This is a genomic window from Psychrobacter sp. PG1, from assembly GCF_014897815.1.
Taxonomy (GTDB): Bacteria; Pseudomonadota; Gammaproteobacteria; order Pseudomonadales; family Moraxellaceae; genus Psychrobacter.
This window is the reverse complement of the sequence record NZ_JABUZG010000058.1, coordinates 57672-115342: the sequence shown is the minus strand read 5'-3', so window position 1 is coordinate 115342 and position 57671 is coordinate 57672. Positions and strand designations below refer to the sequence as shown.

45 protein-coding genes and 1 tRNA gene (2 of these 46 cut by a window edge) are annotated in these 57671 nt (G+C 43.0%); 25 read left to right on the top strand and 21 right to left on the bottom strand.

Features of this window, described 5'->3' with window-relative positions; all coding sequences use genetic code 11:
- From INT03_RS09475 to INT03_RS09425, 11 genes are all read left to right on the top strand, one after another.
- Window positions 1-1789 carry the 3' portion of a malate synthase G gene (locus INT03_RS09475; RefSeq protein ID WP_193008750.1) on the top strand. Its footprint begins 410 nt before the window's first position, so 1789 of the gene's 2199 nt are visible here — the last part of the coding sequence; its start codon lies beyond the left edge, outside the window; the stop codon is at window positions 1787-1789.
- A gap of 733 nt (window positions 1790-2522) precedes the next feature.
- Window positions 2523-3587: a porin gene (locus tag INT03_RS09470; protein WP_193008749.1), complete on the top strand. Its 1065-nt coding sequence runs from the start codon at window positions 2523-2525 to the stop codon at window positions 3585-3587.
- 229 nt (window positions 3588-3816) lie between these two features.
- Window positions 3817-5451, top strand: a complete 1635-nt coding sequence (locus INT03_RS09465; protein ID WP_060491652.1) for a CTP synthase — start codon at window positions 3817-3819, stop codon at window positions 5449-5451.
- A 230-nt stretch (window positions 5452-5681) separates the two neighbouring features.
- Complete coding sequence (kdsA, locus tag INT03_RS09460) at window positions 5682-6557, top strand: 3-deoxy-8-phosphooctulonate synthase (protein ID WP_193008748.1); 876 nt, start codon at window positions 5682-5684, stop codon at window positions 6555-6557.
- Between the two features lie 30 nt (window positions 6558-6587).
- On the top strand, window positions 6588-6842 hold the full coding sequence (locus INT03_RS09455; protein WP_060491650.1) for a heavy-metal-associated domain-containing protein: 255 nt from the start codon (window positions 6588-6590) through the stop codon (window positions 6840-6842).
- Window positions 6843-7105: 263 nt separating this feature from the next.
- A complete protein-coding gene (locus INT03_RS09450; protein ID WP_011280902.1) occupies window positions 7106-7330 on the top strand; it encodes a heavy-metal-associated domain-containing protein in 225 nt (74 codons plus the stop codon).
- 219 nt (window positions 7331-7549) lie between these two features.
- Window positions 7550-9910 (top strand): heavy metal translocating P-type ATPase, encoded by a 2361-nt coding sequence (locus INT03_RS09445; protein WP_193008747.1) that lies wholly within the window; start codon window positions 7550-7552, stop codon window positions 9908-9910.
- Window positions 9911-10230: 320 nt separating this feature from the next.
- Window positions 10231-11547 (top strand): phosphopyruvate hydratase, encoded by a 1317-nt coding sequence (eno, locus tag INT03_RS09440; RefSeq protein WP_045444505.1) that lies wholly within the window; start codon window positions 10231-10233, stop codon window positions 11545-11547.
- A 118-nt stretch (window positions 11548-11665) separates the two neighbouring features.
- Window positions 11666-11974, top strand: a complete 309-nt coding sequence (locus tag INT03_RS09435; protein ID WP_055125147.1) for an FtsB family cell division protein — start codon at window positions 11666-11668, stop codon at window positions 11972-11974.
- 150 nt (window positions 11975-12124) lie between these two features.
- Complete coding sequence (locus tag INT03_RS09430; protein WP_193008746.1) at window positions 12125-12892, top strand: IspD/TarI family cytidylyltransferase; 768 nt, start codon at window positions 12125-12127, stop codon at window positions 12890-12892.
- A gap of 407 nt (window positions 12893-13299) precedes the next feature.
- Window positions 13300-13923 (top strand): BLUF domain-containing protein, encoded by a 624-nt coding sequence (locus INT03_RS09425; protein WP_045444510.1) that lies wholly within the window; start codon window positions 13300-13302, stop codon window positions 13921-13923.
- A gap of 383 nt (window positions 13924-14306) precedes the next feature.
- On the opposite strand, the gene INT03_RS09420 is transcribed toward INT03_RS09425, so the two are convergent.
- From INT03_RS09420 to pyrC, 4 genes are all read right to left on the bottom strand, one after another.
- A tRNA-Glu gene (locus tag INT03_RS09420) sits at window positions 14307-14382 on the bottom strand.
- 53 nt (window positions 14383-14435) lie between these two features.
- The gene (locus INT03_RS09415; protein WP_140412980.1) at window positions 14436-14633 is read right to left on the bottom strand and encodes a hypothetical protein; all 198 of its coding nucleotides are present in this window, start codon (window positions 14631-14633) and stop codon (window positions 14436-14438) included.
- A 298-nt stretch (window positions 14634-14931) separates the two neighbouring features.
- A complete protein-coding gene (rnt, locus tag INT03_RS09410) occupies window positions 14932-15591 on the bottom strand; it encodes a ribonuclease T (RefSeq protein WP_201600334.1) in 660 nt (219 codons plus the stop codon).
- A 291-nt stretch (window positions 15592-15882) separates the two neighbouring features.
- The gene (gene pyrC, locus INT03_RS09405; RefSeq protein ID WP_193008744.1) at window positions 15883-16953 is read right to left on the bottom strand and encodes a dihydroorotase; all 1071 of its coding nucleotides are present in this window, start codon (window positions 16951-16953) and stop codon (window positions 15883-15885) included.
- Window positions 16954-17280: 327 nt separating this feature from the next.
- Here pyrC and INT03_RS09400 point away from each other — a divergent pair, with 327 nt between their 5' ends.
- Complete coding sequence (locus tag INT03_RS09400) at window positions 17281-18519, top strand: argininosuccinate synthase (RefSeq protein WP_193008743.1); 1239 nt, start codon at window positions 17281-17283, stop codon at window positions 18517-18519.
- Between the two features lie 154 nt (window positions 18520-18673).
- Here the strand turns inward: INT03_RS09400 and INT03_RS09395 are convergent, their stop codons facing one another.
- Window positions 18674-19972: a hypothetical protein gene (locus INT03_RS09395; RefSeq protein WP_193008742.1), complete on the bottom strand. Its 1299-nt coding sequence runs from the start codon at window positions 19970-19972 to the stop codon at window positions 18674-18676.
- A 146-nt stretch (window positions 19973-20118) separates the two neighbouring features.
- On the opposite strand from INT03_RS09395, the gene INT03_RS09390 reads away from it, so the two are divergent.
- Window positions 20119-20658 carry a L,D-transpeptidase gene (locus INT03_RS09390; RefSeq protein ID WP_193008741.1) on the top strand — a complete coding sequence of 180 codons (540 nt, stop codon included), beginning with the start codon at window positions 20119-20121 and terminating at the stop codon, window positions 20656-20658.
- A 214-nt stretch (window positions 20659-20872) separates the two neighbouring features.
- Window positions 20873-21487 (top strand): nitroreductase family protein, encoded by a 615-nt coding sequence (locus INT03_RS09385; RefSeq protein WP_193008740.1) that lies wholly within the window; start codon window positions 20873-20875, stop codon window positions 21485-21487.
- Window positions 21488-21733: 246 nt separating this feature from the next.
- On the opposite strand, the gene INT03_RS09380 is transcribed toward INT03_RS09385, so the two are convergent.
- Window positions 21734-23425: a CYTH and CHAD domain-containing protein gene (locus INT03_RS09380; RefSeq protein ID WP_193008739.1), complete on the bottom strand. Its 1692-nt coding sequence runs from the start codon at window positions 23423-23425 to the stop codon at window positions 21734-21736.
- A 347-nt stretch (window positions 23426-23772) separates the two neighbouring features.
- On the opposite strand from INT03_RS09380, the gene INT03_RS09375 reads away from it, so the two are divergent.
- The gene (locus INT03_RS09375; protein WP_193008738.1) at window positions 23773-24918 is read left to right on the top strand and encodes a DUF4349 domain-containing protein; all 1146 of its coding nucleotides are present in this window, start codon (window positions 23773-23775) and stop codon (window positions 24916-24918) included.
- Between the two features lie 137 nt (window positions 24919-25055).
- On the opposite strand, the gene INT03_RS09370 is transcribed toward INT03_RS09375, so the two are convergent.
- Window positions 25056-26642, bottom strand: a complete 1587-nt coding sequence (locus INT03_RS09370) for an isocitrate lyase (protein ID WP_087814449.1) — start codon at window positions 26640-26642, stop codon at window positions 25056-25058.
- Window positions 26643-27330: 688 nt separating this feature from the next.
- Between INT03_RS09370 and INT03_RS09365 the strand changes: the two genes are divergently transcribed.
- Complete coding sequence (locus INT03_RS09365) at window positions 27331-28320, top strand: LysR family transcriptional regulator (protein WP_045444529.1); 990 nt, start codon at window positions 27331-27333, stop codon at window positions 28318-28320.
- Between the two features lie 401 nt (window positions 28321-28721).
- Window positions 28722-30104, top strand: coding sequence for an NAD-dependent succinate-semialdehyde dehydrogenase (locus tag INT03_RS09360; RefSeq protein WP_193008737.1), 1383 nt, complete (start codon window positions 28722-28724; stop codon window positions 30102-30104).
- A 150-nt stretch (window positions 30105-30254) separates the two neighbouring features.
- Here INT03_RS09360 and purN read toward each other — a convergent pair whose 3' ends face one another.
- Together purN and purM are read right to left on the bottom strand one after the other, a co-directional pair.
- Window positions 30255-30947 carry a phosphoribosylglycinamide formyltransferase gene (purN, locus tag INT03_RS09355; protein WP_193008736.1) on the bottom strand — a complete coding sequence of 231 codons (693 nt, stop codon included), beginning with the start codon at window positions 30945-30947 and terminating at the stop codon, window positions 30255-30257.
- Window positions 30947-31996: a phosphoribosylformylglycinamidine cyclo-ligase gene (gene purM / locus INT03_RS09350; protein ID WP_193008735.1), complete on the bottom strand. Its 1050-nt coding sequence runs from the start codon at window positions 31994-31996 to the stop codon at window positions 30947-30949. Before purM ends, purN begins: the two co-directional genes overlap by 1 nt.
- A 375-nt stretch (window positions 31997-32371) precedes the next feature.
- On the opposite strand from purM, the gene INT03_RS09345 reads away from it, so the two are divergent.
- The 3 genes from INT03_RS09345 (at window position 32372) to INT03_RS09335 (ending at window position 35382) form a co-directional block, all read left to right on the top strand.
- Window positions 32372-33478: an AI-2E family transporter gene (locus INT03_RS09345; RefSeq protein WP_193008734.1), complete on the top strand. Its 1107-nt coding sequence runs from the start codon at window positions 32372-32374 to the stop codon at window positions 33476-33478.
- 335 nt (window positions 33479-33813) lie between these two features.
- Window positions 33814-34617 (top strand): DnaA regulatory inactivator Hda, encoded by an 804-nt coding sequence (hda, locus tag INT03_RS09340; protein WP_060491634.1) that lies wholly within the window; start codon window positions 33814-33816, stop codon window positions 34615-34617.
- Window positions 34618-34692: 75 nt separating this feature from the next.
- Window positions 34693-35382 (top strand): DUF2057 family protein, encoded by a 690-nt coding sequence (locus INT03_RS09335; RefSeq protein ID WP_193008733.1) that lies wholly within the window; start codon window positions 34693-34695, stop codon window positions 35380-35382.
- A 267-nt stretch (window positions 35383-35649) separates the two neighbouring features.
- Here the strand turns inward: INT03_RS09335 and INT03_RS09330 are convergent, their stop codons facing one another.
- Together INT03_RS09330 and INT03_RS09325 are read right to left on the bottom strand one after the other, a co-directional pair.
- Window positions 35650-36126 (bottom strand): Dps family protein, encoded by a 477-nt coding sequence (locus INT03_RS09330; RefSeq protein ID WP_045453127.1) that lies wholly within the window; start codon window positions 36124-36126, stop codon window positions 35650-35652.
- A gap of 405 nt (window positions 36127-36531) precedes the next feature.
- The gene (locus INT03_RS09325; RefSeq protein ID WP_055125130.1) at window positions 36532-37191 is read right to left on the bottom strand and encodes a YcxB family protein; all 660 of its coding nucleotides are present in this window, start codon (window positions 37189-37191) and stop codon (window positions 36532-36534) included.
- A 433-nt stretch (window positions 37192-37624) separates the two neighbouring features.
- Between INT03_RS09325 and serS the strand changes: the two genes are divergently transcribed.
- From serS to INT03_RS09305, 4 genes are all read left to right on the top strand, one after another.
- Window positions 37625-38911 (top strand): serine--tRNA ligase, encoded by a 1287-nt coding sequence (gene serS / locus INT03_RS09320; RefSeq protein ID WP_193008732.1) that lies wholly within the window; start codon window positions 37625-37627, stop codon window positions 38909-38911.
- A 281-nt stretch (window positions 38912-39192) separates the two neighbouring features.
- Entirely contained in the window at window positions 39193-41190 is a 1998-nt protein-coding gene (gene tkt / locus INT03_RS09315) for a transketolase (RefSeq protein WP_193008731.1), read from the top strand.
- A 128-nt stretch (window positions 41191-41318) separates the two neighbouring features.
- A complete protein-coding gene (locus INT03_RS09310) occupies window positions 41319-41975 on the top strand; it encodes a LysE family translocator (RefSeq protein WP_193008730.1) in 657 nt (218 codons plus the stop codon).
- Window positions 41976-42050: 75 nt separating this feature from the next.
- A complete protein-coding gene (locus INT03_RS09305; RefSeq protein ID WP_193008729.1) occupies window positions 42051-43070 on the top strand; it encodes an NERD domain-containing protein in 1020 nt (339 codons plus the stop codon).
- A 171-nt stretch (window positions 43071-43241) separates the two neighbouring features.
- Here the strand turns inward: INT03_RS09305 and INT03_RS09300 are convergent, their stop codons facing one another.
- The 10 genes from INT03_RS09300 to INT03_RS09255 all read right to left on the bottom strand — a co-directional run bounded on the left by INT03_RS09300 (window position 43242) and on the right by INT03_RS09255 (window position 55649).
- Window positions 43242-44213, bottom strand: coding sequence for a DUF4424 family protein (locus tag INT03_RS09300; protein WP_226950218.1), 972 nt, complete (start codon window positions 44211-44213; stop codon window positions 43242-43244).
- Window positions 44206-45177, bottom strand: coding sequence for a peptide ABC transporter ATP-binding protein (locus INT03_RS09295; RefSeq protein ID WP_193008728.1), 972 nt, complete (start codon window positions 45175-45177; stop codon window positions 44206-44208). Before INT03_RS09295 ends, INT03_RS09300 begins: the two co-directional genes overlap by 8 nt.
- Window positions 45174-46256 carry an ABC transporter ATP-binding protein gene (locus tag INT03_RS09290; RefSeq protein WP_264298292.1) on the bottom strand — a complete coding sequence of 361 codons (1083 nt, stop codon included), beginning with the start codon at window positions 46254-46256 and terminating at the stop codon, window positions 45174-45176. The genes INT03_RS09295 and INT03_RS09290 overlap by 4 nt, the downstream gene beginning before the upstream one ends.
- A gap of 1 nt (window position 46257) precedes the next feature.
- Complete coding sequence (locus INT03_RS09285) at window positions 46258-47172, bottom strand: ABC transporter permease (RefSeq protein WP_193008727.1); 915 nt, start codon at window positions 47170-47172, stop codon at window positions 46258-46260.
- A 142-nt stretch (window positions 47173-47314) separates the two neighbouring features.
- Entirely contained in the window at window positions 47315-48331 is a 1017-nt protein-coding gene (locus tag INT03_RS09280) for an ABC transporter permease (protein ID WP_193008726.1), read from the bottom strand.
- A gap of 195 nt (window positions 48332-48526) precedes the next feature.
- A complete protein-coding gene (locus INT03_RS09275; protein WP_060491626.1) occupies window positions 48527-50167 on the bottom strand; it encodes an ABC transporter substrate-binding protein in 1641 nt (546 codons plus the stop codon).
- A 456-nt stretch (window positions 50168-50623) separates the two neighbouring features.
- The gene (locus tag INT03_RS09270; RefSeq protein WP_193008725.1) at window positions 50624-52267 is read right to left on the bottom strand and encodes a GMC family oxidoreductase; all 1644 of its coding nucleotides are present in this window, start codon (window positions 52265-52267) and stop codon (window positions 50624-50626) included.
- 196 nt (window positions 52268-52463) lie between these two features.
- Entirely contained in the window at window positions 52464-52790 is a 327-nt protein-coding gene (locus tag INT03_RS09265; protein ID WP_060491624.1) for a DUF779 domain-containing protein, read from the bottom strand.
- 206 nt (window positions 52791-52996) lie between these two features.
- Complete coding sequence (gene adhP / locus INT03_RS09260) at window positions 52997-54025, bottom strand: alcohol dehydrogenase AdhP (protein ID WP_193008724.1); 1029 nt, start codon at window positions 54023-54025, stop codon at window positions 52997-52999.
- A gap of 97 nt (window positions 54026-54122) precedes the next feature.
- Window positions 54123-55649, bottom strand: coding sequence for an aldehyde dehydrogenase family protein (locus INT03_RS09255; protein WP_193008723.1), 1527 nt, complete (start codon window positions 55647-55649; stop codon window positions 54123-54125).
- Between the two features lie 290 nt (window positions 55650-55939).
- On the opposite strand from INT03_RS09255, the gene INT03_RS09250 reads away from it, so the two are divergent.
- Window positions 55940-57671, top strand: partial view of an AAA family ATPase gene (locus INT03_RS09250; protein WP_193008722.1) — the 5' portion only. The gene runs 194 nt beyond the window's last position; the window shows 1732 of its 1926 coding nt (coding positions 1-1732); it begins with the start codon at window positions 55940-55942; its stop codon lies off the right edge, out of view.

The following is a 57671-nucleotide window of genomic DNA, read 5'->3' as shown; positions in this document are numbered from 1 at the left end:
AACCAACGCTCGTTGGGGCAGCTTGTATGATGCTTTATATGGTACTGACGTTATCAGTGACGAAAATGGTCAAGAAGCAAAAGGTGGTTACAATCCAACTCGTGGCGCTGCTGTCGTTGCTTATGCCAAACAATTCCTAGATGAAAACTTTGCATTGGCGTCAGGTTCATATAACGACGCGACCGGCTTTAAAGTGGTCGATGGTAAGCTTGAAATTGTCCAAGGTGATAGCAGTACTGAGCTAAAAGATGCCGAAAAATTCGTTGGTTTCGTCGGTGATGCAGAAAGCCCAACGGGTATTTTATTAAAAAACAACGGTTTGCATGCAGAGATTCAAATAGATGCCAATCATCCAGTCGGTAAAGACGACCCTGCACATATCAAAGATGTGCTACTAGAGTCAGCTATTACGGCAATTCAAGATTGTGAAGACTCAATCGCTGCCGTCGATGCAGAAGAAAAAGTGGAAGTGTATCGCAATTGGCTTGGTCTCATGAATGGTGATTTGCTAGAAACCTTTGAAAAAGGTGGCAAAACCCGCACACGTCAGCAAAACCCAGATCGTGAATACACCACCCCAGATGGTGGCAAGCTTATCTTGCCAGGTCGTTCATTATTGCTGATTCGTAACGTCGGTCACCTCATGCAAAACCCTGCAATATTGGTCGACTTGGGTGATGGTCAAGAACAAATATTTGAAGGCTTAATGGATGGTCTAATTACACCACTATTAACGCTCAATGACCTTAAAGGTAAAAATGCGCTATCGAATTCACGTAAAGGTTCAATGTATATCGTTAAACCAAAAATGCATGGCCCTGAAGAAGTCAAAATGGCCAACGATTTATTCAATGCTGTAGAAGACTTATTAGGCTTAGAGCGTAATACCATCAAAATCGGTATCATGGATGAAGAGCGCCGTATGACGGTCAACTTGAAAGAAGCCATTCGCCAAGCGAAAGAGCGTGTCATTTTCATTAACACAGGTTTCTTAGATCGTACTGGTGATGAGATGCATACCAGCATGAATGCAGGCCCATTTGTACCTAAGGGTGAGATGAAGTCACAAGCATGGCAGCCAGCTTATGAGCAGTGGAACGTTGATATCGGTTTAGAGACTGGTTTACAGGGTGTTGCTCAGATTGGTAAAGGCATGTGGGCGAAGCCTGACGAGATGAAAGAGATGATGGACACCAAAGCTGCACATCCTAAGTCTGGAGCCAGTACCGCATGGGTACCATCACCAACAGGGGCAACCTTGCACAGCATGCACTATCATCAAGTGAGTGTTTCTGATGTTCAAGACAGCCTAAAATCACGTGAGCGTGCCAGCTTAGACGACATTTTGACCATTCCTTTAGCAAAAAATACCAATTGGACTGATGAAGATAAACAGCAAGAGCTAGACAATAATGCTCAGGGCATCTTAGGATATGTTGTGCGTTGGGTAAATCAAGGCGTTGGTTGTTCTAAAGTACCGGATATCAATGATGTGGGTCTGATGGAAGACCGTGCGACTTTACGTATTTCAAGTCAACATATTGCCAACTGGTTGCATCACGATGTCGTGAGCGAGCAGCAAGTGATGGATACGATGAAGCGTATGGCAAAAGTGGTGGATGAGCAAAATGCAGGCGATAGCGACTATCAGACGATGGCAGATAGCTTTGACCACTCTTATGCCTTTAAAGCGGCCTGTGACTTAGTGTTTAAAGGTCGTGAGCAGCCGAGTGGTTATACTGAGCCATTATTGCATCAGGCACGTCTTGATCTAAAAGCAGGCTGCTAATATTGCGTAGGTTAACATTAAAATATGGCATGCTTGATATTACATTATGAGACTTATATGATTGACTAAGCTTCTTCTTGGTTTCTATATTTAATAAGGAGTCTGTAATAGCCATTGACTAAGGTTATAGTCTGGAAACAAGAGCAGTGAAAACACCTTTTTTACTGTTCTTGTAGCAATTTTCCGATCTCAATTGTGACTATCAATATGTCATAAATCACATTTATTATTTTTTATTAGCCCTATTTGTTAATGAACAAGTAGGGCTTTATTTTTGTTAATCAAATGGTATTCATTACGCTAGTTTCAAGTTCTTGGTAATTATATTAATCAATAGTATCTTTATCTATTTGAGCAGATAGGGATTTTTTTTACAATGACCTATATTCTATAGTGGATATAGCATTCAACAAATACTGGGTTTAAAAAGCGAAAAAAAATGTTGCAAATTATGTCAAAGTTGTTATGCTTGTATTCGAAGTATGAGTTTGGTAACGGATGTTACGCAACGGAGCGATAAAGACCTAAGATTACATGGCAGTTACTTTTTAATCCCAGTTATGTAAGTCATTGTTTTTTTCATCTTACTGTAATAGAACTTCGCCACACTTGTTTCTGACTAATCTCGGTAGCCAGTTACACATTATATCTTTGAGGATTTGTGACGATACCATTATGAGCACCAGCTAATCATAGCTAGCTTATTACTAAAATTGTAAAGTGGAGATACCCCATGAAAAAACTACTTTTAGCTACAGCAGTTGCTGCCTTATCTGTATCTGCAGCCAATGCAGCACCGACTGTCTATGGTAAAGGTTTTTTAACTTTAGATTTAAACACTGGTGACGTTGATACAACAGTCACGACTTATAACGTTGATGGAAGTGTTAATGAGGTTGTTAAGAGCTCTGAAGATGCTGATGGCCGTAGCCAGTTAAACTCAAATGCTTCACGTATTGGTCTAAAAGGTTCTGAAGCATTAACTGCAAACACAGATCTTCTTTATCAACTTGAATACGGTATCGATATTGATGCTGGCGATCGTTTTGTAGATGCAGCCGGTGGCGGACGTATGGAGAAATCGGATCAGTTCTATTCTCGTGACACTTATCTTGGTTTGAAAAATGCTCAGTACGGTACATTACTTGCTGGTCGTTTATCAGCTATCGATGACTATGTAAACTTTGCTAACGTTACCCAAGGTGGCGTACTAGGTGGCGATAACGTACTTGCTAGCTTTGATGCACCACGTACCAACAATACTTTCAACTACTTTACCCCTAGTATCAACGGCATGCAGTTCATGGCAATGTACGCAATGGACGAAGACAATGGTACTGATACACTAGGTCGTGATGCATTTGGTCTTGGTGGTAAATATGAAACAGGTCCAATGAATGTTGGCGCTACGTATATCCAAGCTGGCGACTTTAAAGTTGCTCGTGTTAGTGGTAACTATGCTATCAGCCCAGTGGTTACATTAGGTGCTCTATATCAAAACACTGATTTTGACAGTGATGACAACGAAAATGCATTCACTATCAGTGGCGAAATGAAAACCGCTACTCCTTGGACTGCTTACGCTCAGGGCGACTTTGTGAACAATGTTGGCGGTGCTGCCGATGCTGAAGCTTTCCGTGCGGTTGTAGGTGGTAAGTATGCATTTAACGCTGCAACGACTGGTCACCTATATGGTGCTTATTTAAGCACAGAAGAAGAAGTAACAGTTGCAACTACTAGAACGAAAGCAGAGTTTGATGGCTTCGGTATCGGTGGTGGTGTAGAATACAAATTCTAATCTAAACATTAGAATCTGATTATAAAAAACTCATCCTTCGGGGTGAGTTTTTTTGTTGTGACCTTTTTGAAGCTGCAGTGGGTTATAATAGCTACGTATTTACGATGATTACGCACTTAAGATGATTAAGCGTTAAAAACTGAATGTTTCAAAGAGTTTATGCTTTTGCCCTATATTTTTTGACGTATTTTTAGTAAAATCCTTCTTTACCAATTACCGACAGAGTACTATGACCAAGTTTATATTTGTGACCGGTGGGGTAGTGTCCTCACTAGGAAAAGGTATCACCGCAGCCTCTCTTGCAGCGGTCTTAGAAGCCCGTGGCGTGACCGTCACGATGACCAAGATGGATCCGTACATCAACGTCGATCCAGGTACGATGAGCCCATTCCAGCATGGCGAAGTATTCGTCACCGAAGATGGTGCAGAGACTGATTTAGATTTGGGTTACTATGAGCGCTTCTTACGCCATTCAAAAATGAGTAAGAGCAATAACTTTACTAGTGGTCGTATCTATCAAAACGTGCTAAATAAAGAGCGCCGTGGTGAATATCTTGGTGGTACAGTACAAGTTATTCCACATATCACTGATGAAATTAAGAGTAAAATCTTAGCCAGTGGTGAAGGTTATGATATCGCTATTATTGAGATTGGCGGTACCGTTGGTGACATCGAATCGTTACCATTTATGGAAGCCGTCCGCCAAATGCAAGTGGAGCTTGGTCGTAATAGAGCCATGTTGATGCATTTAACGCTAGTTCCTTACATTGCTAGTGCAGGCGAGACCAAAACCAAACCAACGCAGCATTCAGTAAAAGAGCTACGTTCTATCGGCTTGCAGCCTGACATATTGATTTGCCGCTCCGATCACCACATCTCGCAAGACAACCGTCGCAAAATAGCGTTGTTCACCAATGTGGAAGAGCGTGCGGTTATTATGTGTGAAGATGCGCAAAGTATTTATCAAATACCACGCACGCTTCATGAGCAGGATCTTGATGATTTGATCTGTGAGCGTTTTGGTTTAGATGTACCAGAAGCAGATTTGAGTGATTGGGATAAAGTAGTTGAAGCGCAGCTTAATCCTGAAATGAGCCTGACGGTAGCGATGGTTGGTAAATACGTCGAGTTACCTGATGCTTATAAATCGATCAACGAAGCACTGCTGCATGCTGGTATCACTCATAAAGCCGATGTCAAAATTGACTATGTTGATGCTGAGCGTCTAGAAGATGATGACAGTTTATTGGCACAGCTACACAATGCTGATGCCATCCTAGTACCGGGTGGTTTTGGTGAGCGTGGTACCAATGGTAAGATAAAAGCCATCACTTATGCTCGTGAAAACAACGTGCCATATTTAGGTATTTGCCTTGGTATGCAGTTAGCAGTGATTGAATACGCGCGTAATGTACTCAAAATCGATGCCAATTCTTCTGAGTTTGATCGCAAAACGGCAGAGCCTATCATTGGTCTCATCACTGAGTGGTTAGATGAGCGCGGCGAATTACAGATTCGTAGCGATGACTCTGACCTTGGCGGCACTATGCGTCTAGGCGCGCAGCAAGCCGAACTGGTTGCTGGTAGCAAGCTTAGCCAAATCTATGGCGCCAAAAATATCACTGAGCGTCATCGCCATCGTTATGAGATGAATAATCGCTATATCGAGCCATTAGAGCAAGCAGGCATGACCATATCTGGTTATTCTGCCAAGCAGCATTTAGTAGAATCGGTCGAGATTGCTGATCATCCTTGGTTTGTCGCCGTACAGTTCCATCCTGAATTTACCAGCTCGCCACGTGGTGGTCATCCACTGTTCAACAGCTTTGTAAAAGCGGCTAAGAACTATAACGAAAACAAATAATCGTTAATGCATAAAAACCTACATGTATAAAAAAGACTGATCTTCGGATCGGTCTTTTTTTTGCGTTTAATTTTATGACTGTGGTTATGAATGAGATTGTTTTTAAGCAATAAAAATGACAATTTTTTTAATGGTTGGTCAGCAATTACGCTTAACCCCTTTTTTTACTGAGTCTATCGGTTACAATATGGGAGAGAAATATTAATAACAATAAAGAGGGCAACGACTTCATGGAACATTTATCAACAGCGCAATCACATATCAAACTTACTACGCCAAATGGCAATACTCTTAATATCGGTAACGACCAACCATTTGTGTTATTTGGTGGTATGAATGTTTTGGAATCAAAGGAATTGGCGTTCGAGATTGCAGAGCAATATGTCGAAATATGTCAGCGTTTGGGCATTGGCTATGTCTTCAAAGCCAGTTTTGATAAAGCCAACCGTTCAAGCCTGCACTCATATCGAGGTCCTGGATTAGAGCAGGGTCTTGATTGGCTGGGTCAAATTAAAGAAAAATATCAAGTCCCTATTATCACGGATGTCCACGAACCTTATCAAGCGGCACCCGTCGCTGAAGTCGCAGATATCATCCAATTACCAGCATTCTTATCACGTCAGACAGATTTAGTACACGCTATGGCGAAGACAGATGCGATTATTAACATCAAAAAAGCGCAGTTTTTAGCGCCGCATGAGATGCGTCATATCATTAACAAATGCCTTGAAGGTGGTAACGATAAGTTGATCCTTTGTGAGCGCGGCAGTGCCTTTGGTTACAATAATTTGGTCGTTGATATGCTTGGTTTTGATACCATGAAGCAGATGAATATCCCTGTGTTTTTTGATGTGACGCATAGCTTACAGCAGCCAGGCGGCCGTAGCGATAGTGCGGGTGGACGCCGTGAACAAATTACAACCTTGGCACGAGCAGGGATGGCGACAGGACTGGCAGGGTTGTTTCTAGAAGCGCATCCAAGCCCAGAGACTGCAAAATGCGATGGTCCGTGTGCGCTACGTATGAGCCAGTTAGAGCCGTTTTTGCGTCAGTTGAAGCAAATTGATGACTTGGTCAAAGGCTTTGAGGTGTTAGATACCCATTAATGTATTCACAGACAATAAGAGGCTGAGATTATGGCGATGCAAACAGCAACAGTCAGTATCGAAAATATCGATGATGATGAAGGGTTAAAGAGTGTGATGACAGCGCTGAAAAATATCACAGGGGTGACGGCAATCGAGCTTGATCCTGATAATAATGTTGCCACCATACGTTATGAAGATACAGACACCAGTATTCATGCGTTTACGGCGGCAATCAGTACGGTCGATTATGTGACCCAGCCATTTCCTCTTGATGCACCGCAAAACCCACGTCATGATGATTAGACGTTATTCTAAAATAAGCGCTATTGTCTGTCACTTAGGCATAAATTCACGGTTCTATTATTTACAGTTCCATTATTTACGGTTCTATTAATAAAGTAACAACTAAAGAGTCTTGTTGTTAACCGTGATAGGGCTTAAGCTGATTAAGTGCTATTTTTATAAGGTCTTAAAAGATAGCCGTCTTAAAAAGACGCTTATAAAAGCAATTCTTTAATAAAAGTATTTACCTATAAAAACTCAGTTACAAAAATAAGGAGCCTCTCATGGCAAACCAAACACGTATTATTAAAATTGATGGCATGACTTGCGGTGGCTGTGTGGCCAGTGTGCATAACGCCACTGCCGATATCGATGGCTTAGACGATATCAGTATTGAGCTGGCAGATAATCAAGCGACGGTTACTTTTGATGATAGCAAAACCAGTGTAGAGACAATTGCTGCTGCTATCGACGATGCAGGCTTTGATGCCACTGTTGCCAATGCTTAACCTACTCCGTTTGTATTAAAAAACCGGCTATCAAGGCTGGTTTTTTAATGGTTGAAAATTATTGATAGTAGCGTACTAACTATTCAGTGTGACCATACCAATATCAAATTTAAAAGTGTGCTATTTGTTTGACTTAGATATTCCATCCACTGAGTTGCTGTCCTAGCTCAGACGACTTTATAACGCCATAACGCATAAACGCCATACCGAGTTTTATTTATGAATGATATTACCCAAACCGACAATCATGACGCCTACGATGTAAAAACTGACATTCAATCCAATACGCCGCTCGCGCCGCAGCGTGCACACTTGCAGCTAGCAATTGAGGGGATGACATGTCAAGCCTGCGCCTCGCGAATTGAGAAGGTGCTCAACAAAAAGCCGTCGGTATACGAGGTGAGTGTAAACTTCGCTGGCGAGACTGCGAATGTTGATTATGATCCGACCCAGACAACGCCTGAACAAGTGACAGAATGGGTAAATAAAACAGGCTTCGTTGCCAATTTGCAGGCGGCCGATAGTTTGTTTGCAAAAACAGACGAAGATACCGCGATTCACTACCCATGGCGCTTGATTGGGTTATGGATTTGTTTGGTGCCATTTTTAGTTGGTATGGCAGGCATGCTCGTTGGTCAGGGTATGGCGTGGATGCCGCCGATTTGGACTCAATTTATATTGGCGACCATTGTACAGTTTGGATTTGCCTTGCCATTTTACAAAAGCGCTTGGGCGTCGATTAAAGGTGGTCTTGCCAATATGGATGTGCTAGTCGTCATCGGTACCGTGACTATTTGGGCGTATTCAACGTATCTATGGCTGACTCATGGCGATGGCACTTTAAACAGTTTGCTGCAAAGTGGTCATGCTGGTGGTCACGGTGTGGATGGCAGTCCTGCAGTGTATTTTGAAGCAGGCGTCATGGTCATTGCTTTTGTACGTACGGGTAAGTATCTAGAAGAGCGCACTAAGAAACACAGCCTCAATAGTATCGATTTATTATTGTCCTTAACGCCCGATGAAGTCGAACAGCAGCAGCCTAATGGTGATTTTCATAATGTTGCTCTTAAAGACGTGCAAGTTGGTGATATTTTGCGTGCCAAGCAAGGCAGCCGAGTTGCAACCGATGGGGTAGTTATCGATGGTGCTGGCTGGTGTGTGGAGAGTCATTTAACGGGTGAGTCGGTACCGCTTAAAAAAGAAGTGGGAGATAAATTATTGGCAGGGGCGTTGGTTGAAAATGGCAGCTTGTTATACCGCGTCAGTGCTAAAGGTAGTGATACAAAGCTTGGTGATATGGTACAGGCGCTCAGCGATGCCCAAGGCTCAAAAGCCAATTTAGCCCGTCTTGCGGATAGAGTGACGGCGGTATTCGTCCCAGTTGTCGTTGTCATTGCGCTTATCACCTTTGGGGTGACGTGGTGGCTGACTGGCATGATTGATACTGCTTTGATGCATGCCGTCTCGGTGTTGGTCATTGCTTGTCCTTGTGCACTTGGCTTGGCAACGCCAGCCGCTATCATGGCTGGTATGGGTGTTGCCGCGCGTCATGGTGTCTGGTTCAAAGACGCACAAAGTCTTGAAGCGGCAGGCAACATCGATACAGTAGTGCTCGATAAAACAGGTACTTTGACCATTGGTAAGCCGACTATCGTGGACCATGTGATGGTTGATAAATCGATCGCAGTCGATGATGTGTTACAAATTGCCGCAAGCGTTGAGGCGCATGCCAGTCATCCGCTAGCAACAGCATTGGTTAACGCGGCTACTGAGCGAAACTTGCCGTTGATGAATGTGACTGATATTAGTGTCATTAAAGGCGCTGGTATACAAGCTAATATTGAAGGTTTGGGTATAGCGAAAGTCGGTACCGCAGAGTTTGCTAATTTAACACTGCCTAAGCTGATGCCAAAGGTATGGCAAATTGCCAGTACCGTTGCCGTTAGTATTAATGATGAAGCTTTGGGTGCTTTTGCATTAGCTGACGACTTAAAAGTAGATACTCCGAAGGCTATTACTGCGCTGCAAGACGCAGGTATCAATGTCATTTTGATGAGTGGTGATAAGCAGTCTGTGGTCGATCATGTGGCAGGGCAGCTGGGCATTGAGCAAGCTTATGGTAAAATGAGCCCACGCGATAAGGCCAGTCAAATTGCCTTGTTGCAAACGGCTGGTCATAAAGTTGCAATGGCAGGTGATGGTGTCAACGATGCGCCAGCGATGGCAACTGCCGATGCAAGCTTTGCCATGTTTGAAGGCACAGACGTCGCCCAGCATAGTGCGTCTGCCCGCTTGATGGGTGAGTCACTGATGCATATTGATGCCGCGCAAAAAATCGCTAATGCAACAGTGCGCAACATCAAGCAAAATCTGTTTTTTGCTTTTATTTATAACTGTCTGGGTATTCCGCTTGCTGCTTTTGGTTTTTTAAACCCTATGATTGCCGCCGCTGCGATGGCGCTCAGCTCTATTTCTGTATTAATGAATGCATTACGTTTGACCCAATTTAAAACAAAGGTTGAGCTGGATAACACAGTATCTGGCTCCCACGCTAAAACCGAACGTCTAACAAAAGCATAAGAGTCATATGGCTTTTAATATTATAGGTGCTGAGACAAATCCATAATTGGTAATTTGTTCATCTAGGTGTGATTTTATGAGCGCCAGTCGGTGTAAGATAAGGGAAGTTTGGCAAAATTTATGCTATGATGCCAAGCACTATAGCTGACGGTTAAAGTATTAAAACTACCTTTAATCTTGCTCAAAACTTGCTGATTATAGAGATAAGCAAAGCTGGTTTGGGCGTAGTACTATACGAGATTTTGCTTTATCTTTTTTGTATTCTAGTTGCCGTTATTTATCCCACAAACTTGGCATGACCAAAGGAATTAACAGACATTATGTACGCTGAAGAAACCACCAACGTCACCGCAATTAAAGACATTCGCGCCCGTGAGATTTTAGACTCGCGTGGTAACCCAACCATCGAAGCTGATGTAATCTTAGCTGATGGCACTATCGGCCGTGCTGCTGCGCCAAGTGGTGCATCAACTGGTTCACGCGAAGCGCTTGAGCTACGTGATGGTGACCAAAGTCGCTATATGGGTAAAGGCGTTAAGAAAGCCGTTGCTAACGTCAATAGCCAAATTCGCAGCGCGTTGATGGATAAAGACGTCACCGAACAGCAAGGCATTGACGATGCAATGATTGCGCTAGATGGCACAGAAAACAAAGATAGCCTTGGTGCTAATGCCATGCTAGCGGTGTCTCTTGCCACTGCAAAAGCTGCTGCCAAGTCACAAAGTTTGCCATTACATCAGTATATTGCAAACTTGCGCAATCAGACGTCGCTGACGATGCCTGTACCGATGATGAACATCTTGAACGGCGGTGAGCATGCGGATAACACCGTTGATATCCAAGAGTTCATGATTGAGCCTGTTGGTTTCACCAGCTTCTCAGAAGCATTGCGTGCTGGTACAGAAATTTTCCACAGCTTGAAATCTGTGTTGAAATCACAAGGTTTAAATACTGCGGTTGGTGATGAAGGTGGTTTTGCGCCAAACCTGCGTAGCAATGAAGAAGCCATCACCGTTATTATGCAAGCGATTGAGCAAGTCGGCTATAAAGCGGGCGAAGACATTCATTTGGCGTTAGACTGTGCGGCTAGTGAGTTTTATAAAGATGGTCAATATATCTTGGCAGGCGAGGGCAACAAAGCCTTTGATAGCCAAGGATTCTCAGACTATCTAGTCGGCTTGGCGCGTCAATATCCTATTATCTCTATCGAAGACGGGCTTGACGAGTCTGATTGGGATGGTTGGAAATATTTGACTGAGCAGATTGGTGATAAAGTTCAGTTGGTTGGTGATGATTTATTTGTGACCAATCCTGCTATCTTGCAAGAGGGTATTGATAAGCATATTGCCAATGCAATTTTGATTAAGTTTAACCAAATCGGTACCTTGTCAGAAACGCTAGATGCGATCTATCTAGCGAAGAAAAATGGCTATGCAACCATTATCTCACATCGTTCAGGTGAAACTGAAGACAGCACCATTGCAGATTTAGCCGTTGGTACGGCTGCTGGTCAGATTAAAACTGGCTCTCTATGCCGCTCAGACCGTGTGGCAAAATACAATCAGCTGCTACGTATCGAGCAACAAGTACGTGCAAGCTACCGTGGTCGTGAAGAGTTCATCGGTCTACGTGGTTAACAAGCCAGATTTCTTGCTACAGCTAGGCGATATCTCATCATTAATATGGTGATATATCGCTTAGCAAGCTGGTTTTTTATTTTATTATTGTCTCTATGTTGTTCGGCGTTATTATCTTATGAAATACTTTAGCCAATTTATGCTACTTGCTCTAGCCGTTGCCGTCCTTTTGGGATTGCAATATCAGTATTGGCTGGGCGAAAATGGTCGCTTTGAGCATAATAAATTGCTGACTCAAATCGAAGAACAACAACGCTTAAACGAAAACCAAGTGGCAGCAAATAACTTATTGCGTACTGATGTGCATGACTTAAAAACTGGTCTTGAGGCAGTGGAAGAGCACGCTCGTTTAGACTTGGGTTTGATTAAGCCGAACGAGACCTTTGTACAAGTATCTACGGCGCCCACGACGCATAGCCGTTATTAATTGCTCTTAACTGTCTAAAATTATGATCTTCTATTGTCTATAATAGAAATCTTATTCACCTGAAATTCGTTACTTCTCTTATTCCTCGTCTATCCCTAGCAATACTATCATGGGCTCTAACCATGAATACTACTTTATGAATATTGCCTTATGAATATCACACCTAATGTACATGCCATGATCGTTGCTGCGGGTCGCGGTAGTCGTTTTGGTGCCTCTATTGCCAAGCAATATACGATGTTGCAAGGGCAGACCTTGCTACAGCATAGTGTGGCACGGCTTGCTAGTAGTGCTTATATTGATACATGTTTATTAGTCGTCGCAGCAGATGACAGTACAGCACAGACGCTTAATTTTGCGCTCCCCATCAATTATGTGATTGGCGGCGATGAGCGTTGGCAGTCCGTACAGGCAGGGGTAAAGGCGATTATTGGGGCGGGAGCCGACGACTCAGATTTGGTTGTTATTCATGATGCTGCGCGTCCTGCGGTTCCCAGTCATGATATTGAAGAGGTCATCGAAGCGGCGATGCTAGAGCCCTATGGCGCTATCTTAGCGACACCGGTGGCTGATACTTTAAAGGAATCCTATCCGCAGTCTACCGCTCAATCTGAGCTTGTAGGTGAGACGTCTGTAGCTAACTTAACAGTGAGTAGCAGCCCACATTCTTACGCTAAACGTACTATCGATCGCCGTCATATGTGGCAAGCACAAACGCCGCAAGTGTTTCGCTTAGGTCAGCTGCAAAAAGTATTGACTTATGTCGCTGAACACGAGCTCACCATTACTGATGAAGCCAGTGCATTTGAATATTTAGACCTACCCATTCGCCTCGTGACTGGCAGTCGCCAGAATATCAAGCTTACCTATCCTGATGATGCTATCTTGCTCGCAGCGATTATTACCACTCAGTTCTGAGTAGACAAAAAATAATTAAACACTCGCAATAGCCATCAGTCTGTATCAATCTCATTAATGAGCCGGTGGTCTTATCGCTCATTGGATGACGGCTTTTATCATCACTTTCCCCTCCCATATTACCTATTTATCCTATTGCTTCCCAAAAACCACAGTGCAAGTTCTCAGTAGAAATAATTGTGAATTATTGTTTGGTTTTTTCAATTAATGATATAAGATAAACATATATTGCTTTGATGACTAAACTAGCCTATGATGTAACCAACTTAATACAATTAATATAAACATTTATAAAATCAATAATATACCAAGCCTATTTGATATTTTCAAAGATCTTGTTTCTATGTTTTTTCTAAATTTAGTATGGTTGTCTTAGCTACATTTACCTAAAAATAGGGAGAAGCTGATTGTCAACAATCAACGATTCGACAAATCCAGTGACGACAGATCTCTGCCAGCTTATATATATAAGCCAAATTACTTCGACTGGTCTTTCAAGCCCCAGCACGCTTAACGACATCTCAGAGGTCGCGATTGAGCGTAACCAAGCCGATAATGTTACGGGTATTCTTTGCTATGGCAATGGCTACTTTTTTCAATGTGCAGAAGGGTCAGAACAAGATTTAACCAATCTAAAGAATCGCTTATTATTAGACGATCGACATAAAGAATTAAAAATCTTAGATTTTTCAGAAATTACCGAACGCCGTTTTTCGAACTGGTCTCTACGCTCCATTACACTTGAACGTTGGATGACCAAAGAGCCTGAGCTGAAAAAACTCATGCCATTTAAACCCTATGATTGGGGCTCTAACGCATGGCGCGAATTTTTAGATATCTTACAAGGGTATTATGAGGAACAAGCAAGAACTGGCAATATTGACACGCCACCTATCAAGTACAGCACGTTAGGGGTGACGTTAAGTAAGGTTGTTGGTCAGCATCAAGCATTCTTCTTGATTCAAACGGTACTCGGTATCATGATTGTGATGACATTGTTGTGGCTAATGCTATCAGATAAGATTTGGTAGTTTTTGTAAAAACAGAATGTTTGATTTAAAAATCCAGTATTCAATGCTGGATTTTTTTGCTTAAATTTTTGATAAAAAATTCAATAAATAAACAAAATATCAAGCTAAGTATAAAAACCATGGATAGCGACGCTTAGTAAATATACGTTAATATCTTGAGCGAACTCAATACCGAATCTTATCTATAAAATTAATTATGCTTCATTTATCAAGTAAATCGGCGATGACGAACTGAGTGCTAAGGTATCAAGAGCCTCATGATATAAAAAACAGGCATAAAAAAAGCCCAATCACAATATTATGTAATTAGGCTTTTTGGTGGTACGCTTATTAGTCTTATCAGATGCTTTGCAGCAAACTTGCTAATAAGTGACGCCAAATAGTGGCGTCCCCAGGGGGATTCGAACCCCCGTTACCGCCGTGAAAGGGCGGTGTCCTAGGCCTCTAGACGATGGGGACTAGTAACACAACACCTCAGCTGCTTTCACCTTTATGCTGAAGTGGTGCGTATTCTAATAGCGTCTGCGCTTGCTGTCAAGCCTTTTTCTTCTTCTTTTTAAAATTAAGTATCTTTTTTTGATCGCACGGCGAGGATGTAAGTCATTACGCTTCAAATGATAGCGAATCCATAGAGAAGTACAAGCACTAATAGTCAATGCGAGCAGCATATAACCGAGGATGGTTCCCCATAACTTAAGCTGTGGATCCATAATAGAGTCCCTCCTATTACGCCTCGATAGCATGAATCGTACTGGCTATCGAGACAATGTGGGCAACTTAAACCATCTATAGGATATAACGAGACGTTCTAATGTGAGTAATTACAGCAGCTTGTCTGGCTTTTGAATTGTTTTACACAATATGATATTCAACGGTTAGACAAGTGGCTGATTTATTGTGATATCAATCATATCCCTATTGATTGTAAAACCAAGATGTTAAAGTCATCAAGTATTACAAATAGCACTATTATGGGTAGTTGGCAATATAGGATATGTGATAAATGGATTATTTGTGACTACTCTCAGTCGAATCCTCTTTATTTTCTTCAGTATGCATCGCATTAGCCAGCATAGGATAATGGTTTAGGATATGGCAAAACAGCTCAGCGGTCTTTTGTGTATCGTATAGGGCAGAATGCGCATCATTGCCATCAAAATCAAGCCCTGCTGCCTTACAAGCCCGTGCTAGTACTGTCTGACCAAATGCCAGCGCAGATAAGGTCACTGTGTCAAAAACTGAAAAGTTATGAAACGGGTTGTGACTTTTGTTATTGGTACGCAGCACTGCCGCATTCAAAAACGCTAAGTCAAAATGGGCGTTGTGCCCGATTAAGACGCACTGGCGGCAGTCTTCAGTACGGCGTACTTCTTTTAACCCCTTAAAGATACGGCGTAGTGCTGTTTTCTCGTCTTCGGCAATGGCTTTACGCATTGGATTGTTGGGATCAATGCCAGTGAAGGCAAGGGCACTTGGCTCAAGATTCGCGCCTTCAAAGGGTTCGATATGAGCATTGAATGCTTCCCCAGGATAAAACACACCTTGCTCATTCAGTAGTACAGGAATGCAGGCAATCTCTAGTAAAGCATCGGTTTGCGCATTAAAGCCAGCAGTTTCCACATCAACGACGACAGGCAGAAACTTACGAAATCGGTCTTTTAGACGCATGGGTGCTAGCTCGTCTGCTGCGGTATCTTCTGTGTAAGTATTTGCTGGGCGCTTAATGCTATTATCTATAGGGTTTGATGGGTTTTCGTTAGGTAAGGCGGCATCGTTTGGAGTGGTCATATCTGGTTAAATCGCTTTTATCAGTCGTATTGTTATATTGAATTAAGACATTAAATGAAAAATAAATAACCTATGATACAAATCACACCGCTGGTTAGCAGATGTCATTCTTATCATAGGGTTAAACTTCTCAAGTTAAAATAGAATACAGATGGTTTTGCTTAGTGCGTTTTATGCTTTGATAGACCAAGGCAGTGTCTCGCCTGCCATAAGCGGGGTCAATGATGAGCCATCAAAGTAAGGATAGGCTGCTGGCACTTGCATAGGTGTATTGACAAGCGTAATCGTGCTTTCATTGACTGGCAGTCCATAGAACTGAGCACCAAAACGACTGGCGAAGCCTTCTAACTTGTCTATTTTCCCCACGCTATCGAAAGCAGTGGCATACAATGGCAAGGCAGTTGCGGCGCTATAGCAGCCAGCACAGCCACAAGCGGCTTCTTTTTTATCCGTCGCATGTGGAGCTGAGTCCGTGCCTAAGAAAAACTTGGGATTGCCACTGGTTGCCACATCTAATAATACTCTTTGATGGCTTTCACGCTTCAAAATAGGCAAGCAATAAAAATGTGGCTTGATACCGCCAACCAATAGATGATTGCGGTTAAACATTAAATGCTGCGGAGTGATAGTGGCGGCAATGTGATTGCCTTGTGCTAAGACAAAGTCTGCCGCATCACTGGTGGTAATATGCTCGACGACAATCTTTAATGTAGGGAATTTGACAATGATTTGTGCCAATACTTCGTCTAAAAAGCGCTTCTCACGGTCAAAGATATCTACATGATCTTGCGTCACTTCGCCATGTATCAACAGTGGTAGGTTGTACTTTTCTAATGCTTCAAAAACATCGACACAGGCGTTAATATTGGTGACGCCATCAGCCGAATTGGTAGTCGCGCCAGCAGGATAAAGCTTGACCGCTTGGACGATACCTGATTTTGCTGCCATCTCGATATCTTGGGCAGTGGTTTTGTCAGTGAGATATAAAGTCATACGTGGATCGAATGCAGTTTTGCGCTCAGTACTCAGCTCACTGGCTACTAAGTGCGCCATGATACGGTCGCGATAGGCACGCGCATCGTCAGTGTTCTTAACAGGAGGCACTAAGTTTGGCATACATATGACACGGTTAAAGCTGTTTGCTGCGTGCGATACAGTCGTGCTCAATGCTTTGCCATCACGCAAATGGATATGCCAATCGTCTGGCTGAAGGATGGTCAATTCTCTAATCGAATCAGTCATAATGTCGTCGCGCTCTATATCGTCATATACGGAAATAAAAGGAAGGGATACTGTACCGCTATCATAACAGATTTGCCTACTTGACTAAATATGCGGCTAAATATCTGTACATAATACATGGGTTGTTTTTTAATTTGCGGCAATCAGCTGTCACCTACATGTGAATAATTGAAATTTATTGACCCAAAATTTAAATCAAAAGCTTATGCCATGGGGCAGTTGCACTTTTGCCTATAGTAAATATGATGTACACTGAGCAAGTAATTTATCTTTTGATTGAATATTAGCGCTTTTCCTAACACTAAATGCTCACAATAGGAGTTCTTCATGGCTCAACTTGATCCAAAAAATATTAATAAAATCGTCTTGGCCTATTCAGGTGGTCTTGATACCTCCATCATCGCTAAATGGCTGCAAGAAACCTATGATGCAGAAGTGATTACCTTTACTGCTGATATCGGTCAAGGCGAAGAAGTTGAGCCAGCACGCGCCAAAGCCGAAGCCATGGGCATCAAACATATCCATATTGAAGACTTACGTGAAGAGTTCGCCCGTGATTATGTATTCCCGATGTTCCGCGCTAACGCTATCTATGAAGGCGAGTATCTGCTAGGGACTTCTATCGCGCGTCCGTTAATTGCCAAGCGCTTAGTTGAGATTGCTAAAGAACACAACGCCGATGCGATCAGTCATGGCGCGACTGGTAAAGGGAATGACCAAGTCCGTTTTGAGCTTGGCGCCGTTGCTTTATCGCCTGACGTGGTCACCATTGCCCCATGGCGTGAGTGGGATTTATCGAGCCGTGAGAGCTTGATGGAATATGCCAAAGAGCATAACATTGCGATTGATTATGCAGGTAATAAGAAAAAATCTCCGTACTCAATGGACGCCAACTTACTACACATCTCTTATGAAGGCGGTATTTTAGAAGACCCTTACGCCGAAGCAGAAGATGATATGTGGCGCTGGTCAGTGAGCCCAGAAGAAGCACCTGACGAAGCTCAATACTTAGAATTAGAGTACGAAAAAGGTGACATCGTTGCCATCGATGGTGAAGCACTTAAGCCGTACGAAGTCATGATTAAGTTAAATAAGATTGGCGGTCAGCATGGTATCGGACGCCTAGATATCGTAGAAAACCGTTATGTTGGCATGAAATCACGCGGATGCTATGAGACGCCAGCGGGTACCATTATGCTAAAAGCGCATCGCGGTATTGAGTCATTGACACTCGATCGTGAAGCGGCGCATTTAAAAGATGAGCTGATGCCACGCTACGCTAAAACTATCTACAACGGTTATTGGTTCAGTCCTGAGCGTATGATGCTACAAGCATTGATTGACAAGTCACAAGAATATGTCAATGGCACAGTACGTGTGAAGTTATACAAAGGTGCTGTGAGCGTCGTCGGTCGTAAGTCAGATGATTCGTTGTTTGATGAAAAAATTGCGACTTTTGAAGATGATGCGGGTGCTTACGATCAAAAAGATGCAGAAGGTTTCATCCGTCTGAATGGTCTACGTTTGGCGATTGAAGCGAGCCGTGGTCGTGATTTATCGAAGTAAGCCGGTCTTAATAGACTGTGCTAGATAAAGCATGAATAAAAAATATGAATAGAAAAGGCGCTATATGAATAGCGCCTTTTTTTGTGGATTTCTTGAAGGTTTGTTCAATGATTTTTTGCTAATTAAGAAGTTCTGTCCTCAGAGCTTTTATTTATCATTGAGCCGCTTTTGTTTCTTTGTCATCAGGCTCATCATCGTCAACCATGACAATAGCCACATCCTGCTGTTGACGTTCTTCGATAATATCTTGTTCTATGACCTCTTCTGACGTCAGTAACACACCGTCAGATTTTTGGCTTTGATACTTGAGCGCTGCAAGCCCGCCAAGCACCCCGATCACAGCAATAATAATCAGGATAACCGGATTTTTCCAGAGGGGTATTGATGCCTCGTATTCAATGGGCTTTTCGCTGGTGGTAGTCGGTGTATTATCGTTATTACCACCAATTAGACCCAAGCTTACCAAAGGCGGTTTGGGTGCACTGGCAGGTTCGGAGGTAATACGTAGGCGATTACGACTGAGATAGATATCTGAGATTTTAGCGAGCTGTAATAGCCAGCGTTGGTGTGGCAAGGCAATGGCTTGCATTTCTGTAAAGACTAGCATGTCGTTATGGCGACCTTGCTGCAGGTTATCAGGTGAGCGTCCAATGGCTTTTAAATAATTGCCAGTTGCCAACTGCATATCTTGCACAGGCTCATGACGTTCAGGTTTGAAAGTCGTTAACTCATGCCAGTAAGGGTTGAACGCTGGTGGGGTGTCAGCGAGCTGCTCTGCACTTAATAAGGCACGTTCTGTATTAGGATTGTTGTCGGATTCAGCTGCTGCTTTTGTTTTTACTGTCGAGTCTAAATTGACCTCTGATGCTGCGACTAGACTGTTATCTGCATTTACCTTATTCAATTTAACAGAGACAGACGCTGGCTCATTGATGGCAAAGCGAGCAGCTGATAAAAACTGTGGCTGTAAAGCGAACCACTTATCCATCTCGTCGTTATCAAGTTGGCTATAGTCAGCTAAAATAGCCAGTTCACGTAAGACAATCATGCATAGAGATGTGAGGAGTATCTGTACTTGCTGCGTTGTTGCGTCAATCTGCTGAGCAATATAGTCACTCGCTTTAATCACGCGAGCATTATCATAAAATATCGCATCCGCCGCTTCATGGCGATGATATAACGTCGCATTCATGGTCGAAAAATTCATGGAATTATATTGGCGTAGCTCTTTAACAGCGCTGCGACTAAATAGCTTTTTGCTTACAGCTTGTCCGTCGTTATGCTGCTGGTAAGCAAGCAAGGCACTGATAATGGCTTGTAAGCTGGCATCCATTGCCAATCGAGCTTGTGGTAATGAAAGCTTGGCGGCATCTGCCAATAAAGATACCATTGGCTTGGTATCTTGATAGAGAAAATCATACATCGACACACGTGTCGGTGAAATAGTCGTCATAATCTGCTAGCATCAAAAAGTGTGCCCCTATATTACGGTGCCAAAAGCCTTGATACAATCCCCTAATAATAGAAAAAATCAATCCACTTACTTATCACGCGGTCAATAATGATATCTATTGGGTAAATGACCGTTGGAAACATTCTATGAAAAATAACGAAAGCTATAACGAACAATTTAACGAAAGTTCTGATGTGCAGTTGGTGGTCAATATTGCTAAGCAAACATTAACGCTCTACCAACACGATAAAGAAATTACTCAATATACGGTGTCTACTGCTAAAAATGGCATTGGCAGTCAGCAAGATAGCGGCTGTACACCTCTTGGCAAACACTTTATCGCCAAAAAAATTGGCGCAAATGAACCCATAAATGCCGTGTTCATCGGACGCGTCCCTACGGGCGAGAGATATAGTGCTGAGCTTGGTGAACGACATCCTGAACGCGATTGGATATTAAGCCGTATTCTTTGGCTAAGTGGTGTGGAAAAGGGCTTTAATAAAGGCAGTAATAGTCAAGGTGGCTGCGATACTTATCAGCGTTATATCTACATTCATGGTACGCCAGACAGTGAACCGATGGGTGTGCCACTCTCGCATGGTTGTATACGTATGCGTAATGAGGATATTATTGAATTGTTCGACCAAATTGCAGAGGGCATATCGGTGACGATTGTTGCTCATTAACCATTCTTAGCCCATTTAGGTACTTTCGTTCAGGCTCAGGACATGCCCTAAGTAAAACAGAATAACTTCATAGAGTAATTGATAAATAAAACTTTATAGAGTCTAGATATTATTTAGTATATTGATATAATAGCTTGCTTATGAATGATCGACTTGTCATGCCCAGCATGGCTCGTTTGACCTATATTTTATGATAATTATAAGGATAATATCGATGTCTAAAGAAACCCTAGCCACTTTACAACAAGCCTTTGATGAACGCCGGTCAATATATGCTTTGGGCAATGAGCTGCCAGTAGAGCCACAAGCAATTGTGAATATGGCAGAGCGTGTTTTATTACATACGCCTTCTGCTTTTAATTCACAATCTTCGCGCTTGGTCGTACTGTTTGGTGCCGAGCACCAGAAATTATGGGACATCGCTGAAGAAAAACTGCGTGCAGCCGTCGGCGATGGTGACTTTTCTGGTACTAAGCAAAAGCTAGATGGCTTCCGTGCGGCAGCGGGTACGGTGCTGTTTTATGAAGATAAAAACGTGACTCAGTCACTGCAAGAGCAATTTGCGTTATATGCAGATAGATTTCCAGTTTGGGCGCAGCAAACCTCAGCCATGCATCAGTATGCGATGTGGACTGAGCTACGTACTCTAAATGTTGGTGCCAACCTACAGCACTACAATCCGCTTGTGGATGAAGACGCAGCTAAGGCTTATGCTATCCCAGATAGTTGGGAATTAGTGGCACAAATGCCATTTGGCAACATTGTTGAGCCTGCTGGCGAGAAAACGTATCAGCCAGTTAGTGAGCGTATGAAAGTGCTAGGTTTATAAAACACTTGAGCTTATAAACGCGCTAGATGTAGAAAATTGATAGTAATTTTTGAATTAAGTTTAACTCAGTTGAATTATTACGTTTTTCAAATGGCTGAGTTTAAGCATCCAATCAAAAAAAAGCACCTCAAAGAAAGCGCTTAAAAAAAGACAGCCCATATAAAGTGAGCTGTCTTTTTTACTCTGAGCTTATTTTGTTTAAAGCATTGTTTATTCTAAGTTTTATTGATGCTGTTATAAGTATTTTTACCGCAATACAGAGCTGTCTGTCACTTTCGCCAAGCGTTTTTCTGTGCGCTTAAGGTCTCTCACTAGCATGGCTGCAAACCACCCAGCGCCATATAACGCACTGCTATCTGTCTTCGATTTTAACTGATAGCGCTGTTGGTACATTTTATGATTATGATATTTATTCAAAGTCTTTTGCGCTTTTGCTAAGTATTTTAGCCAGCGTTTACTTTCCTTCTTGGTTTTTTTCTTTTTTGACTTTTTCTTATCTAATAATGGCGTAGCAAACTCACTGATATAAAGTAAGGTGGTTAACTGCTCATGCAGCTCGTGCTCTGCATTATTATCGTCTAGATCAATATTTTCTATATCGTCACTTTTTGACTCTACGTTTTCTAAGTCACTATCGTCTAAGTCAACACTTTGTAAATCATCATCTTTTAAATCATTGCTTTCTATATTAATGTTATCTGAGCCAACGTCTTTTTTACTCTGTAGCTCTTGTACTGCCTTGCCAAGCTTTGCCTGCTGTTTGGATAAGGTTTTTGCCAGTTTATCGATGGCGAGTTGATCAGCTTGCGGTTCAAGGCTTGGGTCGCTCATGGTAAAGGCGATCAGCTCAAGTAAAGTCAGCTGAAAATCGTTGGCACTGATGGCATCTTTCGGAGTAATCTTCAGCGCATCCATATCTGTTGCCCAATCGACAGTAGGTGCACCATGCTGCTGTAAGTTAGGCTCTATATGTGAGGCAAGATGGGAAAGCTCTCGATATTCATTCAATAACATGACTGTTTGTTTTAGTATTGGCAGCCAGTCTGGATTGATTTCGTCAGAATAGTTGGCAAATGCTTGTAGGGCAGCTTGCAAGCGGACAATACCAATGTATAGTTGTAATACATGGTCGTCGTCTTCGCTGCCAGCGACGATAGCGCTGCTATTGGGCAGTATTTGCAACAGACAGTTATGTACCGCTGCGCGCACAAAGGCAGGCATGCTGATTTTCTTATCGATATTTAGCTGATCAAGGTCAGCGTGGACAGCTGGACTATGCTGCTGTTCTGTGATGAGTAAACCACCGCGCTCAGCTTTTGTCACCGTAGACAAACAAAGCTTGTAGCGCTTACACCAAGTTTTGGCGGTTGCAAATAAAAAATCGATATCTCCTGATATCAGCTCAAACTCAATCTCTTGAATAGCATCACGCTGAGTATCATCATTACCGTGAATAATTTCTCCATAATCGTACGCCATCTCGACATGGTTATTTGCATCACCATCACTGCCACTATCATCCACTAGCAATCGTGTGGTGCGCTCTACATCGGTCACATATAACCGTGTGAGATTTTTAGCCAGTTTTTTTAGCTTAAATTCAGCCAGGGCAGGGGCGACAGAGGTGTTTTTATAAATGGTTAAATCAGGCATGAGCGTATTATTATCGAGCATCGCTTGTACTTGTTCATTATCCAGTACCGCATTATGCTCTAGGCGTGCTGCAATGCCATCGCCGCCCGCTTTGATGGTCTGTACCCAAGCATCGCCTTCTTTACGGATACGCAAGCCAATGCCTGCCTCTGCAAGCTGTTGGTCTGGGGTATCATAATAATGGGCAGCCAGTTGTGTCACCTCAGAAGACTTGACTCGTGCTTGGCGCATCAAACCTTTCAGTCGCGACTCTGGTACCAAAAACTTTAGCTCTATCTCTTGCATGATGGCTCCCGATTATTTTAATAAATTTGAATGACTACCATCGTATGAAAGCTATCGGCGAATAACAAGCAAAATTTTTTCTATAAATACTCTGAGCTAATATTAGAGATATACTTTTAGTAAGTAATCATTATAATTAACGTAAATTATTAAACAAAAGTAGGATAAAGGTGGTTGGCTTTATAATAAAAGCTAAAATATTTTTATCCAATATATTTATCATATCTCATAAAATGCCGGATTATAAAATAATGACGCGATGCAATCAAAAGAAGTATGACACTCAGCAGTCTCATGCAATATTACTGCCTAAAGCCTTGTTTCCATCAGTTTTATGTCTACCAATAATGCTTGGGTCTGTGTTATTGATAGGCGGCTGCGATAGCTCTTCTGAATATGCAGAAAGCAGCGCAGATCTGACAGAGGTGGCAACCGAAGAAGTTGCAGACGCTACAGAAGGGGAAATGGCTGGCATCATGTCCGATGTGGCAGCTGATAATGCCTCTAACGCTAATGATTTAGAGGTTGAAAACCTATCGAGCACTAGTGAACAGACCCTTGGTAGTCAGGCAGCAGACATTAAAATTGCGGGCAAAGCGCTATTGATAACTGCTAGTGCTGATTTTAAAGTTGAAGATGTCGTCAAAACTAGTGATGCTATTGAGAGTTTGACACGGCAACAGGCTGGTTATGTGGCACTTAGCAATATTAGTAATCATCCACGTGATAGTCGAACCTTTGTACAAGGCAATAAAAATATCACGATTACAACCTACACTCGTCAAGCTGACATGACGGTTCGTATTCCTCGCGCCAATGTCAGTAAGTTCCTAGCGCAATTACAACAGCAAGTCGCATTTTTAAATGGGCAGCAGTTTAGTGCTCAAGATGTGACATTAGATATTTATCGTGAACAGCTAGCGAGTCAGCTAAATAGTGATATGGCAAGCGAGCTTAGCCAAGAACGCCTCAATAGTAAAAACGATAAAGACCAAGGCAGCAATGTTGATGCTATTACCGCGACTTATGCTGCGCGTCTTCAGCAAGAGCTTGCCAAGCTTGAGCAACTGGCTATCGCTGATAAAGTTCAACATAGCACCATTAACCTGACCTTTATGCAACCAGATATCAGTTATAAAGAAACCACACAAAATCTAGATGTGCTATTAGATGCTGAGCAGCCAAGTTTTAGTAGTCAAGTGAGTCAAGCATTTAAAGATGGCTGGGAGATACTTAGATCAGTAGCGCTTGGATTGATACAACTGTGGTGGCTGCTTGTACTTGGCGGTATTTTTTATCTAATTTATAGAATGATAAAAGCAATCTATCGTAGATTTTTTAAACATGATCCCCGTATAAAAAATATGAAGCGTGAGCTGATGGGTGAAAATCCAAAAAGTCACGATTCAGTCGGTATACAGAGCAGTCAGGTAGAGGATAACATTAACAATATGAAAGAGGCTGACAGTAAGGATAATAACCACTCAAATTGAAAATTAACAAGCTCGCAATGCTTAAAATCTTATAATGCTATAGTGTAAATAAGCAGACATAAAAAAACCGCCCTACAAGGTAGGACGGCTTTCTCTATAACTGGTACTTACGAGATGTACTTATAAGTGGTCGGTGATTAGAACTGGTTCATGGTGTTCTTGCCGCCGCCAGCTTTAAGGGCATTTTCACCTGAGAAGATTTCTTTGTGATCATCGCCAAGGTCAGAGCCAGCCATTGCTTGGTGCTTAACACAAGCGATGCCTTCACGGATTTCTTTACGTTGTACGCCAGCAGCATAAGCAAGCATACCATCTTCACCGAAGTAGCCTTTAGCAAGCTCATGCACGCTAAGCGCAGTGGTGTGATAAGTAGGTAGCGTGATTAAGTGATGGAATACACCTGCTTCACGTGACGCATCACGTTGGAAGTTTCTAGCCGCTTCGTCAGCTGCGGTATCAAGTTCAGTACCATCGTAATCCGCACTCATCAAGTCATCTTTATTGTAGGCAGATAGGTCTTTGCCTTCTTCTTCCCACTGAGCGATGATTTGCTTACGGAAGTTCAGTGTCCAGTTGAACGATGGGCTGTTATTGTATACAAGCTTAGCTTTTGGCTGTTGCTCTTTAATACGATCAACCATCATTTTGATGTGTGCGACGTCTGGAGTCGGTGTTTCGATCCATAGTAGATCCGCGCCATTTTCTAGAGCCGTTACACAGTCAAGTACGACACGGTCGATGTTCGTTTCTTCACGGAATTGATATAGACCATTTTGAAGACGAACTGGACGTACTAGTTTGCCGTTATGCTTAAGCAAGCTGTCGTTCTCTTTGGCGTTTTCTAGCGTGACTTCTTCCATCTCGATAAAATCGATGTACTGAGAAGCAAGGTCGCCTGGCTCATTTGATACTGGGATTTTTTGCGTTAGTGACGCGCCTTCAGAGTCAGTACGAGCAACGATAACGCCGTCTTCAACACCAAGCTCTAAGAATGCATAACGAATAGCGTTGATTTTTGCGATATAGTCTTCATGCGGTACAGTGACTTTACCCGCTTGGTGACCACATTGCTTCGCGTCAGATACTTGGTTTTCAACCTGAATAGCACAAGCACCCGCTTCAATCATTTGCTTGGTTAGCAAGTAAGTGGCTTCTTCGTTACCGAAACCTGCATCGATGTCAGCAATGATTGGCACAACATGTGAATCAAAGTTTTCGATTTTTTCTAGGATGGCTGAGGTATCTTGACCCGCTTCTTCTGCAGCGTTTAGCTCACGGAAGTAGTCGTTCAATACTTTAGCATCAGCTTGACGTAAGAAGGTGTAGATTTCTTCGATTAGCTTAGGTACAGAGGTTTTTTCATGCATAGATTGGTCAGGAAGAGGACCAAACTCAGAGCGAAGGGCTGCAACCATCCAACCTGATAGGTAGATGTAAGTTTTAGCTGTTGTACCGAAATATTTTTTCTTAGCGTACATGGTTTGTTGAGCCACAAAACCATGCCATGCACCTAAAGACTGCGTGTACTGAGACGTATCATTGTCATAGTCTTCCATGTCTTGACGCATGATTTTTGCAGTATATTTGGCGATATCTAAGCCCGTTTTAAAACGGTTTTGTGACATCATACGTGCCGCATCGGTTTCGCTGATATTCTGCCAGTTACCGTGCTTTTGCTTTAATTCACGTACTAAGTCGATCGCTGATTTATATGCAGTTGACATCTATGTCTCCTTGGGGTGGTGAAAATTAGTAACTTAGAAAATTACAAGTATTGAGGTAATTTTGATATATGTAGAAAGATGCTGGCAGAAGTGAAAATCTAAAATATAAACCTTATGCGTTAGCAATCTCTACTAAACTATAAGAAAATTATGATAAAAGCAAATAAAACCTGTCGAATTGGTCAGCTTTTATTATTGGGTCTTTCGTTTTAGGTTGAATGCGCTTTTTTATAAGTCTTTTTCAACTGTTAAAGTGCTTATTGCCCTAAAAAGTGCCAACTACTAATTCAAGCTTAAAAAAATAAGAGCAAAAAATTAAGTTTGCGTAATAAATGTTATGTCCGTATTTTCGCATGAAAATGCGATAAAATACTTATGGTAGTCAATCCATCAAAACGCACGGCGACTGCCTAACATTAAACAAGAACTGATTAAGCGCTTGCTAGCAACTATAGCTAGGTTACCTTGATTTATCTAGTTTATGATTATTATCTTGGGTATTTAATTTTATGATAGTACATATAAAACAATGACTTATGATGAATTATTTCAGTTATAATAAGCATATATCAAAATAATTAATATAAAATTGTCCTTATTTCATGCTGTTATAGATGATTTATGCTAAATAGCAGGGCAAAAAACGCCGCGTTTGTAGTGGTATTTATTTTAAGGTAAAGAGACATATATGAATTTGCAGCGGGTAGATTTAAATTTATTGGTACATCTAGATGTGTTGTTACGAGAAAAAAACGTTACTCGTGCAGCTGAGCAGCTTGGCATTACCCAACCTGCGATGAGTAATATTTTGCGCCGGCTGCGTAAGCTATTTAATGATCCATTGCTGGTACGCTCATCTGAAGGTATGACGCCGACTGAACGCGCATTGGAGTTACAGCCTCGTATCCGTGAAATACTTGCGGATTTGACACAAGTATTAGAGCCACGCACAGAATTTCGTCCTTACAGTACCTCGCGCGTTTTTCGTATCATGACCTCAGACTATGCTGAAGCGACATTGGTACCAAAATTGGTCAAAGCATTGCGCTCAGAGGCACCAAATGTCATCTTAGATTTCTTAACGCCATCGGACGTCTCATATCGTGATATGGAGCAGGGGCGAGTGGATTTGGCGATCAACCGCTTTAATGAAATTCCGCAAAGCTTCCATCAAGTGTTAGTATGGCGTGATACTTTTAGCTGTTTATTGTCCTCTGACAGTCCTTATGCTCATCGCTTTAATCTCAAAAATTATCTTAAGGCGCAGCACGTTTGGGTCTCTAAAACTGGTATGGGTGTGGGATTTGGTGTCAATCCAGAAAAATCTGGTGGCCTAGGTTCAATTGATCAAGCACTGCAACGTTTAGGTCAAAAACGTCAAATCAGTGTTTTTACCCGCCACTATCAAATGCCAGCCATGCTTGCAGCCAATAAAGATTTGGTTGCAACTTTGCCTACGCGTGTGGCAAAAATGCAGGCTAATAACGACAGTATCATGATGGTCGAGCCACCATTTTTTATCCCTGAATTTGAGCTAACGATGGCGTGGTCGCCTTTGTTGCAGCATCATCCCGCCCATCGTTGGTTGCGTCAGCTTATCATGCATGTGGCTCGTCAAATTGTTGACGAAGAAGAGAATCCACCCCAAGAAATTCCTGTGATGAATCATTTGTTTTAAGCCATTTGTTTGTGGCTATCGATTGCTTATTTATTAAACCAGCCCAAGCGCTGGTTTTTTATTGGCGTAATTTTACTGAAAAATCTCGTCCAAGATTTTGACCTAATAAATCAGTCAGTCACATTCTTAACATCTTACGAACACTTCTTTATAACTTGTAAAACTACTCGTTGTACATTTTGCTATGATAAATTCCACTTAAGAAAAAAGACAAATACATAGCCTATTGTTAAGTTATACGACAGTATTGGATTTCATAAAATCGTTGATGAAGTTGTTCAATTTAACCAGATGCGTTTATAAAAATGACTATTCTTGGTTTATGTGTTTCTAAGTTTTCAGATGTTTAAGCGATCAATTTTTAAATCAATAAAATAGTTTAATAAATAAGGATAACAATCATGGCAGATATTACTACTATAAATCCAGCAACGGGTGAAGCGATCAAAGAATACAATTACATGAGTAATGATGAGGTGAACAAGATTGTTGAATCCTCGCACCAAGCATTTACTGAGTGGCGTAAAACCAGCCATGAAGCGCGTGCAAAAGTCATCAGTTCCATCGGTGAGACATTGCTTAAGTACAAAGAAGAGTTGTCTAAACTCATGACTGAGGAGCGTGGTAAGCTCTATAGTCAGAGTTTGCAAGAAATAGATTTATGTAAAGCAATTTGCGACTATACCGCAGAAAAAGGGGTGGCTGCACTTGCTGACGATGAACGTGATATTGAAGGCTTGAAGAAAGGTATTGTGACTTATCAGCCTATCGGTGTTATCTATGGCATGCAGCCATGGAACTTTCCTGCTTACCAAGTATTCCGTTATACCATCGCAAATCTGATGGCAGGTAATAGTATTTTACTCAAGCACGCGTCAAACGTGACTGGTTCAGGCTTGTTAATCGAAAAAATCTTCCATGAGTCAGAGTTACCAAATGATTTGTTCCGTACGATTTTAATCGATCACGACCAATCAGAAGCATTAATCGGTCATGACAAAGTGCGCGGTGTCACACTGACAGGTAGCGACGGCGCTGGTAGCATTGTAGGTCAGCAAGCAGCAAAAGCCATTAAAAAGGTGGTGCTAGAATTAGGCTCAAACGATGCCTTTATTGTCTTAGAAGATGCTGATGTAGAGTTAGCGGTAGAAATTTGTACTCAAGCGCGTCTCATTAATAATGGTGAAACTTGTGTCGCCGCTAAGCGCTTTATCGTCGTTGATAGTTTATACGATGATTTCCGTGAACGCATTGTCAAAAAATTTGCAGATGCTAAATCTGGCGATCCGATGGATGATGCCTCTGATCTTGGTCCATTAGCCCGCAAAGATTTACAAGAAAAATTGCATGAGCAAGTAGAAGACAGTGTGGCAAAAGGCGCAACGATTGCTGTTGGTGGTCAATTGCCAGAAGGTAAAGGCAGTTTTTATCCAGCCACTATCTTGGAGAATGTCGAAAAAGGACAACCTGCCTATGATGACGAATTATTTGGTCCTGTCGCCTCATTAATAAGAGCCAAAGACCAAGATGATGCATTACGCATTGCCAATGATAGTCGCTACGGTTTGGGCGGTGCTATCTTCTCTAAAGACGAAGACAAAGCCATTCGCCTAGCGCGCGAAGAGTTTGATACGGGCATGGTTTACATCAATGGTTACGGTCTTGCAAATCCAGCGTTGCCATTTGGTGGAGTGAAAAACTCAGGTCATGGTCGCGAGCATGGCGGTTTTGGTATCAAAGAATTTGTAAATATTAAAGGGCTACATGTTCATAAAAGTCAATAATAGCTAACGTCTTCGGGATTAATATGCTTTAGAAGATTTTAAAGGTAGCTATTAGAAAGCCCAGTCATTCATTGAGTGACTGGGCTTTTTTATGCAAAGAGTTTAAGCTTGATAGTTGGTGCCTGATAATTTGTGACTGTCGCTACTTACTCAGTCGTTCAAATATAGTTTTAATGGTAGCGTTTGTAAAGACATACTTTGTTGATTGGCTGCTTGAGCATGGTCTAGCGAGAGTGCGCCTTTGGCCAATAATAAAATCGTCCAAGGGAGCAATTGATGCTCAAGCTTTTGCACGCGTGCTTGCAAGCTATCGGCAGTGTCTCTTTGATGTATCTCTAACAGCGCTTGGGTCAAAACAGTACCCGCGTCGAGCTCAGCGGTGACGACATGAATACTACAGCCATGATGTCGCTCACCTGCTTGTATCGCACGCTGATGGGTATCAAGGCCTTTATAGATAGGTAGTAAAGAGGGGTGCAGATTAATCATCGGCGCTGGTGCATTATCGATAAAATCTGCACTCAAGACACGCATAAAACCAGCTAACACAATGAGATCTGGTTGCCATAAGGCTAGTTGGCTGCTGGCATGATTCTCAAAGGTCTTGATTCCCATGCGTTTGCCGCTAGCAACATGTGACAATACGGCTACGGGAATGTCAGCGTCTTTTGCACGGGTGATGGCATAAGCATCTTCACGGTTACTAATGACGCCAACAATCTCAATCGGCAGTGCGCCAGCTTGCATCGCATCTATCAGTACTTGCAAGTTGCTACCACTACCAGAGACCAGTACAGCAATCCGTAAAGGGTTATTATCAATTTTTTTTTGACTGTCTGACATTAACGGTACACCACAGAATCCGCTTCGCGCTTCACCATTTCGCCTAATTGCCAAGCTTTTTCACCAGCATCGTTCAAAGTTTGAATGGCCGCATCTGCTTTATCTTTAGGCACGACAATGACAAAACCAACGCCGCAGTTAAAGGTGCGGTACATCTCGCTTTGTTCAATATTTCCTTGGGTTTGTAACCAAGTGAATAGCTCTGAGAACTGCCAGCTAGTCGTATCAATGCTAGCAGCTAAATTCTCTGGTAATACACGTGGTAAATTATCGGTTAAGCCGCCACCAGTGATATGTGACATCGCATGTAAGGCTGAGCTACCAAGGGTATCTTGTAGCGCTTTAATGGCTTTAACATAAATGCGGGTAGGTGCCATCAGCGCATCTTGAATAGGCTGACCGTCTAATTGCTCATCACTAGTAGTCACATCAATACCGCTGACTTCGATGACTTTACGCACCAATGAGTAACCATTAGAATGCGCGCCACTTGAAGCAAGCGCGATTAGTACATCGCCTTCAGCGACGTTTTCGCCAGTGATGACTTCCGCTTCTTCAACCACACCGACGCAGAATCCCGCTAGGTCATAATCGTCGTCTTGATACATGCCTGGCATCTCAGCCGTTTCGCCGCCGATAAGTGCACAGTTTGACAGTTTACAGCCTTCGCCAATACCAGTAACAACAGTCGCTGCTACGTCTACATCAAGCTTTCCAGTTGCATAATAGTCTAAGAAAAATAATGGCTCAGCACCGCAAACCAATAAATCATTGACGCACATGGCGACCAAGTCGATACCGATGGTGTCATGGCGGTTTAGCTGTAATGCCAGTTTAAGCTTGGTGCCGACACCGTCAGTGCCCGAAACCAATAACGGTGAGGTGTAACCAGTCGGAATACGACAAAGCGCCCCAAAACCGCCAAGTCCGCCCACAACCTCAGGACGAGAGGTGGCTTTTGCCACTGATTTAATACGTTGTACCAACGCATCGCCAGCATCAATATCAACGCCAGCATCTTTGTAGCTTAAAGAAGGCTTGTTACTCATGGTCATCTCACAAATTTTATAGGGAATGAAGGTCTGTCAGTAGAAAAGCGGATCGGTCGTGTTAATTTTGCAGATAGTGCGCGCATTATACCCAAAAACGACCCCCTCTCGCAAAGCAACTTACCAATATTTGGCCGATATTTAACGAAGAGTGGCAATAAAGGCTAAATAGAGCGCAATAAAAATTTAAGAAACAAAAAATGACTGATTTTTTGTTGTACTCTGCGATAATAGAACGCCAAAGTCGTTGGCAAAATTTACTGCCATGACAATGATAAATACCATTATAAATATAAAGCTATCGGCTACCTAATTCAGCAAAAAAACCATTATAAGCCAGCATTTTACATTGACTTAATCGTAGGGTTACCCTTCATGATAAACCAACCAATAGATCCCTTTTTTCGACGCCTATTCATCGTCGTTGCTATTGTTGTGGCGGTATTTTTATTATATTTGATGACGCCGGTCATCGTGCCATTTGTTGTGGCTTTTGTATTGGCTTATCTATTCAATCCGCTGGTTAAGCGCTTATCAAAATATATCAAGCGTTGGATAGCCATTATCATCGTTTATTCGACGATTACGCTTGGCATGGTGTTACTACTTTGGTGGTTGATACCGACCTTATGGCATCAGCTGCAAGCAGCGTGGGAATATTTGCCCAAGGTTCTAAACTGGTATAACCAAGTGGTGCGGGAGTGGTTTATTAATAACAGCCGTATTCGTCTGCCAGAACTAGAAGCCAAAGGTTTTTCTGATACCTTGGTCGATTATATGCAGACCAATTATAAGTTCGCTGATGCCAGCAGCATGATGAGCCAAATATTGACGTCTAGTATGAATTTTATCAATAACGCTGGGCTGATTGTATTGGTACCGATTTTGACCTTTTATTTCTTGTTTAATTGGGATCAGCGCCTGCAAACTTGGAAGATGGCGATTCCAGCCCCTTATTGTAAAAAAGTAATCGGCATTGCTCAAGAGTGTGATCGGGCGCTGATGGCCTTTATCAAAGGTCAGCTGTTGGTGATGGTGCTGCTAGGCGCTATTTATGCAGTGCAATTGCAGCTTATTGGGCTTGAGCTTGGCTTGATTATCGGTATGGTTGCCGGTGTTGCCAGCTTTGTGCCGTATTTGGGCTTTGGTATTGGCTTTATTGCGGCGATTATCGCTTGCCTGTTTCAGTTTGGGCTAAATTGGACGTATTTGTCGCTGATTGTCGGAGCGTTTTTAGTTGGGCAAGCCGCCGAAGGTTATATCCTACAGCCGTTACTATTGGGTGATAAGATAGGTCTATCGCCGCTTTGGGTGATTTTTGCAGTATTGGCAGGCGCAAGCTTATTGGGTTTCGTTGGTATGCTCATCGCACTGCCAGTGTCTGCCGTGCTTAATGTACTGTTTCGCCATTTATACATCTACTATCGTTCGACTGATTTTTATAAAGGTCGTAAGCAATTGGCTTTGTTTGAGAAGAGATAAGTATTTTATCGTTAGAGTAACGAGGTCATCATAATGGGATAGTAAAATTGATGACGGATAATAAATGGTGATTGATAAGGCTTAATAGGTAAAAGACTTGTCAGTCATTTTGCAAATATGTTATATATAGGCGCAGTATTGACAGTATCAGCCGTTATCCAGTTGGTCGTTAACAAGATGACTTTTGATTAGGTAATTCTCAGATATACTCTCGATTAAAACAACGAGATGCTAACGCAGCAAGTTTATATCAGGTAGTATAAGAGCATCTCAAAGACAGTTATTAATAATTTATCCTTTTATTTATTGCATTACGCAAAACGAGTTGATGATTCATGGCAGAAGCACAGCTAAGTCTCAATCTGGACATTAAGCATGATGCAAGTCTAAGTGACTTCGCCGGTCCTGGTTGGATGTCAATTATTGATGCAGTGCGGCAACTACATGTCGGCCTGATTGGTCAGCTGTACCTATTTGGCAGTCCTGCTACGGGCAAGTCGCACTTATTATCTGCTATCTGTGAGTCATTTATTGAGATGGACAAGTCCGCGATTTGTTTGTCACTCAATGAGTTGATTCATACCGATGTGCACGTCCTCTCCTCTCTAGAAAACTTCGATCTAATCGCGATCGATGATTTAGAGGTGCTGGAGCAAAGCAGTCAATGGCAAGAAGCCTTATTTCATTTGATTAACCGCAGTCGTGAAGGTCAGCGTCAATTGTTGTTTGCAGCCAATAAGCCTGCTGGTGATTTGCCCTTTCAATTGAGGGATTTGCTGACTCGTTTGGCACAAGCACCTACGTTTAAAGTACCCAATGGTCATGACTTAGCCGACCGTCAGGCGTTATTACAATCCATCTTGCGTCGGCGTGGTTGGCAGTTTGATGATCGAATTATTGATTATTTGCTTACTGAAGGACCACATCGCATCGGTGCGATGATGGAAGTACTCAATTATATTCAGCCGATGTTTTCGAACCTTGGGCGTAGCAATATATCCAAAGCAGTCATCACTGACGCATTGCGTACCATTGATGAGCAGACACTAGCAGCAGAGCTTGCTGATATTGCGCAAGAGACACAAGTAGATAACGATTCAGCGGAACAAGATCAACATACGATGCCACTCGATTTTTAGCATTAACAACTAAAGTCTTTTATCCAAAACGCTTTTACTATTGCCAAAACGTTTTCACTATTAATGGAATCACTTATGAAATCCAATGCTTCTTTGCTAAAAAAACTGACCATCAGCACGTTGCTTATTGGTGCAGGCTCTGTCTCTATGCTGTCGCATGCTGAAGTAACGCTACTGGTTGATGACCATATCAAAGTCACGGCTATTAATGGGCAAGAAGTGCAGCAGAGCGCTTTTCAACCATTGACTAAAAAGTTTACGCTTCAGCCGGGTCAACATGCGATTACTGCGAAGTATGACCGCTTATATGACTTGCGCCGTGATGAGCATGACTATTTACGTTCGGGTAATGTGAGCGTGACGGCAGAATTGGCGGACAATCAAACCTATCGTCTGACCATGCCGAATCAGCCAGAAGAGTATGCAGCAGCTAAAGAATATGCCAAACGTCCGATACTGGCAGTAGAGAAAAACAATACTGTGGTTGCAAGTCAGCAAGGTATCGCTGGTAATCAAGGTGGATTGTTGTCAGGTTTAGGCAAGGCATTCGGCGGTGTATTTGGTGGGGCAGATGATGCAGAGCTACAGAATCAGCGTGCGATTGCCGCATTAGATCAACCAAATGTGAATACGGGTACGGTAGCGACTACTAAGCAAACCACTAGCGTTAATTCATCTGCTAATACCTTAGATCAATTTATGCAAATTTGGTTACAAGCCACGCCTGCTGAGCGCGAAAAAATGCGTCAATGGATGCAAAAATAAGGTTTCATTAGCAACAGCAAGCACAAAAAAAGCACCTAAAGTAGGTGCTTTTTTATGATCTAGATTTTAGGGCGTGCCCTCAATTCAATCAATTACTCTCTAAATGGGCTAAAAATGGCTAAATTTTGTTAAACATCGTCAAATAGCTTATCAATATCTCGATATTAACAGCGCTATCTTCCTTGTTTAGCTGCAATTTATCTCATTTTTATCACCATTTTTAAAATGAGGACACGCCCTAGTGATGTACTGTTTCATTAGTAATGATTAACCCAAAAAGGCGTTATACATCCAGATGAGCTTTTCTTGCTCTTGTACATAGGCATCTACGAGATCAGCTGTCCCTTGATCTTCGCTGTCTGCTGCTAGAGCAGATACTTTACGCTGCTCTGTAATCAAAGCTTGTAAACCAGTTACCACGCCTTTCACACAAGCATTGCCATCTTTGACGTTTTTATCTTCTTGAATGCTAGTATGCTGAGTAAAATCGCTATAAGCATGCAGCGGTGTGCCGCCCAAAGTTAAGATACGCTCAGCAATTTCATCAATTTGTAATTGTAGCGCAGTATACAATTCTTCAAATTTTGGATGCAAGGTGAAAAAATGCTCACCTTTTACATTCCAGTGATAGCCACGGACGTTTAAATAAAATACGTGATAAGTTGACAATAAATTGTTTAGTTGTGCAATGACTTCGCTCATGTCAGCTTTTTCTAGACCGATTTGATTAGTAGCGTTACTCATAATATTATCCTTATAGTTTGAGTGTTGAGATAAAACATTAAATGAAGAAGATGAGAAGTGTAGCAACTCGTGTGCTGCATTACTATGCTCGTTAATATATTAACGCTTTTCAGCCTTAAAAAGTAACAATCTTAGAAAATAGTATGATAAAACTGCCTTATAGAATGGCGTCAGCTTAAGCTAAAATCATAGCTATACATTCATATAATTTAGAGCAATTATCACCTTTATTCTTATAACTATTATAATAGCAGAGCACCATCGATAAGTTAATTTCAATAAATTTATAATTACGATTGATTTTGTAAAAAGTATTTTTTATTGATCATTTATTTATTGATCATTTATTTATTGATCACTTCTTTATCGCTCATATAATAAGCGATAAAGAAGTTTTCTACTATTTTATGCTGGCGGCTGTAAGTTTTCAGGATTTAAGCCTTTGACGGGGATAACTTCTTGCAAATGCTGACGTACCGTATCGATCGGAAACTTCTGTGCTTCTAAGCGTTTTGGCACAATTTGGCTGCCTTGTTGACCTTTCATCTCAAACATCATAAAGATATAGTCGTCCGTCTCATCCCAGCTTTTGACAGCTGACCATGGAATGACGGCTTGCTGGGTTGTGCCTGCTCGCATTTGCATGCCGCGCATTTGGTTGTTATTAAATGTGTCAGGCTGATTCACTGGCATCGCCATGACGAGGCCATGCTTTTGTACGCCCAATTTCATCTGACGCATCTCGTCTGGCATTTCTTGATCGGCCACTTGCTTGTCAAACTCTCTTTTCACATACCATTTAAAGCCAAGGGTACGAACCAGTAAATAAATGACGACTGAAACTAGCATCAGCCAAAAGATAATGGTTGAGTAGCCTGTCACAAAAACCAACCCTGCGATCGCTAGTACCACGGTTACCGCCATAATGATCCATTCTTTCATTTTGATACTTTTTAGACCGAAAGAAGGGCTGGCACTGGCAAATAGCTCGTATTGTGCTTGATGAAATTCTGCCTCAGTTAGGTTTAAGGCGACAGGTTGTAGCGTATAGGGGTACAAGGCCATAAAGGTTTCTCAAATACTTGTATTGAAAGTGTTGGGTTTAAATCGACAAAACGTAGCAGCTACGTCGTACTTGGCTAGAAGTCGAATAAAAGGTATGCGCTTATCTTACCGAAAAGTACCCCTAAATGAAACATATAAGCCGCTCTGTTCGTTGATAGAGGTGATATTAATGGTTTTAATAAGGATGGGCGAGGCTTATTGAGGTGAGCTGAACTTTGAGAGATGCATTTAAAGCAAATGTAACTGGCTACGGATAATGAAAGTAATAAATGAAAATTCAATCAGCAGCGGTCAAAACATGGTCAAATCTGCTGTGTCTTGGTATTATAGCGGCTATCACTTATTTTGATAAAATCAGCACCTTTAAAAACAGTATCTTTAAAAATAACACTTTCGAACCTCTTCCTCACTTCTAGCGTTACAGGCAACTATTATGATTGATCCAAAACTCTTACGCGGCGATTTAAGCGATTTACAACAGCAACTGGCCACTCGTGGTTATGCACTTGACATAGATTTTTGGCAAACAGTTGAGTCAGAACGTAAATCTTTGCAGATCAAAACCGAAGAGTTGCAGTCGAGCCGTAATGCGGGTGCTAAGCAAGTGGGTGCTTTGAAAAAGTCAGGCGAAGATGCCAGTGAGCTATTGGCTGAGATGCAGAATGTCAGCGGTGAGATTAAAACAGCCGAAGACGAGCTGCGCACTCTACAAGAGCGTATCAACAAAGCTGCTATGCAAATTCCAAATATTCCAGCAGCCGATGTGCCAGTGGGTACGTCAGAAGAGGATAACGTAGAAGTGCGCAAGTGGGGCACGCCTCGTACGTTTGATTTTGAAATTCAAGATCACACTTATATTGGCGAAACACTTGGTATGCTCGACTTTGAAGCAGCGACCAAGCTGACTGGTAGCCGCTTTAATGTACTAAAAGGACAGTTGGCGCAAATGCATCGCGCCCTGATTCAGTTTATGCTCAATACCCATACTATGAAGTACGGCTATCTTGAAACGTACGTGCCTTATATTGTGAATTCAGACAGCCTAAAAGGTACGGGGCAGTTGCCTAAGTTTGAAGATGATTTGTTTAAGCTCAAAAATCATACAAACAATGAAGACATGGATTTTTATCTTATCCCTACTGCCGAAGTGCCAATGACCAACTTGGTACGTGGCGAGCGTTTGGATATTAGCGAGCTGCCACTTAAGTTTACCGCGCATACGCCTTGTTTCCGTAGTGAGGCAGGCTCACATGGCCGTGATGCTCGTGGTTTGATCCGTCAGCATCAGTTTGAAAAAGTCGAGATGGTTAATATTGCCACGGCTGAGCAGTCTGATGACTTATTAGAAGCAATGACTGGACAAGCCGAATATATCTTGCAGCAGCTTAATCTGCCATACCGCACTGTGCAGTTATGTACAGGTGATATGGGCTTTGCAGCGCAAAAAACTTATGACATCGAAGTATGGTTACCGAGCCAAGATACCTATCGTGAAATCTCAAGCTGCTCTAACTGTGGTGACTTCCAAGCGCGCCGTATGGGTACGCGTGTCAAGGATGGCAAACAAACCAGCTTAGCACACACGCTAAATGGTTCAGGCTTGGCAGTGGGTCGTACACTATTGGCAGTCATGGAAAATCATCAAAATGCTGATGGTAGTATCACCATTCCAGAAGTATTGCGTCCGTTTATGGGCGGTGCTGAGACTATTTCAGTTTAATAAATGGTCTGTAGGTAATGAGCTGCTTGCCGTTTAGTTCGCTCGCAGCTTGTTACTTATCACTTAAATCAAAACCTATCACTGCTTATGGTTTAACAAAATTGATGTGAGTCATTGCTAAATATAAACGGTCTTGTCACCGCATTCTTAGCTAGCCTCATAGCAAATATGTTAATATTACACTTTGATTTTATAGTCTATAACTTAGGGACGCATTTGGCGTCCTTATGCTTATACTCCTTTGAGTAAACTCTCCTCTTAGCCCAATACTAGGAAACTCTATGCCAGCTCCAATTAGCGAACGTAAATTAGCCAATGCCATCCGTGTACTGTCGTTTGATGCGGTTCAAAAAGCCAACTCTGGACATCCAGGCGCGCCAATGGGTATGGCCGATATTGCCGAAGTTTTGTGGCGCAAGTTTTTGAAGCACAACCCAACCGATCCACAGTGGCACAACCGTGATCGCTTTGTCTTATCGAACGGTCATGGCTCAATGCTTATTTACTCATTGCTGCATTTATCTGGTTATGATGTCAGCGTTGATGATCTGAAAGGGTTCCGTCAGCTGCATTCAAAAACCCCAGGTCATCCTGAGCTTGGCTACACACCAGGTGTTGAAACGACTACCGGTCCATTAGGACAGGGTATTGCTAATGCCGTTGGTTTTGCAATCGCTGAAAAAACTCTAGCCGCGCAGTTCAATCGTGACGGCCATAACATCGTTGACCATAATACCTATGCATTCTTAGGCGATGGTTGCTTGATGGAAGGTATCAGTCATGAAGTGTGTTCGCTGGCTGGCACGTTAGGTCTTGGCAAGCTGGTCTTCTTCTATGATGACAATGGCATCTCTATCGATGGTAATGTTGAAGGCTGGTTCACAGATGATACGCAAGCGCGTTTTGAGTCTTATGGTTGGCAAGTTATCAAAGTCGATGGTCATGATGCCGAAGCAATCACGCAAGCAACTGAACAAGCGCTAAAAGAGACTACTAAACCAAGTCTTCTGATTTGTAAAACCACGATCGGTGCGGGTAGCCCGAACAAGCAAGGTCTAGCAGCCAGTCATGGCGCACCACTAGGTGATGATGAAATCGCCTTGACTCGTGATGCATTGTCTTGGAAGCATGCTCCATTTGAATTAGATGATGAAATCTATGAAGCATGGGATGCTAAAGCCAAAGGCGACGTACAACAAAAGAACTGGGATGCGGACTTTGACGCTTATAAGAAAGCCTATCCTGAACTAGCAGCTGAGTTGTTACGCCGTCTAAATGGCGATTTGCCTGCTGACTTTGATAGCCAAGCAAAAGCCTATATTCAGCAAACGCAAGAAGCGGGTGGCGATGTCGCCAGTCGTAAAGCCAGTCAAAATGCTATCAATACCTTACAGCCATTATTACCAGAATTGCTAGGTGGTTCAGCGGATCTCGCTGGCTCAAACCTAACACTATTCAAAGGCGCAAAAGGCATCGAAAAAGACGCTGACGGCAACTATATCTATTATGGCGTACGTGAGTTCGGTATGACCGCGATTGCCAATGGTATCGCATTGCATGGCGGCTTTATCCCTTACGTCGCGACTTTCTTAATGTTTATGGAATACGCACGTAACGCGGTACGCATGGGTGCACTTATGAAACAGCGCGTCATCCATGTCTATACTCATGACTCTATCGGTCTGGGTGAAGATGGCCCAACTCATCAGCCAGTTGAGCAATTGACTAGCCTACGTACTACGCCAAACCTACGTACATGGCGTCCGTGTGATGCGACTGAATCTGCAAGCGCTTGGGTAGAAGCTATCAAATCAGAAAACAACCCATCAGCATTGATCTTTAGCCGTCAGAGCTTGCCACATCAAGCACGGGATAGCGAGCAAGTAGCGAACATTACCAAAGGTGGTTATGTACTTGCGAAAGAGCAGGGCGAACTACAAGCCATCATCATCGCAACTGGTTCAGAAGTTGGCCTAGCGATGGAAGCATATGAAGCGTTGAGCGCAAATGGTGTTGGCGTCCGTGTGGTCTCTATGCCATGTGCAGAGATTTTCGTTGAGCAAGATACTAGCTACCGTGAAGCGGTATTGCCTGCCAATATCCGTGCTCGTGTAGCAGTAGAAGCCGCTCACGTAGATTACTGGTATAAGTTCGTTGGTCTAGATGGCAAAGTCATTGGCATGACCACTTATGGCGAATCTGCCCCTGCAGATCAGTTATACAAAGAGTTTGGTATTACCACTGATGCTGTGGTTGAAGCGGTAAATAGTTTGGTATAATTCGTTAAAAAAGTTATAAATAAAAAAGCTGCTAGAGAAATCTGGTGGCTTTTTTTATTGGCTAAATAATCAGTGTATTCATAGTGGTATTTAGTCCATAATTAAAAAAAACAGAGTACGGAATAATTATGAACTGGGATTTGTTGAGTATTTTTATCACGGTCGGCTTGGCGCATTTTCTTGCACTATTGAGTCCTGGACCAGATTTTGTATTGATCGTAAAGAGTGCGATTAAGAACGACAGTAAAGACGCAATAGGGGTTGCGCTCGGTATCACCTTTGCTAATGCAGTGTACATTGGTCTATGTCTAATTGGTGTTGGCTCAATTTTAGCCGCCTCTGCACCTATTATGATTACGCTAAAAATCATTGGTGGGTTGTTTTTAATGTACCTTGGGATACAGGCTTTACGCGCACGAAAAGATGCGTATGACCAATTTCAGGTAGCCCAATCAGCCCATTCAAATATACCTAAGACAACTTTTTTAAAGGAATTTACTGCAGGGTTTTTGTCTGGAATATTTAATCCTAAAAATCTACTCTTTTATCTCAGTTTATTCACTGTAGTATTGACACCAGAAATAAGTTTTGTGTTCAAATTAGGCTTAGGTATTTGGATGACTGTTGTGGTATTCGTATGGGACACTGCTGTCATATTTCTATTGTCGACTCGCAAAGTACGCGCTAAATTTACCCAAGTTGCTTATTACATCGATAAAGTTACAGGGGCGTTGCTTGGCGTCATTGGTTTAACTATCGTCAGAACAGCAATTGTAGATCGGTAATTTTAACCAAAAGTAATTAGTATATTGATATTGAACGTTATTTATTTTTTCATAACCACTTTCAAGAAAAAAACCATGTCCCTCAAATCCACTTTCAAAGGCTTTCTAGGCGAGACCGTTATCAATGTCGTCATGTGGCTAAAACTTGAAAAAGATGTCTATCACCGATTAAACGGTATTACCTTGCCAAGAGCCAATGGTGGCAGTACCCAAATCGATCATATTATCGTCTCTGTATACGGCATCTTTGTCATCGAAACCAAGAATTATAAAGGCTGGATATATGGTAGTGAGAACCAACGACAGTGGACACAAGTATTCCCAAATGGAAGTAAGTTCAAATTCCAAAACCCACTACGCCAAAATTATCTACATATTAAGACGCTTGCAGATTTATTGGGGTTGGAGCTGAGCTACTTCCATTCGATGATTGCTTTCATCGGTGAGTGCGAGCTAAAAACCCGTGATGAGTTACCCGAACACGTATTGACGAGTGGGATGGTGTCTTATGTGAAGCAAAAGCAGGATGAAATACTGACTGAAGACGAGGTTAAGTCTATCGTTGAGCAGATTAATAGCAACAGATTTAGCAAATCTTGGCGCACCAATAGAGAGCATAAAGCCTATCTAAAAGACAAGCATAGCCCCTCAAACAAACAGCCTAGCAGTAACTCTACTGATAAAACAATTGCTAAAACTGCCAGTAAGCCTACACTCGAGCCGGTAATAAAAGAAACCGCTAAACGAGCCACGCTGAAAAGCCGAGAAGTGCTGCGATGGTCAGGTCAGACTGAGATTGAATCTAGCGAGTTACTAACTGAGAGTCTGAATATTCAGCAGACAAATACACCATATGATATGGACAATAAAGCGTTCCTTACACCGTTTGAGATTGTAGAGCCTGAGCCACAAGTGGAAGCACCTACAATATTTGAGGCGACAAACCCTACTGCTAATCTCGTCCAAGCGCCAACTTGCCCGAAATGTAATGGAGAGATGGTTAAACGCACTGCAAAGAAAGGCGCACGCCAAGGACAATTCTTTTATGGCTGCGCGCAGTTTCCAAAGTGCCGAGGTGTAGTAAATATTGCTTAGCCTTTAAAGAACACCGACCCATACTTCGCATATTTCCCCACTTTTAAAGCATCAGATGCTGAGGCTCATATTTTTGTTTTTTTGCTTGGTTTTGTTCACGAAAACCCAGCGACAAGATGACCGTCGAAACAAGTTTTATCGATGCGCTAGACGTACTCTATAAACTAACGGCTACTTCATAATAAAAGCGACATCAAAATCGTGCGTTGGCATAAAGTTAGTCTCTTTAATCTCAAACGTCGTCGCGCTTACCTTTGTGACTTTACCCTTTCCTTTCCAGCAAAACGACACTAATTCATTAGGATCGCGTTCTACGGTAAGTTTGAAATTGCTAATCGGTTTTGCCCAGTTAGCCCCCGTAGTCAATATATAGCTTAAGGCATGATAAGGGCGACTACCATTCTTGTGAAATCCTCTTTGAGTTGAAGCATCTACGCAAAAATTTGGGAATCCTTCTTGACCTAGATGAACTGAGCCACCCACAAGCGGTGTATATGAATGCTTGATTTTGGTCGTCGCATTGGCTTTGAATTTTTGCTCCCAACTATAGATCACCTGCGAATCCCAAGGTATATAAAGACTTTCTCTATCATAGATGAATTTATCTAATGCCTTGTTATTACAATCTAAAAGCCGTTGATTGACATATTCAGTGTCCACTTGATATGTCCAAGGCCCCATCATATCAGCCTCGTTAAGACCACAGGACTTGAATATTTCAGTCGTATCGACAGAGGTGTTCGCATAGGTTCTATCACTGTCTTTGACGACTATTGGGTACATAAAAGTGCGAACATGTAGTTCTGGATCAATGGGTTTGCCATTGACCCAAAGTTTAAAATTATTATAAGTTTCGCTAGTATCAGCAAAATCTGAGCCTGTAAAACTAGGAACAGCGGGCATAGGAAATAAAATGGTTTCGGTAATATCTTTATTGCTTAAGTTTTTAAACTCATAATTGACGCGAATTTTATCTTTTGAGATATATAAATCTTCACTATGCATACTGATATTTTTATTTTTAAGATACTCAACACCGCCCGTACCGATATAGCCAGTAGAGTCATTGGCTTGGGCAGCCGTCATCGCTAGCAGAACAGCGCAAGCTAATTGGCTGCTACACATAAAATATCGCTTACCCATATATTTCTTCCAAGCGTAAACAAGCAACCAGTCGGCCATCCCATTCACGCAGTTGTGGCTCTATCTCGCTACATTGCTGTTTGGCATATGGGCAGCGTTTGTGCAGGGCGCAGCCAGTCGGTGGATTGAGCGGGCTTGGCAACTCGCCTTGTAGGGTCAAATCATTCTTATGACCATTTACCGTTGGCGCGGCAGCCAACAGAGCGATAGTATATGGATGTTTTGGCGCGTTATAAATTGCTTCTTTCGGGCCATGCTCAACTGCCTGACCTAAATACATCACCATCACATCATCAGCGACATGACGTACGACCGACAGATTGTGTGAGATAAAAACGTAAGCAGTACGATACTCATCCTGCAAATCCATAAATAGGTTCAAGACTTGCGCTTGAATCGATACATCGAGTGCAGAAGTTGGCTCATCAGCGACGACAATTTTAGGGTTGAGCATCATCGCGCGGGCGAGGGCAATACGTTGACGCTGACCACCCGAAAACATATGTGGGTAACGACCAGCGTGTTCGGGACGTAGACCAACATGTCTCATCATCTCGTTGATTTTGTCGCGCTTTTCTTCTTTAGACAGTTTGGTATGGATATCCAGTGGTTCTGTCAATTGATAGCCAATAGTATGACGCGGATTTAAGCTACCATAAGGGTTTTGAAAGACCATTTGAATTTCAGTACGCAACTCTTTTAGCGCTTTTCTACTATAGCCAGTGGCACCTTCATCGTTGATGAATAGCTCACCATGTGTAGGCTCTTCAATCAGTGTCAACTGGCGGGCAAGGGTGGATTTGCCGCAGCCGGACTCACCAACGACGGCTAACGTCTTGCCAGCTTGCAGCTCGAACGAGATACCATTGAGCGCTTTCACATAGGCTTTTGCTTTACCCAAACCTTGAGATACCGGGTAATGCTTGTGTAGGTTGTCTGCTTTCAGTACCACTTTATTACTCATACTTGTGACTCCAAGGTAGCAGCGTGAGAGGTGGATAGGTGAGAAGGAGCGCTCGGTAATTCTGCATGAATACAGCGCACTTTGCCATTAGGAGTATCCAATATGGGCGGCGGCACTTCACAAGCGGGCTCTTTGTACGGGCAGCGAGGAGACAATAAGCAACCACTCGGGCGATCATATTGGCTGGGTACGACACCGGGTAAGCTGTTCAATCTATCTTGACCAATAGCCAGTTCAGGGATAGCTTGCAGCAAGGCCTCCGTATAAGGGTGAGCAGGCTTTTGGAAAATCTCCGGCACGGTACTGGTTTCGACCACTTGTCCGGCATACATGACCGCGACATCACGCGAGTTTTGCGCGACTAAACCCAAGTCGTGGGTAATCAGTATCATCGCCATTTGTTTTTCGCGTTGCAATCGGCTTAGCAAGTCCATTATTTGCGCTTGTACTGTGACATCGAGCGCGGTGGTAGGTTCATCGGCGATCAGAAGCTTTGGCTCACAAGCAATTGCCATCGCAATCATAACTCGTTGACTCATACCGCCTGATAGCTGATGCGGATAAACCTTGAGTCGGTTTTTGGCATCGGGCATTTCGACCAACTCTAGCAGCTCTAGGATACGCGCCTGTACGGCTGAGCCTCGCAAACCAAGATGCTTGCGTAAGACTTCACCCAGTTGCATCTCAACCGTAAAGCTTGGATTTAAGCAAGACATAGCATTTTGAAAGATCATTGAGATGTCTTTGCCAATGATGCCGCGTTTTTCTTTTGCTGACATACTGAGCATGTCTTTATCATCGAACATAACGCGCTTGGAACGGACAGTTGCAGAGGGTGGTAGTAGCCCCATCAGTGCCATCATAGTGACCGACTTACCCGAGCCAGATTCACCCACGACTGCGATGACTTCGCCTTGTGTAATCTTTAACGACACATCATCGACTGCACGAAAAGCGCGCACCCCTTGCCCGAAAGTAACCGAAAGATTTTCAATATCTAACAGTAATGGTGATTCTTTTTTTGATGCGTCATTCATAGAAGTGTGAGTGGTAGGCGTTTTAATTAATGGTTCAGTCATCTTAGGTCACCTGCTTTAATTTGGGATCTAGCGCATCGCGTAGGCCATCACCAGTCAAGTTAATCGACAATGCGGCTAAGAAAATAGCGACACCGGGCCAAATCGCTAGCCAAACATTACTCTGAATATATTGACGCGCCGTACCGAGCATCGCGCCCCATTCTGCATCGGGTGGCTGTACACCAAAGCCTAAGAAACCAATCGCGCCTGCTTCTAAAATAGCAGACGAGAAAATCATCGTCGCCTGCACGATGAGCGGTGCCATACAGTTGGGCAAAATGGTGATAAACAATAAACGCAACACGCCAGCACCCATCACTTGCGAAGCGATAAAATACTCACGCTGTAGCTCTACCATCGCGGTAGCACGAGTCAGCCGAATAAAAGGTGGCGTACAGACCAAGGCGATCGTAATAATCGTATTGGTCATCGAAGGACCTAGGATGGCGGCGATAATGATCGCCAATAGCAAGCTCGGATAAGACATCAAAATATCATTGACCAGCATGACGGCTTTGCCCCAAACCTTGGGCCAAAATGCAGCACTAAGTCCTAATGAAACACCGACTAACATGGCAAGAGTCGTCGCGCTCAGACCGATAAATAGAGAATAACGCGCGCCATACATCACCCGAGATAATGTATCTCGGCCAGCATCATCCGTGCCTAGCCAAAACATTGTATTGCCGCCATCTAGAAAGGCAGGCGGCAACTGCTCTTGACCAGTAAATAACTCGTAAGGGTCATGGGGCGCAATGGCAGGCGCAAGGATGGCAATAATGACCATCAATGCCAGTACAATAAAACCAAGCACCGCGCCTTTATTTCGGCAGAATGTCGATAAAAATAGCTGCCAAGATGACGGCGGTGTGGCGGCCATAAGATTGATATCAGAGGGAAGAACAGAAGGCTTCATGAGCAGTTCCTATAGTGGCTAACGCGTTACAAGTATGTAGAGTTCCATTTCTAGCAATCATTTAAAATGTGCTAAAACTCACTCAAGACCATACAAACACTAATAACCACTATTTATAATATGAGTATTTATCAATGTTAAATTAAGAAGTATGTCGAATACGCGGATTGATAAGACCATACAAAATATCAATAAATAAACTAACCAAAATCAGGGCGGTGGCGACCAATAAAATACCGTTTTGCACGATAGGATAATCACGAGTGAAAAACCCATCGAGCAGCCAATTACCAACACCTGGCCAACTAAAGATAGTCTCAGTGATAATAGCCCCCGCGAGCAAGGTCGCCATCTGTAAACCAATCACCGTCACCACAGTTATCAGGGCATTGCGCATGACGTGTACCAATATCACGCGGCGCGGCGATATGCCTTTGGCGCGCGCTGTACGCACGTAGTCCTCATCTAACACCTCTAGCATCGCCGAGCGTGTCATGCGTGCAATCATTGCGAGTGGTATGGTCGATAAGGCAATAGACGGTAGGATAAAGTGTTTTACCACGTCCCAAAACGCGCCAGGTTCTCCTGATGTTAAAGAGCCCAATAACCATGATCCATATAAAGGTTTGACGTCTAAAAACTGCGCGACAGATATGACACCGGCGACGGGTAACAGGCCGAGATAATGGGCGAATATACCCGTGAGAATAGGCCCTAATAAATAGATGGGCATAGAGTAGCCAGCCAGCGCCCCTGACATTAGAGTGTAGTCAATCCATGTACCACGTCGTAGCGCGGCAAAGATACCTAAGCTCACACCGACAACGCTGGCAATGACAATGGCACACAAAGCCAGCTCTAAGGTTGGTACAAAATGAGCAAAGAAATCTTGTAATACCGGAGTACGAGTACGAAAGGATTGACCAAAATCACCGGTCAATATTCCGGTTAAGTAATCCCAATATTGGACAATGAGGGGTTTGTCTAAGCCAAGTCTTTCTAACGCGCGAGCATGTAGCTCTGGATCTACCATACGCTCACCCATCATAATCTCGACAGCATCTCCAGGGACGAGCCGAATTAAGGTGAATGTCGATAGTGTTAAGCCAAGATAGACAGGAATTAGAATGGCAATGCGACGCAAAATGTAAAGTAGCATGGGCTGCTCAATTCAATAGTTGTGGTTCAATCGTTTGAGATCGATGAGTAGAATGTTGGCAGAGATGAGAGAGTCGGTGACAAAATGCTTAATAAGGCGCTTAACTCATATAAATACGGCTGGAGCAGAGTATCTGACCCAGCCGAATACCAATTAAACAATCATGCATGTCTTACCGGACGTCGTCAGCTCAGGTTATTCAACCTTTACACCATCGAAGCGTATTGAGCCAAGCGGACTAATTTTATAATCGACGACGTTTGGTGCGGTGAATACCGTGACCACCGAATGCGCCATTGTCGTCCAAGGCAGCTGCTCTTTGAATATCTGCTGAGCTTGTACATAGTCGTTGACGCGCTCATCCTGATTGGTAATCTGACGGGCGTTAGTCACCAAAGTGTCAAAGTCTTTATTACACCAACGTGAGTAATTATTACCACCGACCGCATCACAAGATAGTAGCGTACCAAGCCAGTTATCAGGATCCCCATTGTCACCAGTCCAGCCCGCTAGAATGACATCAGGCTCACCTTTAGCAGCGCGGTTTAGATACTCGCCCCATTCATACGTCACAAGCTTGGTATCGACACCAATTTTTGCCCAATCTGCTTGTAGCATTTCAGCCATGAGTTTGGCATTAGGATTGTACGGGCGTTGAACGGGCATATACCATAGATTAATGGCAAGTTTGTCCGCGCCTGCTTCTTTTATAAGGGACTTGGCTTTTTCCACATCGTAAGGCGCATCTTTGATAGATTTGTCGTAACCCCATTGTGTGGGCGGCATAGGATTGGTGGCTTTTAATCCTTCGCTTTGATAAACCGCATTGATAATAGCGTCTTTATTAATTGCCATGTCTAATGCTTGGCGAACCTTAAGGTCGCTAAGCTTCGGTTTTTCAACGTTATAGCCGACATAGCCGACGTTAAAGCCAGGTTGATCGAGAACGGTGGCCTTCCCAGATTTTTTGACAGAGTCAATTTCGGCAGGTTTTGGATAAGCGGACACATGACATTCGCCTGCTTGCACTTTTTGGGCACGAACTGCTGAATCTTTGGTGATGACAAAGACTAGATTATCAATATGAATATCATCTTTGTTCCAGTAGTCTGGATTTTTGGTATAACGAATTTGCGCGTCTTTTTGATAAGAAGTAAAGACGAAAGGTCCTGTACCAACGGGTTTGGTGTTGATATCAGCAGCATTACCAGAAGCCATTAACTTTTCTGCATACTCAGCAGAATCGATATAAGCGAATGGCATCGCTAGGTTCTGTAAAAATGGCGCATTGGTTTCGCTTAGGGTGATTTTGACGGTAGAGTCATCAACTTTTTCGATATTGGAGATAATATCAGGTAGCCCCATACCGACCGAATAGGGGAACTCAGCAGGATAGGCTTTATTAAATTCAAACTCTGGATTGGTGATACGCTCTAGAGTAAAGACAATATCATCTGCGTTGAAATCACGGGTTGGGGTAAAGTAATCGGTCTTACCATATTTAACCCCTTTACGTAGGTTAAAGGTATAAGTCTTGCCGTCTTCACTAATATCCCAGCTTTCAGCTAAGGCTGGCTGAATCTCAGTACCATCTCTTTTGAATTCTACTAAGCCGTTGTAGATGGGAAAGGCGCTCGCATCAAAATCTGTACCTGCAGTGTATTGTGCTGGATCGAATCCAGCTGGACTACCTTCTGAGCAATAAAGTAAGGTTTTGGCTGCTTTAGCATCTGAGCTGGCAGCAGATTCATCGGTGGTTTTGTTGTCGCCGCTACAGGCACTGATGCCTAGAATAACTGTCGCCAACATCGTCAGTTTGAAGAGTGATTTTTGCATTATTACATCCTATGTAATGATAAATAGTCGCCAATATATTTATAAGATCGTTTTTGACCCATAAATATAATGAGCGTGCTTTTAATTCCCTTTAAAGCAATTGTTTATATCGTGTTTCTAATATGCAAAATAAAAAATATTTCAGGCTATATTAACCATTATTCAGATTTGCAAAAAATATCGATATAAATAAGTGGTTTAAATATACTCTGTTCAACAGTGGTAATGCAAGACATCTGTAAGCTAATTTGATAGAAAACGTTCTGTTTTACTATCTTTATTGCTGAATTTGTTAGAGTTTCTCCTTATTTTAGAAATGCTGATAAAATGACCACGAAAAAATATGGGTTAAACTTTTATACAATCTACTTATTTTCATTTTATTGAATATAAGGTTTTAGTAAATAAGTTTCTTAAATAAAAATACTAATTATAAGACGCATATCTTCTCATGTTTTATGGCGTGATTCGTTCGATATGACCATGATTTGCTTTGATAAGGTCTGCGAGTTTTTCGGCAATCATAATCGTTGGCGCATTGGTATTACCGCTGATTAAAGTCGGCATGATTGAGGCATCGATGACCCTTAAGCCATTTACGCCGCGTACTTTTAATTGCAAATCGACGACTGAATTGCTGTCTGAGCCCATACGGCAAGTGCCGACAGGATGATAAATGGTATCTGACTTGTTGCGAATATAGCCGAGCATACCGTCTTTTTCGATATAGGGGGCAGGGTAGTCTTCAGTAATATATTTGGCGATGGGTGATTCTTGCATGATGGCGCGCGTACGCTCCGCGCCTGCAATCATATATTCCACATCTTTTGGGTGCGAGAGGTAGTTTGGATCAATCAATACCGAGTCTGAGGGGTCGGCGGAGTCCAGTCTGACCGTACCGCGGCTTTCAGGGCGTAGGTAGCAACTGTGACAAGAGACCGCAAAGCCACGTCTGAGATCACGACCGTGCTCAATCACGCGGGATATGACAAAGTGCAGTTGGGTATTTGGCCACTCTTTTGGATCATCACCGACACTAAAGAACGCGCCCGCTTCAGCATAGTTGGTAGACAAGAGGCCTGTACCATCCTTTCTCCACTGCCGAATACTTTTGGTCAATGTCGAAATCGTCGCCATACCAATACCGATGACGTCAGTGGTATTGACCTCGTAATCAAAAACGACATCTAAGTGATCTTGTAGATTACCACCAACATCGGGCGCATCTACCACGACGTCGATGCCATGCGATTGTAGATGCTCAGCAGGTCCAATACCTGACAACATCAGGACTTTGGGTGAGCCAAAAGTGCCCCCAGATAATATCACTTCATGACGCGCCATAACCGCATGCTCGACGCCATCTTTTTCATAAGCGACACCAACGGCTTGTTTGTCTTCAAAGATGACGCGGTTGGCTTGGGCGTGGGTGATGACGGTCAGATTTGATCGGTTTTGTACTGGATGTAGATAAGCCGCCGCCGCAGAGCAGCGTTGACCTTGTTTTTCGCCATGAAAATGGGTGACTTGATATAGCCCTGTACCGTCTTGCTTTTCGCCATTAAAATCTTGATTATGATCTAAACCATTGGTGATGGCGGCTTCTACGAATGCTTTGGAGATATCACGTGGACTCAGTAAGTCACTTACATGCAGCGGTCCGCTATCACCATGTAGCTCGCCGCTACCATGAATATTATTTTCTGCTTTGATAAAGTAGGGCAGTACATCATCAAATCCCCAGCCAGTACAGCCTTGTTCTACCCAACGTTCATAATCGAGCGCACTACCACGCGTATAAATCATGGCATTGATAGCGGATGAACCGCCTAAGCATTGACCACGTGGTTGGAAGCCACGGCGGTCATTCAGGTGCGTCTGCGGCGTGGTGTGAAAGCACCAATTATTCAGTTTCAGTGGCTTGCCTGGCACCATCAAAATCAGTCCAACAGGGACACGGACAGCAAGGTCTTTGCCTTCACCGCCATATTCTAATAAGCAGACACTAATGTCTGGGTTTTCTGTTAATCGGCTAGCAAGTACGCAGCCAGCTGAACCACCACCAACGATGACGTAATCAAATTTTTTATCAAATTCCATTTTACATTCCTTCTAGCATCCATGCTGAGTAAAACGTGCTCGTTAAAACGCGTTTATTGAAATAGGGTACGCATTACAGTATCTATTATTTTGCTTGAATAATAAAATAAAAATGACTAAGGGGTGTTTATCGATCAACATATGGCATGGCAAAACAATACTAGGTCGTTAAAACGCTGGTGGATGCTATTTAAACTTATACAGCACATATCTCTGAACGTACGATAAAGCGCTTACCTTCTGGTATTTCAAGCGAAAAACTGGCTCCGCGTCCATCGACCACATCTATCGTTAGATCGGTATGTTGCCAGAGCTTATGCTGAGCTTTACCCATATAAAATGGACAGCCAACCAGCTCACCGATGAGTACGTCTTGTCCGCCTACTTTAAATTCGCCCAATGGATAACACATGGGTGAACTGCCATCGCAGCAGCCGCCTGATTGATGAAACATCAGCTCACCGTGCTTAGATTTTAGTAAGTCGATTAATGCTTTGCAGGACTCTGTCGCTGTGACGTTCATAATGATTTCCTTATCGTTAGACCCGAACGGATATCTTTCATAATCATACTGAGTAGAAAATAAAGGGTCGCATCATATTCACTCACATCATTTATCATATGTGGTTGAAAACGATACGACCCTTTACTGATGATTACTCTAGACAGTCATTGAGACGGTGTTACGAGTCTCAAAATGTCATAAAACATGTGGCTACATAATTGTTGCTACAGACTATAGTCAATGACAATGCGACCTTCGATTTTGCCATCACGCATACGATCAAAGATATCATTGATATTTTCTAGTGGCTCAGCGGCAACGGTGGCTTTTACTTTGCCTGCTGCTGCCATGTCTAGCGACTCTTGCAAGTCGAGACGCGTACCAACGATTGAGCCACGAATGGTAATACCGTTTAAAACAGTATCAAAAATGGATACTGGGAATTCGCCCGTTGGTAGACCATTACAGACTAAAGTACCACCGCGTCGTAACATGCCTAATGCTTGATCAAAGGCTTTTGAAGATACTGCTGTCACGAGCGCACCGTGAGCACCGCCGATTTCTTTTTGTAGATATTCAGCAGGGTCAGTATTTTTCGCATTAACAGTGACTTTGGCACCCAGTTTTTTAGCGAATGCCAGTTTTTCGTCATCAATATCCACAGCAGCAACGTTCAATCCCATTGCAATGGCATATTGAACTGCCATATGACCGAGTCCGCCAATACCTGAAACGACGACCCAATCGCCTGGCTTGGTGTCGGTCATTTTAAGACCTTTGTAGACCGTAACACCTGCACACAACACTGGTGCAATTTCAATAGAGTCAACGCTTTCAGGGATGATGCCGACATAGTTGGCATCTGCTAGTACATATTCTGCAAAGCTGCCGTTTACAGAATAACCAGAGTTTTGTTGGCTTTCGCATAAGGTTTCCCAACCACCTAAGCAATGGGTACAGTGTCCACAAGCAGAGTAGAGCCAAGGGATACCGACTCGGTCGCCTTCTTTGACATGATGCACATTGTCACCAACGGCGGTGATAAGACCAACGCCTTCGTGGCCTGGGATAAACGGTGGGCTAGGTTTCACTGGCCAATCGCCCTCAATGGCATGCAAATCGGTATGACAGACACCTGATGCCTGCATTTTTACGACGATTTGACCAGCACCTGCGGTTGGAATATCTACTTCTTCAATTTCTAAGGGTTGTCCGAATTCATGCAGCACGGCCGCTTTCATTTTATTACTCACGTTGTAACTCCTTGTCATCGTTCTTTACATTAAGATGCTCGGCGAGCACCGAGGTCGCACTTTACGCTTTTGCCATAAAGTGCTTTGAAAAACAGAATTAAAAGAAGCCCATTGCTTTAGGACTATAAGAGACCAGCATGTTCTTAGTTTGTTGATAATGGTCTAGCATCATTAAATGGTTTTCGCGGCCAATACCAGACTGCTTATACCCACCAAACGCAGAATGCGCAGGATAGAGATGATAGCAATTCGTCCAAACGCGACCGGCTTTAATGCCACGACCGAAACGATAAGCGCGCGTACCATTACGCGTCCAGACGCCAGCACCAAGACCATATAAAGTGTCATTGGCGAGAGCCATTGCTTCTTCATCGTCTTTAAAAGTGGTGACAGCGAGTACGGGGCCAAAGATTTCTTCTTGGAACACGCGCATATCATTCGTGCCTTCAAAGATCGTTGGCTGTACATAATAACCGTTCGCCATGTCGCCATCATGTTTGGCGAGTTCGCCACCGACGAGGACTTTTGCGCCTTCTTTTTTACCAATATCGAGGTAAGAGAGGATTTTTTCTAACTGATCTGAGCTGGCTTGCGCACCAATCATGGTATCGGTATCAAGCGGGTTGCCCATTTTTATCGCTTTCACGCGAGCGATACAGCGTTTCATGAATTCATCATAGATGCTTTCGTGTACGAGGGCGCGTGATGGGCAGGTACAGACTTCGCCTTGGTTGAGTGCAAACATGACCAAACCTTCAACCGCTTTATCTAAGAAGTCATCGTCCTCATCCATGATATCGGCAAAGAAGATGTTTGGACTCTTGCCGCCCAACTCTAGCGTGACTGGAATGATATTTTCACTGGCGTATTGCATAATTAAGCGACCAGTGGTGGTCTCACCCGTAAAGGAAACTTTATCGATACGCGGGTTGGAAGCGATTGGCTTACCAGCTTCTACACCAAAGCCGTTAATGACGTTTAGTACGCCTTTTGGTAAAATATCCGCCGCGCCTATGACGTCAAGCATGTATAAAACAGAAGCTGGCGTTTGCTCGGCAGGCTTGAGGACGATACAGTTACCCGCAGCAAGGGCTGGGGCAATTTTCCAAATCGCCATTAGAATAGGGAAGTTCCAAGGAATGATTTGACCAACGACGCCAAGCGGCTCATGAAAATGATAGGCGACGGTATCTTCATCAATTTGGCTAATGCCGCCTTCTTGTGCACGGATAACGCCCGCAAAATAACGCAAATGGTCGATGGCGATTGGGATATCAGCGGCGAGAGTTTCGCGAACTGGTTTACCGTTTTCATAGCTTTCAGCGATAGCGATTGCCTCTAAATTGGCTTCGATACCGTCAGCAAGTTTGAGCAACATATTAGAGCGATCAGTGACACTGGTTTTGCCCCATGCGTCTTTTGCGGCATGAGCGGCATCTAGCGCCGCTTCGACATCTGCTTCTTTTGAGCGTGCGATCTGACAGAAGGTTTTACCATCGATTGGACTTGAGTTGTCAAAGTATTCACCATCGATTGGTGCGACCCACTCACCATTGATGAAGTTGTCATATTTTTTGCGGAATTGAACAGGACTATTTTCAGTATTGGGATAGGCGTATAACATTAACGACTCCTTGTTGTGTATTATGGCTAGTTAAGAACAAACGACTTAAGCATAAATATTTGGCCATCCTGACCAAGCTATGACCCTATCGTACTGAGCTTTAGCGATGAGCGATAATGACTTTTTATAATGATATATTTCGTATCGTATAACTTTAAGTTATGTGGCTTATTAGGGTTAAAGTCGTCCGCAAAACGGATGTAGCTGTTATAATTGTTGGCAGCTTTTTCTCTTATTATTTGCTCTTAAGCTGTTTTTCTTATTACTATTAACTTAATTGGTTTAGATATATGCGTCAATCTTCTGCTCTTGATATCTTAAAAACGGGTCAAAATGTCTTTTTGACTGGCTCAGCAGGTTCAGGTAAGACTTATACGCTCAATCAATATATCGACTACCTGCGCGCGCGCCGTGTGCCTGTCGCCGTCACTGCGAGTACTGGTATTGCTGCCACACACATGAATGGCACAACGATTCATAGCTGGTCCGGCATCGGTATCAAAGATGAGTTAAGCGACCGCGACTTGACTACGTTATCACGCAAGCAGTTTTTGGCAGACCGACTAAAAGACACCGCGGTATTGGTCATTGATGAGATATCGATGTTGCATGCTAAGCAGCTCAATTTGGTCAGCCAAGTACTCAAGCATATCCGCAAAAATGACAAAGCCTTTGGTGGTATCCAAGTGGTCGTGGCAGGGGACTTTTTTCAGCTGCCACCGATTGGTAGTAAGGGTGAAACCAATCGTGAAAAATTTGCCTTTATGTCTGAAGCGTGGCTTGATGCCAAGTTCCATATTTGCTATCTGTCTGAGCAACACAGGCAGGTTAGTGAAGCGGCAAATGGCGGGCTTGATTTGGACGATATCCTCAACCAAATTCGTCGTCAGGAAGTCACTTTTGAATCGATTGCCGCGCTGGAGGCGACTTTTGACCAAAATGTCGATATCAAACGTACCCGTCTTTATACCCATAATCTCAACGTTAATAGCATCAATGATAAAGAGCTTGCCGCGTTAGAGGGCGAAATGATGCGCTTTACTGCCACGTCCACGGGCGACAGTAAATTGGTTGAGACGCTTAAAAAAACGGTACGTACCCAAGTTGATTTGGTACTAAAAGTCGGTGCCAAGGTAATGTTTATCAAAAACAATACTGAACTTGGCGTGTCCAACGGTACTATGGGTGAATTGATTGGTTTTGCCGCTGTTAAAATCGATGATAGCAAAGACAGCAGTGATGATTTAATCGAAGATGATGATGAAAATACTGAAAGTGAGACGAATAAGACTGTAAAAGGCAAAGGTAAAAAAGCCATAAAAGAGAAACCCAAAGCCAAAAAGCCAACGACGCAAAAAATGCCCGTGGTTCGGCTCAATTCAGGGCGTGAAGTCATCGCTGAGCCTGAAGAATGGATTATCGAAGATGAGACCGGTGACGTGCTGGCAAGCTATGAGCAAGTACCGCTTTGTCTAGCATGGGCGATTACCATTCATAAGTCACAAGGCATGACCCTCGATGCGGCGGAGATTGACTTGTCGCGCACCTTTGAGCTGGGGCAAGGCTATGTGGCATTGTCACGGTTAAAGTCGCTGGCAGGTTTGCAGCTGCTCGGTATGAACGACATGAGTTTGCAGCTTGATCCGCTAGCACGCGGCGCGGACAAACGGTTTTTGGTGCTGTCCGATGAGGCTGATGCCAATTATTCGATGCTTGATGAAGAGAGCATGACGCAGGCACATGAGAAATTTATTTTAAAATCGGGCGGTACGCTGAGTAAATCAGTGATTGATGCTTATGCCACTTTGCAAAAAAAGCGCCGCGAGCAACAACAAGCGCAAATAGACAAAAAACAGAAACTGGGCAATCAAGTTTCCGATAAGTCAGACAGTACCTTGCTTGCGACGCGATTATTATTAGAGGAGAGCTTGTCGATTGCAGAAATCTCACAAGCCCGTCAGCTTTCACAATCGACCATCATGCGTCATATTGCTGACCTAAAATCTCAAGATCCAAGCCTCG

Bases quoted from the DNA above. Each gene is read 5' to 3' on its own strand.
- INT03_RS09300 (WP_226950218.1), bottom strand. From the start codon at position 44,213: ATGGGTAAGCGATATTTTATGTGTAGCAGCCAATTAGCTTGCGCTGTT.
- eno (WP_045444505.1), top strand. From the start codon at position 10,231: ATGTACGCTGAAGAAACCACCAACGTCACCGCAATTAAAGACATTCGC.
- purN (WP_193008736.1), bottom strand. From the start codon at position 30,947: ATGTCAGACAGTCAAAAAAAAATTGATAATAACCCTTTACGGATTGCT.
- INT03_RS09455 (WP_060491650.1), top strand. From the start codon at position 6,588: ATGGCGATGCAAACAGCAACAGTCAGTATCGAAAATATCGATGATGAT.
- tkt (WP_193008731.1), top strand. From the start codon at position 39,193: ATGCCAGCTCCAATTAGCGAACGTAAATTAGCCAATGCCATCCGTGTA.
- rnt (WP_201600334.1), bottom strand. From the start codon at position 15,591: ATGCGTCTAAAAGACCGATTTCGTAAGTTTCTGCCTGTCGTCGTTGAT.
- INT03_RS09285 (WP_193008727.1), bottom strand. From the start codon at position 47,172: ATGAAGCCTTCTGTTCTTCCCTCTGATATCAATCTTATGGCCGCCACA.
- INT03_RS09415 (WP_140412980.1), bottom strand. From the start codon at position 14,633: ATGGATCCACAGCTTAAGTTATGGGGAACCATCCTCGGTTATATGCTG.
- INT03_RS09290 (WP_264298292.1), bottom strand. From the start codon at position 46,256: ATGACTGAACCATTAATTAAAACGCCTACCACTCACACTTCTATGAAT.
- INT03_RS09445 (WP_193008747.1), top strand. From the start codon at position 7,550: ATGAATGATATTACCCAAACCGACAATCATGACGCCTACGATGTAAAA.
- kdsA (WP_193008748.1), top strand. From the start codon at position 5,682: ATGGAACATTTATCAACAGCGCAATCACATATCAAACTTACTACGCCA.
- INT03_RS09265 (WP_060491624.1), bottom strand. From the start codon at position 52,790: ATGAACGTCACAGCGACAGAGTCCTGCAAAGCATTAATCGACTTACTA.
- INT03_RS09400 (WP_193008743.1), top strand. From the start codon at position 17,281: ATGGCTCAACTTGATCCAAAAAATATTAATAAAATCGTCTTGGCCTAT.
- INT03_RS09305 (WP_193008729.1), top strand. From the start codon at position 42,051: ATGTCCCTCAAATCCACTTTCAAAGGCTTTCTAGGCGAGACCGTTATC.
- INT03_RS09390 (WP_193008741.1), top strand. From the start codon at position 20,119: ATGAAAAATAACGAAAGCTATAACGAACAATTTAACGAAAGTTCTGAT.
- INT03_RS09365 (WP_045444529.1), top strand. From the start codon at position 27,331: ATGAATTTGCAGCGGGTAGATTTAAATTTATTGGTACATCTAGATGTG.
- INT03_RS09270 (WP_193008725.1), bottom strand. From the start codon at position 52,267: ATGGAATTTGATAAAAAATTTGATTACGTCATCGTTGGTGGTGGTTCA.
- INT03_RS09430 (WP_193008746.1), top strand. From the start codon at position 12,125: ATGAATATCACACCTAATGTACATGCCATGATCGTTGCTGCGGGTCGC.
- INT03_RS09325 (WP_055125130.1), bottom strand. From the start codon at position 37,191: ATGGCCTTGTACCCCTATACGCTACAACCTGTCGCCTTAAACCTAACT.
- INT03_RS09330 (WP_045453127.1), bottom strand. From the start codon at position 36,126: ATGAGTAACGCTACTAATCAAATCGGTCTAGAAAAAGCTGACATGAGC.
- INT03_RS09470 (WP_193008749.1), top strand. From the start codon at position 2,523: ATGAAAAAACTACTTTTAGCTACAGCAGTTGCTGCCTTATCTGTATCT.
- INT03_RS09380 (WP_193008739.1), bottom strand. From the start codon at position 23,425: ATGCAAGAGATAGAGCTAAAGTTTTTGGTACCAGAGTCGCGACTGAAA.
- hda (WP_060491634.1), top strand. From the start codon at position 33,814: ATGGCAGAAGCACAGCTAAGTCTCAATCTGGACATTAAGCATGATGCA.
- purM (WP_193008735.1), bottom strand. From the start codon at position 31,996: ATGAGTAACAAGCCTTCTTTAAGCTACAAAGATGCTGGCGTTGATATT.
- INT03_RS09450 (WP_011280902.1), top strand. From the start codon at position 7,106: ATGGCAAACCAAACACGTATTATTAAAATTGATGGCATGACTTGCGGT.
- INT03_RS09435 (WP_055125147.1), top strand. From the start codon at position 11,666: ATGAAATACTTTAGCCAATTTATGCTACTTGCTCTAGCCGTTGCCGTC.
- INT03_RS09375 (WP_193008738.1), top strand. From the start codon at position 23,773: ATGCTTGGGTCTGTGTTATTGATAGGCGGCTGCGATAGCTCTTCTGAA.
- INT03_RS09385 (WP_193008740.1), top strand. From the start codon at position 20,873: ATGTCTAAAGAAACCCTAGCCACTTTACAACAAGCCTTTGATGAACGC.
- INT03_RS09295 (WP_193008728.1), bottom strand. From the start codon at position 45,177: ATGAGTAATAAAGTGGTACTGAAAGCAGACAACCTACACAAGCATTAC.
- INT03_RS09310 (WP_193008730.1), top strand. From the start codon at position 41,319: ATGAACTGGGATTTGTTGAGTATTTTTATCACGGTCGGCTTGGCGCAT.
- pyrC (WP_193008744.1), bottom strand. From the start codon at position 16,953: ATGACTGATTCGATTAGAGAATTGACCATCCTTCAGCCAGACGATTGG.
- INT03_RS09360 (WP_193008737.1), top strand. From the start codon at position 28,722: ATGGCAGATATTACTACTATAAATCCAGCAACGGGTGAAGCGATCAAA.
- INT03_RS09280 (WP_193008726.1), bottom strand. From the start codon at position 48,331: ATGCTACTTTACATTTTGCGTCGCATTGCCATTCTAATTCCTGTCTAT.
- INT03_RS09370 (WP_087814449.1), bottom strand. From the start codon at position 26,642: ATGTCAACTGCATATAAATCAGCGATCGACTTAGTACGTGAATTAAAG.
- INT03_RS09275 (WP_060491626.1), bottom strand. From the start codon at position 50,167: ATGCAAAAATCACTCTTCAAACTGACGATGTTGGCGACAGTTATTCTA.
- INT03_RS09335 (WP_193008733.1), top strand. From the start codon at position 34,693: ATGAAATCCAATGCTTCTTTGCTAAAAAAACTGACCATCAGCACGTTG.
- INT03_RS09465 (WP_060491652.1), top strand. From the start codon at position 3,817: ATGACCAAGTTTATATTTGTGACCGGTGGGGTAGTGTCCTCACTAGGA.
- serS (WP_193008732.1), top strand. From the start codon at position 37,625: ATGATTGATCCAAAACTCTTACGCGGCGATTTAAGCGATTTACAACAG.
- INT03_RS09345 (WP_193008734.1), top strand. From the start codon at position 32,372: ATGATAAACCAACCAATAGATCCCTTTTTTCGACGCCTATTCATCGTC.
- INT03_RS09255 (WP_193008723.1), bottom strand. From the start codon at position 55,649: ATGTTATACGCCTATCCCAATACTGAAAATAGTCCTGTTCAATTCCGC.
- INT03_RS09395 (WP_193008742.1), bottom strand. From the start codon at position 19,972: ATGACGACTATTTCACCGACACGTGTGTCGATGTATGATTTTCTCTAT.